50 protein-coding genes and 3 pseudogenes (1 of these 53 running past the window's edge) are annotated in these 57,671 nt (G+C 55.6%); 41 read left to right on the top strand and 12 right to left on the bottom strand.

The window, feature by feature from the left end; all coding sequences use genetic code 11:
• From AC27VQ_RS21765 to AC27VQ_RS21750, 4 genes are all read left to right on the top strand, one after another.
• On the top strand, nucleotides 1-699 hold the 3' portion of the coding sequence (locus AC27VQ_RS21765; RefSeq protein ID WP_488717937.1) for a branched-chain amino acid ABC transporter permease. 174 nt of this gene lie to the left of the window's left edge; the window shows 699 of its 873 coding nt (coding positions 175-873); the start codon falls outside the window, past its left edge; its stop codon occupies nucleotides 697-699.
• A gap of 12 nt (nucleotides 700-711) precedes the next feature.
• Nucleotides 712-1,683 carry a branched-chain amino acid ABC transporter permease gene (locus AC27VQ_RS21760; protein ID WP_488717936.1) on the top strand — a complete coding sequence of 324 codons (972 nt, stop codon included), beginning with the start codon at nucleotides 712-714 and terminating at the stop codon, nucleotides 1,681-1,683.
• 214 nt (nucleotides 1,684-1,897) lie between these two features.
• Entirely contained in the window at nucleotides 1,898-3,088 is a 1,191-nt protein-coding gene (locus AC27VQ_RS21755; protein ID WP_488717935.1) for an aminotransferase-like domain-containing protein, read from the top strand.
• Between the two features lie 145 nt (nucleotides 3,089-3,233).
• Nucleotides 3,234-4,025, top strand: coding sequence for an HpcH/HpaI aldolase family protein (locus tag AC27VQ_RS21750; protein WP_488717934.1), 792 nt, complete (start codon nucleotides 3,234-3,236; stop codon nucleotides 4,023-4,025).
• Between the two features lie 59 nt (nucleotides 4,026-4,084).
• On the opposite strand, the gene AC27VQ_RS21745 is transcribed toward AC27VQ_RS21750, so the two are convergent.
• Together AC27VQ_RS21745 and AC27VQ_RS21740 are read right to left on the bottom strand one after the other, a co-directional pair.
• Nucleotides 4,085-4,936, bottom strand: a complete 852-nt coding sequence (locus tag AC27VQ_RS21745; protein ID WP_488717998.1) for a sulfite exporter TauE/SafE family protein — start codon at nucleotides 4,934-4,936, stop codon at nucleotides 4,085-4,087.
• Between the two features lie 97 nt (nucleotides 4,937-5,033).
• Entirely contained in the window at nucleotides 5,034-5,873 is an 840-nt protein-coding gene (locus AC27VQ_RS21740; RefSeq protein WP_488717933.1) for an IclR family transcriptional regulator, read from the bottom strand.
• A 231-nt stretch (nucleotides 5,874-6,104) separates the two neighbouring features.
• On the opposite strand from AC27VQ_RS21740, the gene AC27VQ_RS21735 reads away from it, so the two are divergent.
• From AC27VQ_RS21735 to AC27VQ_RS21640, 20 genes are all read left to right on the top strand, one after another.
• The gene (locus AC27VQ_RS21735; RefSeq protein ID WP_488717932.1) at nucleotides 6,105-6,938 is read left to right on the top strand and encodes a transporter substrate-binding domain-containing protein; all 834 of its coding nucleotides are present in this window, start codon (nucleotides 6,105-6,107) and stop codon (nucleotides 6,936-6,938) included.
• Between the two features lie 86 nt (nucleotides 6,939-7,024).
• A complete protein-coding gene (locus AC27VQ_RS21730; RefSeq protein ID WP_488717931.1) occupies nucleotides 7,025-7,693 on the top strand; it encodes an amino acid ABC transporter permease in 669 nt (222 codons plus the stop codon).
• The gene (locus AC27VQ_RS21725; protein WP_488717930.1) at nucleotides 7,693-8,352 is read left to right on the top strand and encodes an amino acid ABC transporter permease; all 660 of its coding nucleotides are present in this window, start codon (nucleotides 7,693-7,695) and stop codon (nucleotides 8,350-8,352) included. The genes AC27VQ_RS21730 and AC27VQ_RS21725 overlap by 1 nt, the downstream gene beginning before the upstream one ends.
• 21 nt (nucleotides 8,353-8,373) lie before the next feature.
• Nucleotides 8,374-9,147: an amino acid ABC transporter ATP-binding protein gene (locus AC27VQ_RS21720; protein ID WP_488717929.1), complete on the top strand. Its 774-nt coding sequence runs from the start codon at nucleotides 8,374-8,376 to the stop codon at nucleotides 9,145-9,147.
• A 42-nt stretch (nucleotides 9,148-9,189) separates the two neighbouring features.
• Nucleotides 9,190-9,549 carry a RidA family protein gene (locus tag AC27VQ_RS21715; RefSeq protein ID WP_488717928.1) on the top strand — a complete coding sequence of 120 codons (360 nt, stop codon included), beginning with the start codon at nucleotides 9,190-9,192 and terminating at the stop codon, nucleotides 9,547-9,549.
• An 87-nt stretch (nucleotides 9,550-9,636) separates the two neighbouring features.
• Entirely contained in the window at nucleotides 9,637-10,872 is a 1,236-nt protein-coding gene (locus AC27VQ_RS21710) for an NAD(P)/FAD-dependent oxidoreductase (protein WP_488717997.1), read from the top strand.
• 263 nt (nucleotides 10,873-11,135) lie between these two features.
• Nucleotides 11,136-11,807 carry a helix-turn-helix transcriptional regulator gene (locus tag AC27VQ_RS21705; protein ID WP_488717927.1) on the top strand — a complete coding sequence of 224 codons (672 nt, stop codon included), beginning with the start codon at nucleotides 11,136-11,138 and terminating at the stop codon, nucleotides 11,805-11,807.
• 118 nt (nucleotides 11,808-11,925) lie between these two features.
• On the top strand, nucleotides 11,926-13,017 hold the full coding sequence (locus AC27VQ_RS21700; protein ID WP_488717926.1) for an amidohydrolase family protein: 1,092 nt from the start codon (nucleotides 11,926-11,928) through the stop codon (nucleotides 13,015-13,017).
• A 41-nt stretch (nucleotides 13,018-13,058) separates the two neighbouring features.
• Nucleotides 13,059-14,306, top strand: coding sequence for an ABC transporter substrate-binding protein (locus AC27VQ_RS21695; protein ID WP_488717925.1), 1,248 nt, complete (start codon nucleotides 13,059-13,061; stop codon nucleotides 14,304-14,306).
• A 4-nt stretch (nucleotides 14,307-14,310) separates the two neighbouring features.
• Complete coding sequence (locus AC27VQ_RS21690; RefSeq protein ID WP_488717924.1) at nucleotides 14,311-15,042, top strand: ABC transporter ATP-binding protein; 732 nt, start codon at nucleotides 14,311-14,313, stop codon at nucleotides 15,040-15,042.
• A complete protein-coding gene (locus AC27VQ_RS21685) occupies nucleotides 15,039-15,767 on the top strand; it encodes an ABC transporter ATP-binding protein (RefSeq protein ID WP_488717923.1) in 729 nt (242 codons plus the stop codon). The genes AC27VQ_RS21690 and AC27VQ_RS21685 overlap by 4 nt, the downstream gene beginning before the upstream one ends.
• Nucleotides 15,764-16,642 (top strand): branched-chain amino acid ABC transporter permease, encoded by an 879-nt coding sequence (locus tag AC27VQ_RS21680; protein WP_488717922.1) that lies wholly within the window; start codon nucleotides 15,764-15,766, stop codon nucleotides 16,640-16,642. Before AC27VQ_RS21685 ends, AC27VQ_RS21680 begins: the two co-directional genes overlap by 4 nt.
• A complete protein-coding gene (locus AC27VQ_RS21675) occupies nucleotides 16,639-17,706 on the top strand; it encodes a branched-chain amino acid ABC transporter permease (RefSeq protein ID WP_488717921.1) in 1,068 nt (355 codons plus the stop codon). Before AC27VQ_RS21680 ends, AC27VQ_RS21675 begins: the two co-directional genes overlap by 4 nt.
• Before the next feature lie 11 nt (nucleotides 17,707-17,717).
• Nucleotides 17,718-18,614, top strand: a complete 897-nt coding sequence (locus tag AC27VQ_RS21670) for an amidohydrolase family protein (RefSeq protein ID WP_488717920.1) — start codon at nucleotides 17,718-17,720, stop codon at nucleotides 18,612-18,614.
• Nucleotides 18,615-18,658: 44 nt separating this feature from the next.
• On the top strand, nucleotides 18,659-19,861 hold the full coding sequence (locus tag AC27VQ_RS21665; RefSeq protein ID WP_488717919.1) for a M20 aminoacylase family protein: 1,203 nt from the start codon (nucleotides 18,659-18,661) through the stop codon (nucleotides 19,859-19,861).
• A 164-nt stretch (nucleotides 19,862-20,025) separates the two neighbouring features.
• A complete protein-coding gene (locus AC27VQ_RS21660) occupies nucleotides 20,026-20,928 on the top strand; it encodes an alpha/beta hydrolase (protein WP_488717918.1) in 903 nt (300 codons plus the stop codon).
• Between the two features lie 352 nt (nucleotides 20,929-21,280).
• On the top strand, nucleotides 21,281-22,066 hold the full coding sequence (locus AC27VQ_RS21655) for a transporter substrate-binding domain-containing protein (RefSeq protein ID WP_488717917.1): 786 nt from the start codon (nucleotides 21,281-21,283) through the stop codon (nucleotides 22,064-22,066).
• 54 nt (nucleotides 22,067-22,120) lie between these two features.
• On the top strand, nucleotides 22,121-22,792 hold the full coding sequence (locus AC27VQ_RS21650; protein WP_488717916.1) for an amino acid ABC transporter permease: 672 nt from the start codon (nucleotides 22,121-22,123) through the stop codon (nucleotides 22,790-22,792).
• Complete coding sequence (locus AC27VQ_RS21645; RefSeq protein WP_488717915.1) at nucleotides 22,789-23,445, top strand: amino acid ABC transporter permease; 657 nt, start codon at nucleotides 22,789-22,791, stop codon at nucleotides 23,443-23,445. Before AC27VQ_RS21650 ends, AC27VQ_RS21645 begins: the two co-directional genes overlap by 4 nt.
• Nucleotides 23,426-24,148, top strand: coding sequence for an amino acid ABC transporter ATP-binding protein (locus tag AC27VQ_RS21640; protein WP_488717914.1), 723 nt, complete (start codon nucleotides 23,426-23,428; stop codon nucleotides 24,146-24,148). Before AC27VQ_RS21645 ends, AC27VQ_RS21640 begins: the two co-directional genes overlap by 20 nt.
• 365 nt (nucleotides 24,149-24,513) lie before the next feature.
• Here AC27VQ_RS21640 and AC27VQ_RS21635 read toward each other — a convergent pair whose 3' ends face one another.
• Entirely contained in the window at nucleotides 24,514-25,512 is a 999-nt protein-coding gene (locus AC27VQ_RS21635; protein WP_488717913.1) for a 2-hydroxyacid dehydrogenase, read from the bottom strand.
• 723 nt (nucleotides 25,513-26,235) lie between these two features.
• Between AC27VQ_RS21635 and AC27VQ_RS21630 the strand changes: the two genes are divergently transcribed.
• The 3 genes from AC27VQ_RS21630 (at nucleotide 26,236) to AC27VQ_RS21620 (ending at nucleotide 29,129) form a co-directional block, all read left to right on the top strand.
• Nucleotides 26,236-26,775 carry a TRAP transporter small permease gene (locus tag AC27VQ_RS21630; protein WP_488717912.1) on the top strand — a complete coding sequence of 180 codons (540 nt, stop codon included), beginning with the start codon at nucleotides 26,236-26,238 and terminating at the stop codon, nucleotides 26,773-26,775.
• Nucleotides 26,772-28,058 carry a TRAP transporter large permease gene (locus tag AC27VQ_RS21625; protein WP_488717911.1) on the top strand — a complete coding sequence of 429 codons (1,287 nt, stop codon included), beginning with the start codon at nucleotides 26,772-26,774 and terminating at the stop codon, nucleotides 28,056-28,058. The genes AC27VQ_RS21630 and AC27VQ_RS21625 overlap by 4 nt, the downstream gene beginning before the upstream one ends.
• A 66-nt stretch (nucleotides 28,059-28,124) precedes the next feature.
• Nucleotides 28,125-29,129 (top strand): TRAP transporter substrate-binding protein, encoded by a 1,005-nt coding sequence (locus AC27VQ_RS21620; protein ID WP_488717910.1) that lies wholly within the window; start codon nucleotides 28,125-28,127, stop codon nucleotides 29,127-29,129.
• Nucleotides 29,130-29,897: 768 nt separating this feature from the next.
• Here the strand turns inward: AC27VQ_RS21620 and AC27VQ_RS21615 are convergent.
• Nucleotides 29,898-30,725, bottom strand: coding sequence for a fumarylacetoacetate hydrolase family protein (locus AC27VQ_RS21615; protein WP_488717909.1), 828 nt, complete (start codon nucleotides 30,723-30,725; stop codon nucleotides 29,898-29,900).
• A 374-nt stretch (nucleotides 30,726-31,099) separates the two neighbouring features.
• Here AC27VQ_RS21615 and AC27VQ_RS21610 point away from each other — a divergent pair, with 374 nt between their 5' ends.
• Both AC27VQ_RS21610 and dmpG read left to right on the top strand, forming a co-directional pair.
• Nucleotides 31,100-32,035 carry an acetaldehyde dehydrogenase (acetylating) gene (locus tag AC27VQ_RS21610; protein WP_488717908.1) on the top strand — a complete coding sequence of 312 codons (936 nt, stop codon included), beginning with the start codon at nucleotides 31,100-31,102 and terminating at the stop codon, nucleotides 32,033-32,035.
• A gap of 5 nt (nucleotides 32,036-32,040) precedes the next feature.
• A complete protein-coding gene (gene dmpG / locus AC27VQ_RS21605; protein WP_488717907.1) occupies nucleotides 32,041-33,060 on the top strand; it encodes a 4-hydroxy-2-oxovalerate aldolase in 1,020 nt (339 codons plus the stop codon).
• 302 nt (nucleotides 33,061-33,362) lie between these two features.
• Here dmpG and AC27VQ_RS21600 read toward each other — a convergent pair whose 3' ends face one another.
• Nucleotides 33,363-34,064, bottom strand: a complete 702-nt coding sequence (locus tag AC27VQ_RS21600) for a GntR family transcriptional regulator (protein ID WP_488717906.1) — start codon at nucleotides 34,062-34,064, stop codon at nucleotides 33,363-33,365.
• Nucleotides 34,065-34,462: 398 nt separating this feature from the next.
• A pseudogene (locus AC27VQ_RS21595) lies at nucleotides 34,463-34,860 on the bottom strand (damage-inducible mutagenesis protein); the annotation flags it as partial.
• A gap of 78 nt (nucleotides 34,861-34,938) precedes the next feature.
• On the opposite strand from AC27VQ_RS21595, the pseudogene AC27VQ_RS21590 reads away from it, so the two are divergent.
• From AC27VQ_RS21590 to AC27VQ_RS21565, 6 genes and pseudogenes are all read left to right on the top strand, one after another.
• Nucleotides 34,939-35,107: pseudogene (locus tag AC27VQ_RS21590) on the top strand (IS5/IS1182 family transposase); the annotation flags it as partial.
• 342 nt (nucleotides 35,108-35,449) lie between these two features.
• Nucleotides 35,450-35,569 (top strand): annotated as a pseudogene (locus tag AC27VQ_RS21585) (GntR family transcriptional regulator); the annotation flags it as partial.
• Between the two features lie 63 nt (nucleotides 35,570-35,632).
• Nucleotides 35,633-37,204 (top strand): mandelate racemase/muconate lactonizing enzyme family protein, encoded by a 1,572-nt coding sequence (locus AC27VQ_RS21580; RefSeq protein WP_488717996.1) that lies wholly within the window; start codon nucleotides 35,633-35,635, stop codon nucleotides 37,202-37,204.
• 254 nt (nucleotides 37,205-37,458) lie between these two features.
• Nucleotides 37,459-38,400 carry a HamA C-terminal domain-containing protein gene (locus AC27VQ_RS21575; RefSeq protein ID WP_488717905.1) on the top strand — a complete coding sequence of 314 codons (942 nt, stop codon included), beginning with the start codon at nucleotides 37,459-37,461 and terminating at the stop codon, nucleotides 38,398-38,400.
• A complete protein-coding gene (locus tag AC27VQ_RS21570; protein WP_488717904.1) occupies nucleotides 38,400-41,003 on the top strand; it encodes a DEAD/DEAH box helicase in 2,604 nt (867 codons plus the stop codon). The genes AC27VQ_RS21575 and AC27VQ_RS21570 overlap by 1 nt, the downstream gene beginning before the upstream one ends.
• Before the next feature lie 3 nt (nucleotides 41,004-41,006).
• Nucleotides 41,007-41,744: a DCL family protein gene (locus AC27VQ_RS21565; protein WP_488717903.1), complete on the top strand. Its 738-nt coding sequence runs from the start codon at nucleotides 41,007-41,009 to the stop codon at nucleotides 41,742-41,744.
• A 199-nt stretch (nucleotides 41,745-41,943) separates the two neighbouring features.
• On the opposite strand, the gene AC27VQ_RS21560 is transcribed toward AC27VQ_RS21565, so the two are convergent.
• Complete coding sequence (locus AC27VQ_RS21560) at nucleotides 41,944-42,828, bottom strand: bacteriophage abortive infection AbiH family protein (protein WP_488717902.1); 885 nt, start codon at nucleotides 42,826-42,828, stop codon at nucleotides 41,944-41,946.
• Between the two features lie 96 nt (nucleotides 42,829-42,924).
• Here AC27VQ_RS21560 and AC27VQ_RS21555 point away from each other — a divergent pair, with 96 nt between their 5' ends.
• The 3 genes from AC27VQ_RS21555 (at nucleotide 42,925) to AC27VQ_RS21545 (ending at nucleotide 48,492) form a co-directional block, all read left to right on the top strand.
• Nucleotides 42,925-43,392: a hypothetical protein gene (locus AC27VQ_RS21555; RefSeq protein WP_488717901.1), complete on the top strand. Its 468-nt coding sequence runs from the start codon at nucleotides 42,925-42,927 to the stop codon at nucleotides 43,390-43,392.
• Nucleotides 43,393-43,547: 155 nt separating this feature from the next.
• Complete coding sequence (locus AC27VQ_RS21550; RefSeq protein WP_488717900.1) at nucleotides 43,548-45,080, top strand: HNH endonuclease signature motif containing protein; 1,533 nt, start codon at nucleotides 43,548-43,550, stop codon at nucleotides 45,078-45,080.
• 436 nt (nucleotides 45,081-45,516) lie between these two features.
• Nucleotides 45,517-48,492, top strand: coding sequence for a TrlF family AAA-like ATPase (locus tag AC27VQ_RS21545; protein WP_488717899.1), 2,976 nt, complete (start codon nucleotides 45,517-45,519; stop codon nucleotides 48,490-48,492).
• 17 nt (nucleotides 48,493-48,509) lie between these two features.
• Here the strand turns inward: AC27VQ_RS21545 and AC27VQ_RS21540 are convergent, their stop codons facing one another.
• A complete protein-coding gene (locus AC27VQ_RS21540; RefSeq protein ID WP_488717898.1) occupies nucleotides 48,510-49,655 on the bottom strand; it encodes an RHE_PE00001 family protein in 1,146 nt (381 codons plus the stop codon).
• A 176-nt stretch (nucleotides 49,656-49,831) separates the two neighbouring features.
• On the opposite strand from AC27VQ_RS21540, the gene AC27VQ_RS21535 reads away from it, so the two are divergent.
• From AC27VQ_RS21535 to AC27VQ_RS21525, 3 genes are all read left to right on the top strand, one after another.
• On the top strand, nucleotides 49,832-50,989 hold the full coding sequence (locus AC27VQ_RS21535) for a DUF3800 domain-containing protein (RefSeq protein ID WP_488717897.1): 1,158 nt from the start codon (nucleotides 49,832-49,834) through the stop codon (nucleotides 50,987-50,989).
• Nucleotides 50,989-52,119 carry a site-specific integrase gene (locus AC27VQ_RS21530; RefSeq protein WP_488717896.1) on the top strand — a complete coding sequence of 377 codons (1,131 nt, stop codon included), beginning with the start codon at nucleotides 50,989-50,991 and terminating at the stop codon, nucleotides 52,117-52,119. Before AC27VQ_RS21535 ends, AC27VQ_RS21530 begins: the two co-directional genes overlap by 1 nt.
• Nucleotides 52,120-52,248: 129 nt before the next feature.
• Nucleotides 52,249-53,067 (top strand): hypothetical protein, encoded by an 819-nt coding sequence (locus AC27VQ_RS21525; protein WP_488717895.1) that lies wholly within the window; start codon nucleotides 52,249-52,251, stop codon nucleotides 53,065-53,067.
• Between the two features lie 59 nt (nucleotides 53,068-53,126).
• Here the strand turns inward: AC27VQ_RS21525 and AC27VQ_RS21520 are convergent, their stop codons facing one another.
• From AC27VQ_RS21520 to repA, 4 genes are all read right to left on the bottom strand, one after another.
• Complete coding sequence (locus AC27VQ_RS21520) at nucleotides 53,127-53,822, bottom strand: hypothetical protein (protein ID WP_488717894.1); 696 nt, start codon at nucleotides 53,820-53,822, stop codon at nucleotides 53,127-53,129.
• A 183-nt stretch (nucleotides 53,823-54,005) separates the two neighbouring features.
• Nucleotides 54,006-55,250, bottom strand: a complete 1,245-nt coding sequence (repC, locus tag AC27VQ_RS21515; protein ID WP_488717893.1) for a plasmid replication protein RepC — start codon at nucleotides 55,248-55,250, stop codon at nucleotides 54,006-54,008.
• Between the two features lie 156 nt (nucleotides 55,251-55,406).
• Complete coding sequence (gene repB, locus AC27VQ_RS21510; protein WP_488717892.1) at nucleotides 55,407-56,399, bottom strand: plasmid partitioning protein RepB; 993 nt, start codon at nucleotides 56,397-56,399, stop codon at nucleotides 55,407-55,409.
• A gap of 84 nt (nucleotides 56,400-56,483) precedes the next feature.
• Nucleotides 56,484-57,671, bottom strand: a complete 1,188-nt coding sequence (gene repA / locus AC27VQ_RS21505) for a plasmid partitioning protein RepA (RefSeq protein ID WP_488717891.1) — start codon at nucleotides 57,669-57,671, stop codon at nucleotides 56,484-56,486.

Raw genomic sequence — 57,671 nt, 5'->3', positions numbered from 1 at the left:
GCCTTCGGCGTATCGCCCTATTTCGCGTTGCCAGTTGCAGTGATTGCAACCGGCGTCCTGGCCATCGGTATCGACAGGCTGTTCTATGAGCACCTGCGAAATCGGCCGAAGATCCTGACAACGATCTCTTCTCTCGGCATCGGACTCATGCTTCGCTCCGTGATCCAGATCGTCTGGGGCGTCAATACATCGGTCTATGTTGCCGGCATCTCGCGTCCGAACAACTGGTTTGGCTTGCGGATCAAAAATGCCGAACTGGTGACGCTGGGATCGACGATCGTTATCGTTCTTGCGCTGATCGCCTTTTTGACCCGTACGAAATGGGGCAAAGCAATGCGCGCAATGTCGGACAATCGCAATCTGGCGCTCCTCTCCGGCATCGACAATGCCAAGGTTGTGGCTCTTACATGGTTCATCGTCGGCGGCCTCTGTGCGGCCGCGGGCTTTTTCCTCGGAATGAACACCGAACTGAAGTCGATGATGGGGTGGAACATTCTCCTCCCCGTATTCGCCGCTGCAATCCTTGGCGGCGTCGGGCGGCTGGAAGGCGCCATTGTGGGCGGCCTGATCGTCGGTATCATCGAAGAATCCTCAGTTCTCTTTATCCCCGCCGAGTATAAGGCGTTGAGCTCGTTCACCGTGCTTCTGCTGGTGCTTCTCATCCGACCGACGGGCATTTTTCGCGGAAAAATTCTCTAGGGAGGGCGGGCAATGGATCTGCTTACTGCACTAAATTATCCGGTCTACCTTGCGATCTTCATCTGCATATATGGCTTCCTTGCCATTGGCTTGAATGTCCAATGGGGCTATGCTGGCTTGTTCAACGCCGGCATCGCAGGCTTCTTTGCCGTTGGCGCCTATACGACATCCATACTGACGTCTCCCGACGTTGCAGACCGGCTGGGCGGGTTCGACCTACCGGCGCCGGTCGGGATTGTCGGTGCGATGTTGCTGTCAGCCGTGATCGCCTGGCCAATAGGAAAGATTTGCCTTCGGTTCCGCGGCGACTATCTCGCGATCGTCACGATCGGCGTGGCGGAAGCCATTCGCCTGGTCGCACGCTCTGAGTACTGGCTCACAGGGTCGACACAGGGCGTGAGCAATGTTCCCCGTCCTTTCGGCGATCTGCCCTATGCACAAGCGCAGTTGGCATATCTGGCGGTCGCTGCGACCATCCTCTTGGTTGTTTATCTTCTGGTCGAGCGTCTGGCAAAGTCCCCTTGGGGTCGGATGATGCGGTCCATTCGTGACAACGAGCAGGCCGCCGCCGCGATGGGCAAGGACGTACCGTTACGCCGCCTTGAGGCATTCATTCTCGGCGCCGCTCTTATGGGGCTTGGTGGCGCGCTGTATGCCCATCTTAGCCGCGGTGTTACGCCGGATGCCATTGATCCTATGGTGTCGTCGTTCCTGATCTGGATCATGGTCATTCTTGGCGGGTCGGGAAACAACCGTGGCGTCCTGCTCGGTGTCTTGGTCGTATGGGTAATCTGGTCAGCCTCCGAATTCGTCACCGACATGCTTCCGTCTGCAATAGCCCTCCAGGCCAAATACGGTCGCATCTTTCTGATCGGTTTGCTGCTGCAACTGGTGCTGCGGTTTCGTCCTGAAGGTATCCTGCCAGAGCCCCTCTCGAAGGTCAGAGTCAGAAAGAAGGACATGCCGAATTCGGCCGGTAAGTGAGCACGAACCGAGGAACATCCAGCCTGACGGACGTCAGGCACGGCGGTGGCAATTCTGAAAGTCCATCGCAAGATGCATCGGTTTCGGACGCCATTGACGCCAGCAGCCAGTGGCACTGACGCCACGTGATCTGCCGCTCTTACAAAAACACCCGTGTTTCGACGGAACCACGCGCGCCGTTGCGCGCAAACCGTCTCGAGAAAGGAATAGAAAAATGACAGTCCATTACGCAGATCGGATGATCAACGTGAAACCATCCGCAATTCGGGAGCTTCTACAGCTCGGTTCGGATCCCTCGGTCATCTCCTTCGGCGGCGGCTATCCCGACGCCACGCTTTTTCCGCTCGAGCAGTTGAACGCCGTCTTCACGTCATCCATTCTCGAAAAGGGGCGCGATGCTCTGCAGTATACCGTGTCTAACGGCACACCGAAGCTGCGCGCCCAGATAGCCGGCCGAATGACCGGCGAAGGCATTGGCTGCACCGAGGACAATGTTCTCGTTCTTCAGGGCGGTCAGCAGGGCCTCGACCTGGTTGCAAAGCTGTTGATCAACAAGGGCGATGTAATCATCACCGAAGATCCGACGTTCCTCGGAGCGCTGATCGCCTTCAATCCTTACGAGCCACGCTACGCAACCGTCCCGATGGACGAAAACGGCATGGACATCGACGCGCTCGAGCAGACCCTGAAGGCCAACCCCGACGCGAAGTTCATCTACACGGTACCCGACTTCCAGAATCCGACCGGCGTGACCATGAGCCTGGAACGCCGCAAGCAGCTCGTCGAGCTGGCCAATCGATACGATATCATGATCGTGGAAGATTCTCCGTACCGTGAGATCCGTTTCGAAGGCACATCGATCGCCCCAATCAAGACCTTCGATACCGAGGATAGGGTCATCTATCTCGGCAGCTTCTCGAAAATCCTCGCGCCCGGCCTGCGTCTGGGATGGTCGGTTGCATCAGACGACATCACCCAGCGTTTGGGTTTGCTGAAGCTGGCAGCAGATACCCAGTGCAGCACCCTGAACATGGCGGCGGTCTCGCTGTACCTCGAAACCTATGACATCGAGCAGCACATTACCAATATCCGCCAGACCTATCTCCGCAGAAGGGATCTGATGCTGGATACAATCCGCAGCACATTTCCACAGGAGGTTTGCTTTACAGAGCCGAGCGGTGGGATGTTCACGTGGCTCACCTTCCAGGGTGGCTTCGATGCCGGCCGCTTCATGAAGGAGAAGCTGCTCCCTGAAGCAAAGATCGCCTACGTTCCAGGCGCGCCTTTCTTCGCTCGCGACGCGCGGCCGAACCATGCGCGCATCAGCTATTCGAACCAGACGGATGAACGAATTGTTGACGGCATCACGAGGCTTGGAAAGCTCCTCAAGGCAAACGCCACCTGAGCAACACCCAATCAGTGGAGATCCGCGGCCGGAAACGGCCGTGGCTTACCGTTGCTCGATGAAAGACCCCGATATCAGTCTGCCGGACTATAGCAGCTGATATCGGCGTTAGCAGTTCCTAGATCGGCAGAGGACCGGCAGAAGCATGACACAGCAGCCCGCACGAGACATGTTCAAAGAACGGTTGAAACGCAACGAGGCCCTGTTCGGGACCATGATCGTGGAGTTCGTAACGCCCGGCATTGCCGCGCTTGTTACGTCGAGCGGTTCTGATTTCATTATGTATGACATGGAGCATTCCGGAATTGGCTTGGAAACGATCAAGACCCAGATCGCATGCTGCCGAGGTCTGCCGATTACACCTCTCGTGCGCGTGCCAACCGGCGAGTATCACTTTATCGCGCGCGCACTCGACATAGGAGCTCATGGCATCATGGTGCCGATGGTCGAGACCCGCCAAGAGGCGGAAGCTATCGTGGCGGCCTGCAAATATCCCCCTGATGGACGACGCGGTGCGATGTTCTCGGCCGCACACGACGACTATTCCGATGGTCCGATCATTGACAAGATCGAAGGCGCCAACAGGCGCAATGTCGTAATTTGTCAGATTGAGACCGAAATTGGCCTGTCCAACGTCGAGGAAATTGCACTCGTGAAGGGCGTGGACGTACTCTGGCTTGGACACACGGATCTGGCAAATTTTCTTGACATTCCCGGGCAATTCAGCAGCCAGCTCTTCGAGGACGCAATTAAGCGGATCTCCGAGGCCGCTCGCAGGAACAACGTCGCCGCTGCGGTGGTGGTCGCAGACTCAGATTCTGCGCGTCGCTACTGGGATCTCGGCTTCAAGATCATCGCCTTTGGCCTGGATCAACTCATCTACCAGAGAGCCCTCACTCAGGGAATTGCTGACCTGCACCGCGTCACCGCTGAGTGAGCACTCGGCTATGGGGCTGCGCGTATTGAAGATTACCTCGCACGCCTTGTCGGCATCACCTATCCGACCAGGGAATAGAGGAAACGCAGGCAGATCAGCAAAAGGAACGTGCCGAAGGCTATCTCGAGATGGCGGCGCGAAAGACCATGTGCGAGCTTCACTCCGAAAGGTGTTGCGAGCAGGCTGGTCGGCACGAACAGGATGAAGCCGATAAACGACACGTAGCCCAGCGCCAGCGGCGGCTGAAGCACTTCGATCATTTGATGTTCCGCAGCACGCTGCCAGCCGGCATAGATATAACCAAGCGCGCCAGGTACCGAAACCAGGACGCCAACACCGGCGGACGTGGCGACAGCATGGTGAATGGGACGATTGTAGAAAGTCATGAACATGGTCGACAACTGACCACCCCCAATTCCCATCAACGACGATAGCACGCCGATAACCAATCCACTCGCGCGCGTCGTCATGCTGCCGGGCAGTTCGTCGCCCAGCATCCAGTTGCTGCGCCAAAGTAACCGTATCGCGGAGACGCCAGCAACCACGACAAAGACCAGCTTGAATAGTTCTGGAGGGGCATAGCGGGCAATCGCGCTACCACCGGCAACGCCCAGAACGATCGGAAGCGCCCAGAGCTTCAGCAACGCCACATCCACCGCCCCGCGCGCCCGATGCGCCCGGTACGACCTGATCGATGTCGGTATTATGATGGCCAGCGACGTGCCGACGCACAACGGCATGCGCACTTCATCTGGCACGCCGAGATAGTCGAAAAGCTCGTAGAGCACCGGCACGATCACGGTGCCTCCGCCAACACCGAAGAGACCAGCCAGGACACCGGTTAGAGCGCCGGCGGCAAGCAAGCTCACGCTCAGTAACATTAGGGTTTGAACGTCGATGTCCATCGTCACAAAGTCCATTTACAGTCAGCAGATCTGTCATCAGCGTCCGCAGCGCTTAGTTGGCGCCAGGCGTGTGTGTGCTTCATGGGCGAAACACCTCATCCCATCACGTGATGCGCTGATCCAGCCTTTTGATAGCTTGCTCACCTAGCTCCCAGTAAACGTCTTTAAGGATTTGAGTGAGTTCGCTGCAATGCGATCGAAGGACCGCCGCCAGTTCCTCGAGCCGGCTTTCAAGTTCGGCTATCGGCATCATGAGACACAATGTAGCGATACAGCGTCCGGTATTGTTGAAAACCGGGGCAGCCAGTGTTCCGATGAAACTGTCAACCAGGCCTCGACCCACAGCAAAGCCGCGGTGTTCGGCTTCAGTGATATCGTTGACAAATTCATCGAAATCAACCGATTTACCATTGCCGAAAACATAGTCGGACGAGGGTATGCATCGCTTCAACGTATCCACTGGCACGCCGCTTAGCTGCACCCGCGCTGATGCAGCTTGCGGAAGTGGATGACGCGATCCTTCGACTGCGCGCAAATAGTTGTGTCCCCGCCCGGTTTCGCTCTGCAATATTAACTGCTTCCAGTTCTCGACGATATTCAGTTCCGCGACCTCTCCCGTCGATTGCGCGAGCCTCTGCAAGACTTTTCGCGACGTCTGCTCAAAATGAGCCTGCCGTGAATAAGCGAGCCCCGCTAGGGCGGAGCGATATCCAAGACTTACGCCGCCATCCGCTTTCTGCGTCAACCAACCCCGTGCGACAAGCTGATCGACAAATGCGTAAACCGTCGATCGTGGCCACTGCAAACTCGTAGCCAATTGGTTCCGTGTGACGGCTTCTTGTAATGTCTCGCAGTACTCCAAGAGGTCCAAGATCCGCTCAGTTCCCTTTGCGCGCTGCATTCCAAATCCTTTTTGGACCTCACTGCTCTTCAGATCCGACATTCATCTACCCCAAGTTCCAGCACCGGCTGCGGCTCAAATTTTCAGAAAGACCGCAACCTAACGCTTTCAAATTCATCTGCGAATACCCCGTGAACCCTTCCCAGTCCATCTCCCGTCCGCCGGCCAATCGAAAGTAAAATTATGACAGTTGACAGACATCTTCCTCTATGGTGAACATTAATCTGTTATCATAATCACAAGTCCACTACAATAGACAAAAGGGGGAACTTTATGAAAACGTCACTTTTGGCTTTCTGCATCGCTTCAGCAGTCGCCTTGATACCGTCAGGACATGCACGGGCGGACACGCTCGATACGGTTCTGAAGCGGGGACATATTGTCGTCGGTACTGGCAGCACCAACGCGCCGTGGCACTACCTCGACGAGAAGGGTGAGTTGCAGGGCTTTGACATCACGATTGCTCGCATCCTTGCCAAGGGCCTCTTCGATGACCCGACTAAGGTCGAATTTGTTGATCAATCTGCCGATGCCCGCATCGCCAACCTGATCACCGATAAGGTCGATATTACCTGCCAGTTCATGACTGTAACGTCTCAGCGCGCACTGCAGGTCGAGTTCACGATCCCCTATTATCGCGAAGGCGTGGGCCTGCTCCTGAGCAAGAACGGTAAGTACAAGAGCTTTGAAGAAGTTAAGGCCGCCGGCAGTTCTGCAACGGTTTCGATCCTTCAAACACCCTTTGGCGAAAGCTGGGTCCACAAAGCCCTTCCTGAAGCAAATGTCGAGCTTTACGAAAGCGTTGACCTTGAAATTCAGGCGTTGAACAGCGGCCGTCTTGATGGCGCGGTTATCGATGTCTCCAACATCAGGTGGCTCCTCCAGACAGATCCGGAGCGATATCTCGACGCTGGCTACTACTGGCAGCCGAACAGCTATGCTTGCGCTGTGAAGAAGGGCGATCAGGTATGGCTCAACTGGGTCAACACTGCCATCCATGAAGCAATCGCCGGCGTAGATTTCGACGACTATGCGGCCGCGTATGAGAAGTACTTTGGGGTCAAGCTCACTCCGCCCGCCATTGGCGTTCCTGTAGAGTACAGATAGTCCGCAACAGCATCGCACTCGCCTGTGAGATCAGTGGCCCGAACCCCGGGGCACTGATCTCTGACGCCACGAGGTTATGGACCCCGATGAACTATTCCTTGAATTTCGATCCTGTCTTCAGAAGTTTCGACAGGCTTCTGGAAGGGCTGGCGCTAAGCCTGATGATCGCCGTCCTCGCCGTCGGCATCGGTGTCATCATCGGTTTCTTCATCGCATTCGGCATGGTCTCGAAGAACTCGCTGATCTCTCGTGCCAGCAAGCTCTATGTCGTCGTGCTGCGCAACATACCGGTGTTGCTCATCTTGTTTTTCATATTTTTCGCCTTGCCACAGATTGGTGTGCGTTGGGGTAAGATAACCTCCTGCATCGCTGCGCTGGCGATCTACGCGGGAGCCATTCTTGCTGAAGTGTTCAGAGGCGGGTTGCTTTCGGTTCCGAAGGGTCTTTCAGAGGCTGGCCTCGCAATCGGCTTAAGACCTTTGCAGATCAAGGTGAACATCGTAATCCCCGTCATGCTACGCGCGGCACTTCCCGGCGTCGGCAACAGCTTCATCTCGCTTTTCAAAGATACGTCGCTGGCGGCCGCGATCGCGGTGCCTGAACTCACATACTACGCCCGGAAGATAAATGGAGAGAGCTATCGGATCGTAGAGACGTGGCTCGTCACGACCGCGCTCTACGTTGCAACCACTTTCCTGATTGCATCCGCTCTCCGGTTCGCCGAATGGCGCATAAAGCTGCGGGGACAGCGTTGATGAATCTTGCCCAGTTCGCAATTGAACTTTCCAATGTCTGGCCCCGACTTCTATCGGGCGCCGCGACGACTTTGTTCGTGTCGCTGTGGTCGATTGCCATCGGAAGCGTGATTGGCTGCCTCGTCGGCCTGGTGATGCACTATAGCCGCCTGCCGTTCCGCCTACTCGGATGGTTTTATCTGGACATCATGCGGGGCACACCAGTTCTCGTTCTAGTTTTGGCCAGCTACTACATAACGCCAATGCTGGGCTGGGGACTGAGCGCCATGAGCGCCGGAATGCTTGCTTTGGCCGCATTCTGCGGTGCGCATGTGGCCGAGGTGATCCGCGGGGGAATTGCCTCCGTGCCCGCAGGCCAAACAGAAGCCGCAAAGAGCATCGGGTTGACCTTTTCGGGCATTCTGATCCACGTCATAATGCCCCAGGCGCTCCGGCAGGCGCTTCCCGCTTGGACCATTGCGGCGATCGAGATCGTGAAGGCATCCGCCCTCTTATCCGTCATCGGCATTCCCGAACTTTTGCTTTCCACACAGCAAATCGTTTCGCGAAACTTCATGAACGCCCAATTCTACATTGTCGCCGGGATTCTGTATTTCGCCGTCAACTTTACGCTGTCGGCGGTTGGCAAGCGTGTTGAGCGAGCGCTGGCGCACCAGTGACAGTAAGGACAAATAAGACACATGACTGAGAAATTGCTCGAAATCAAAGGGTTAACCAAGAGCTATGGTCAACTCCAGGTGCTAAAAGGCATAGACATCGACGTCGCCAAGGGCGAAGTCGTCTCGCTGATCGGCGCAAGCGGGTCAGGCAAGACGACATTGCTGCGCTGCGTCAATCTCCTTGAAGAATTTGACGGCGGCGCGATCAGGCTTGGGGGCCAGGAAATCGGCTATCGGAGCGATGGCAATCGCCGCGTGCCGCTATCCGAGCGGGCCAGAGCGTCGCACAGGGCGCTGACTGGGATGGCCTTCCAGCAGTTCAACCTGTTCCCTCACAAGACGGCGCTGGGCAATGTCATGCTCGGACTGGTCAAGACGCTCGGGATGCAAAGGGACGCTGCGGTCAGCCTCGCCGAGAAGTGGCTCGATCGTGTCGGGATGCTTGAGCGCAAAGATCACTATCCGGCACAATTGTCAGGCGGCCAGCAACAGCGTGTGGCGATCGCGCGGGCGGTGGCCATGAATCCGAAGCTCATGCTTTTCGATGAAGTGACCTCGGCACTCGATCCGGAACTCGTAAACGAGGTTCTCAACGTCGTCAGAAGCCTGGCAAACGACGGGATGACGATGCTTCTGGTGACGCATGAGATGCGATTTGCACACGACGTGTCGAACCGGGTCATCTTTATGAACAACGGCCAGATCCATGAGCAGGGCGATCCGAAGATGATGTTTCGGAACCCGCAATCCGCGCGGCTGGCCGAGTTCCTCTCCACGTCCTCATTTCACTTGTAGGCAGCTCAAACCGAGCCGCCAAATACCCTGAAAGGAAAATCGATGATTGAACGTCTTCATACGGGCAGCCGCATGAGCCAGGTCGTGACCTATCCCCTGTCGGGTTCGATGGTCGTGCTTGCTGGTCAAGTATCCGACGATCGCTCGCTTGATTTCATCGGGCAGGTCAAGAATATTCTGGCCAAGACCGACCGCCTGCTTGCAGAAGCAGGCGTCAGCAAGTCTGACTTGGTTTCAGCCTATGTTTGGCTGCCCGATGTGGTGAAGGACTTCGACACCATGAACGAGATCTGGGATGCGTGGATCGACCCCAAGAACCCACCGGTCCGCGCCTGCGTCGGCGCACCCCTGAGCGATCCGAACCTCAAGGTCGAGATCCAGGTCATGGCCCACAAGGCCTAGTACAGCAAGGCGGCTCGTCCGCTCCGCCAAGCCCCACCTGGCCGACCAGCTTTGCTGGAATACTCGAGTTCCAGGCATTAAGGAGACATCGTGGATACGATTGTGATCGGCGCCGGAATGGTCGGCGTCTCGACGGCGCTCGCGCTGCAGGCTCGCGGGCATCGGGTTGTACTGGTGGATCGAAAGGCGCCAGGGCTTGAAACGAGCTATGGCAACGGAGGACTTATCCAGTCAGAAGCGGCTGAACCCCATCCTGCGCCACGCTCGCTGAAAGCCCTGCTTGCTGTCGGCCGCAAGACCACGAACGACGTAAACTGGCATCTTGCGGATTTGCCGCAATATCTGTGGCCTCTTTTCGCATATTATAGAAACTCCAGGCCCGAAACGTTCCGCCAGGCTGCCGAAGTATATAGCCAACTTACCCGGCGCGCCACGGAGGACCACGCGCCGTTGATCGCAGCAGCAGGTGCGGAAGCCCTGTTACGGCGCGATGGCTATCGAGCCGTTTATCGAACATCCTTTGCAATGGATCTTGCTGTCGCCAAAGCAGAACGCATCCGCGAGCACTACGGAGTCGCGAGCCGAACTATGTCGGCTCGCGAGCTTGAAATTGCAGAACCAGGGCTCAAGAGAAGCCTTGAGGGCGCGATCCATTGGACAGGCACGTGGAGGTGTTCGGATCCGGGTGCACTTGTCAAAGCATACAGTGATCTATTCGTGTCACGCGGGGGTGAGGTTCACCTTGGCGATGCGGCCACGTTGACGAATGTCGATAGCCGATGGCAGGTGCAGACAAAATCCGGATTACTCGAGGCAGGACAGGCGGTCGTATCACTGGGGCCATGGTCTAAAAATGCCCTGAAACGGCTCGGCTACACCGTTCCGATGTTCAACATGCGGGGATATCATCGCCACTATCATCCACCAGCCGATTTGAAACTTCCGGTACTAGACGCGGAGCGCGGGGCTTTTTTGTCGCTCATGCGTAAAGGTCTGCGCATAGGAACGGGTGCAGACCTAACCCATAGGACATCGAAGACGACACCGCCCCAAGTCGTGCAGTCGGAAACCTCCGCCCGCGAGTTGTTTGATTTTGGACCCGCCGTCGAGGAACCCTTATGGTTTGGCGACAGACCGTGTATGGTTGACATGCTTCCGGTAGTCGGACCGGCTCCATCGCATCGCAATCTCTGGTTCAATTTTGGCCACGGCCACCAAGGCTTCACACTGGGGCCTACAACCGGACGGCTGCTGGCGGAAGCGATTTCGGGTGAGAAAGACAATCTCTTCGAAAAGTTGGATTTCAAGCGATTTCGCGCATAGCGCGGCCCAGCTTCATGTATCCGTTCGTCAACACCGACTGTTTCTTCACTCCTGCGCGAGAATGGCCTTCTTGTTGAAACGGTGACTTTCTTGAGAAAGACACGCTTGTCGGTCTGTGCAGTGATTTCGCAACGAAACTAAGTGCCGATTACCACGCAATCTAAAGGGCTGTGGCGTTGCAAATCACTCGTCAACATCTAGCTGGCAGCGATGGATTTACATCGACGGTTGCAGCGCTGGTCTCTCCGGAAACCAGCGCCAGCATGGCCGCCGACTTTATATCCGATTTCGTCCAAAGTCTTGGCTTCGACCACTTCTCTTTCGCAATCGCGCCGACGGCCAGGTATAATGGCGAGTCGGGCATCATACTCACCGACTACTCATCTCAATGGCTATCGAAATACCGCGCATGCGATTATCGCGAAGGAGATCCTCTGCTCGCAGAGTGCAGAAACCAATGTGTTCCGTTCCGGTGGGGAGGACGCGCCTATCTCAAAAGCCTGGGAAAGTATCCCAGAAGTCTTCTGCTCGAGGCCATGGATTTCGGCATTGCCGAGGGCTTCACGATCCCCTTGCGGGGCACCGGAGGCGAGTTGGCGGTGTTCAGTGGAGTGTATGCCGACATTAAAGGAGAGAACCTTGCGAGTTGGCGCGACGGGTATGAGTGGCTCGTGTCACTCGCCCCATTCGTCCACGCCTTTGCGATCCGTCAGATTGACAAGCATACGACTACGGGCGACGGGATCGTACTAAGCGACCAAGAGCGCATCTGCCTTAGCTGGACCCTCAAGGGCAAGACATCCTGGGAAATCGCCCAGATCATCGGGCGAAGCCGGCCCACTGTGGAATATCATCTCCAAAAAGCGATGAGAAAATTGGACGCATCCAACAAGGCGCATGCTGCTGCTTTGGCATTGAAGCGAGGCTTGATGTAGCGCCCTTGGCATCAAAACTAGCAATGTGAATAGTTGCCTACACGATAGCCGATCCTAAAATCGTTCATCAGATCACGCGAATAAGCGCGACACAAAATGGGTGAACGAATGACAAAAGATGCAGGTACCGCACGAGCGGTTTGGGAGCAGTTTCACGCTTAAGCGGATGAAACCTGCGTGCCAGATTCGTCATAGACGATTTATCCGCACACCCGGTGATGGCGCACACATTCCGAACGACTTGATTGAGCGCACACTGGCCGTGGCCGACAACCAATCTGAAAGATGCCGAGAATTCGGCGGGGGATCGCGCGTGTACGACGGACCGATTATCGATGCCCATCACCACCTTTGGGATCTGTCGATGGACAAGCACCCGTGGCTCGCTCCGACAAGCGCGGGCGTGCCGTTGGAGGGCCTGAAAAAGCTTCGTTATTCCTATCTCCCCGAGCACTATACGGCCGACACAGCGCGTCACAATGTGGTCGCCAGCGTGCACGTCGAAGCGCTATGGGATAGCGCCGATTGCGTTGGCGAAACCCAATGGCTGGAAACACTTGATAAATCGATTGATGTGGCCCTCCGTTATGTTGTTGCGGCTCCACTCGGCACGGCCAGTGCACGCAGCATCCTCAACGAACAGGCGTCTTTCGATCGTGTTGTGGGCGTTCGTGGCATAGTCAGCCATCATCCGGATCCCGGGAAGACATTCGTAACTAACCCCGATCTGGCTTACGATAGGCAATGGCGAAGCGATGTCGCTATTCTGGAGAAGCTCGGGCTTCATCTCGAGCTTATGATGTACCCCTACCAGGCGCAGGCGGTCACGGATCTGGCGCAAGCCTTTCCCGATCTGCAGATCATCGTTAATCACTGTGGCAGCCCGATCGATCGGGATGTCGAAGGGATGCAGCGCTGGCGGGCAGGTCTTGGTCAGATCTCCGCCTGCGACAATGTCGCGCTGAAAATCTCCAATCCCAGCGCATACGACCCGAACTGGACCTACCAGTCGATCGAGGCGGTGGTTCTTGGCTGCATCAGCGCCTTTGGCATCGATCGCTGCATGTTTGGCACCGACTATCCGGTGGCGCGACTGAACATGACGATCGATGACGTCTACACCAACTTCAAATTAGCGACTGCGAAGCTTCGACTCTCTGATCAACGAGCACTCTTTCACGACAACGCGATGCGTCTCTATCGCATGTAACCAGCGTCACCTCAAATTTCCACAAACAAAAGGGGAATGAAATGGGAATTCTGAATCGCAGGACTCTTAAGAGCCTGATTTCCGCACTGGCGTTGAGCACGTCTTTGGGAACTGTATTCCTCTCTACCCAGGCTTGGGCCGACACGGTCAAGCTTGGACTGCTGGTCCAACTCACGGGCCCCGCAGCAGCTGAGGGCCAGGACATCGTACGCGGCTCCCAGTTGGCCGTCGATGAGATGAATGCCGCAGGCGGCATCAACGGACACACGTTCGAACTCGTCATCGCCGACGTGAAGGATGGATCAGCAGGAAACGTCACGTCGAGCGTCGAGCGGCTTCTGGGCGACGAGGATGTCCACTTCATGTTCACAGGCTATGCCAGCCTGACGAACTTCGAGATCGAGACCATGGCAGAGGCCGGGATGCCCTACATGCTGGGGGCGACCTCCAAGCAGACCAAGGACATCATCGCTCCCGAGCCTGACAAGTACATGTGCTGCTGGTCGATCTCTCCCTCATTTGACGCTTACAACACCGACGTCACCTATTTCGTCGAGAAGTTGGCAGCCGATGGCAAATTCAAGCTGACCAGCAAGAAGGTTGCCATAATCTCCTCGGACAACGCATATTCGAAGACGATCTCCGAAGGCATGAAAAAGACCTTTCTTGAGAAGGGCTGGACCATCAGCGTGGATGAGCTCGTTCCGATGGGTGAGGTCACGGACTGGCGTTCGATCTTGACCAAAGTCCGCGCCGACGTGCCGGACGTCGTCATCAACACCGACTATCTTCCGGGCAATTCGGCATCGTTCCTGAACCAGTTCATGGAACAACCGACACAAAGCCTTGTCTTTCTTCAGTATGCACCGAGCGTTCCCGAGTTCGTGGAACTTACCAAGAAGAACTCCGACGGCGTAATCTACAACCTGCTCGGCGGCCCTCTCACGACACCGCTCGCGAGTGGTATCGCAACCAAGATCAAGGCGAAGCACAATGTCGACAGCGGCACCTACGCCTTCATCAACTACGAGATGGTCAACACCTATTTCGAGGCACTGAAGAAGGTCGGAGATCCGACCAATCATGAGGCCGTCATGAAGGCCATTTCCGAGACCGACCGCGAGACCTCTCTCGGCCGCCTGAAGTTCGATCAGGCAACCCATCTGTCTATGCAAGGCGATGACTACATCCCGATTACCTTCTTCCAGGTTTGGGACGGCAAGCGCATCCTGATCTCGCCCGCCAAATACGCGACGGGCGAATACAAGACACAGCCTTGGATGAAGTAGGGCCATGGCACTTTTACAACTACAGGGCGTCTCCAAGGCTTTCGGTTCGCTGAAAGCCGTGGATGACGTGTCCTTCGACGTCCGGCCGGGCGAGATCTTCGGAATCGCCGGGCCGAACGGCAGTGGAAAGAGCACGCTTTTCAATGTCATATCCGGCATCCCCTTCGGGCCGGATAGCGGCACTGTGCGTTTCGATGGCGTGGATCTCAAAGGGCTAGGCGGACACGCTATCGCCAGGATCGGGCTGGCGAGAACGTTCCAGCGCGAGACGAGCTTCGATGGGCTCACTGTGTTCGAGAACGCGGTTCTCGGCGCTGAATTCGGGCAGAGCACGACGAAAGCCAACATTCATGACGCGGCCTATGAGGCGCTTGACGTCGTCGGCTTGGGCGGCGATCAGGCAGGCAGGCTCGCGGGTGAACTGTCTGTGTTCGACCGAAAATGCCTGATGCTTGCGACGGCAATCGCCATGAAGCCGAAGATGCTTCTGCTCGATGAACCTGCCTCCAGTCTCACCAAACCCGAGATCGACCGCTCGATCGAACTTATTCGGAAGATCGCTGACCTCGGCATCACGATATTGCTGATCGAACACGTCCTGACATTCCTCATGAGCCTGTCTCAGCATCTGCTCGTTCTCAACCAGGGCAAAGTGCTCGCACTCGGCGAACCGCGAGCGGTTATCGGCGACGACCGTGTCATCGAGGCATATCTCGGCAGTCGGAGGGTCGCGTGACGAACGCTATGCTGGATGTTTCCAAAGTCAAAGCCGGATATGGCAGCGTCACCGTACTGGACGACATGTCTCTGCAGGCCGGCTCTTTCGGCAATGTCGGTCTGTTCGGACCGAACGGGCACGGGAAGACGACGCTTCTGAGAACGATTTCCGGCCTTCTCAAGACACGAGCCGGAGAAATCACATTCGACGGCAAGCCAATTTCCGGCCTGAGCTCCAAGGCGATCGTCGAACTTGGGCTGATCCATGTGCCGCAGGGCAACACGCTGTTCCCCGATCTCACGATCGCCGAATGCATGACGCTTGGCGCCTACTCCACGCGCGCGCGCAAGCAGGAAGAAGAGAGCCGTGAATATGCCCTACGGGTTTTCCCGAAGCTTAAGGAACGGTGGAAGCAGCGGGTGCGGACACTGTCGGGAGGCGAGCGACAGATGGTGTCCATCGCAACAGCCCTGATGAGCGTGCCTCGACTTCTGATCCTCGATGAGCCTACGCTGGGTCTCGCGCCGAAGATCAAAGAAGAGTTGTGCAATTCGGTGCTGGAAATTTCCGGCACAGGCGTGCCGCTGATCGTCGTGGAACAGGATGTCGAGTTCCTGCTGGCCGTCAGCCCGCACCTCTACTTCATCAACCACGGCAAGGTTGAGATGGAAATCAAGCCAGGCGACAAACTCGCCCATTCCGACATCATGGCAATGTACTTCGGACACGAGGAGATCACGTGAGCGCATTTTCCGAAATCTTGTTCGGCGGCCTCTTCCAGGGTTCCCTCTACGCCATGATGGCGGTGGGGCTAGCGCTGGTGTGGTCGACGATTGGCGTATTCAACTTCACCCATGGTGTGTTCATGATGCTGGGCGCCTATGTCGCCTGGCAGATGGTCAACCTGGGCTTCCCCGCTTTCGTTGCATTTCCTGCGACAGTGGTCATCATGGGCGGCGCCGGATGGCTCCTGCAGGCTGCAGTAGTGCGTCCGCTGATCGGCCGGTCGAACCTCGTTCTGGTCGTTGTGATCACGACGCTCGCAGCAGGTTCTCTGATCGAAAATGGTGTGCTGGAAATCTGGGGGCCACGCTCCAAGCAGATCCCGGGGCTGATCGAAGGCAATATCGCGATCGGTCCAATCGGGGCATCCCGCCATCAGATCGCCATCATCCTGCTCACTCCTTTCGTATTGGCTGCGCTCTGGTACTTCCTGAACCGGACGCGCATGGGCCTTGCGCTTCGTGCGGTTGCACAGAACGAAGATGCGAGCCGCCTCGTAGGGCTCAACGTGAAGCTGCTTTACGGTCTGTGTTTTGCAATTGCTGCAGGTCTAGCGGCGCTCGCCGGCATTTTTCTCGGCGGCTATCGCTTCATGTCCCCTGCCATGGGCGCTGATCCGCTGCTCAAGGCGCTGATCGTCGTCGTCTTCGGCGGCATTTCGAGCATCAACGGACCCATCTTCTCGGCATATCTGATCGGCCTGTTCGAAGCCGTCTGCGCCTATTATTTCGGGCTCTACTGGACGCCCACGCTGCTCTTCGCGGCGCTTATCATCGTGCTGATGGTCCGCCCCGAAGGTGTATTTTCATCAGGACGTAGCCGGGGGCTGGCATGAGCGATTTGGCAACAACTCCATTGGACAACCGTGCGAAACAAGCCGTGCCGGCACGTGACTCCAAACCGGGCCGCCTTTCGGCCCGTCATGAATGCTTCGGACTTCTTGTCGCGGCTCTGATCCTTTGCCTGGCGCCCTTCGTGCTGACCGACAGCTACAGCCGGCATATATTGATCATGATCTTCATCTACGCCGTCGTCGCGTCGAACTGGGATCTCAGCCTCGGCTATGGTGGTGTTTTCAACTTCGGGCACCTCGCCCTGTTCGGCATCGGAGTCTACACCTACAGCCTATCGACGAAGTTTCTTGGTCTCGACCCATGGTTCGCCCTTGCTTGCAGCGGCATCACAGCCGTCATCGCCGCCGTGATCGTCACCGTACCGATCCTGAGGCTCAAGGGTATCTACATCATCCTTGTGACCTTCGGCTTTGCGCAACTCGTGATGCAAATCATACTGAGCCAGTCGGAATATACAGGCGGGACACAGGGTATCGTCCGGATTCCCGGGCTCTACCTGTTCGATCATAACATGGTGCGTGACGGCAAGCTGGCCTACTACTTCCTGGCGCTGGCCATGCTGACGGCGAGCACGATCTTCCTGCGCGCCTTCGTTCGCTCGCGCACGGGTCTCAGCATCGTCGCGCTTCGCGATAACGAAGAATACGCCGTCAGCCGGGGCATCTCCCTGGTTCGGCAGCGTCTCATCACACTGGCAGCCAGCGCTTTCTTCACCGGGATTGCCGGTGCCTTCTACGCATCCTACCAGCGCAATGCATCGGTCGAGGTGTTCAGCATGAGCCTAGCCACCGTCCTGCTGTCGATGGTTCTGCTCGGCGGCACCAGCACCATCTACGGCGCCATCATTGCCAGCTTCATCCTGACCATATTCTCGGAAGCCATGGCTGACTTCGGCGCCTGGCGCCCCATGTTGACGGCCTTGCTGATCATCGGCGTCATGCTGATCTATCCGGGCGGTATCACCGGGATGCTTTCGGCGATGAAGGTCTGGATCCCAAGCGGAATCCGAACGCGCCTTGGCATTGAACAGAACACAAAAGCATAAGGAGGCTCCAGATGTATTCCGGCCCCGTTATCGATCCGCATCATCATCTCTGGGATCTATCCCTCGGCAATCATACCTGGATGTCACCCGACAGCCCCACCGCGCAGGCAGTTCCCGGCCTTGATACGATCGCCCACGATTATCTGGTCGATGACTACGTGCGTGATTCTACCCCACATAACGTCATCGCCTCGGTACATATCGAGGCGTTGTGGGTTGGCGATCCCGTAGACGAAACGCGGTGGCTCGAGACGCTCGATAAGCGACAGGGTGTCGCATTGCGCTATGTGGCCGCTGCTGCGCTGGGCAAGCCTGGGGCCGCCGCCATAATTGAGGAACAGGCAAGTTTCGAGCGTGTGGTCGGCATCAGGGGTATCCTGAGCTGCCATCCTGACCCGAAGAAGGGTTTCATTACCGACCCACACCTTGGTTACAATCCAGCCTGGAGAGCCGATGTCAGGAGGCTGTACAAGTGTGGCCTCAATCTCGAGCTCATGATGTATCCCTACCAAGCGCAGGCAGTGTTCGACCTCGCCGAAACCTTCCCCGATCTGCAGATTGTCATCAATCATTGCGGCAGCCCGATTGATCGCAACGAGGAAGGCATGCAGCGCTGGCGGGACAGCCTGCGAAAGATCGCCTCGCAGCCCAATATTGTTCTGAAGATCTCGAATCCCGGCGGGTATGACCCTGTTCGAAGTCAGGCGTCGATCACTGACGTCGTCCGTCAGTGCATCGAAAGCTTTGGCACCGAACGCACGATGTTTGGGACCGACTATCCGGTATCACGCATACAGATGACATTCGACGAGATCTACGACAGCTTCAAGCGAAGCGTGATCGACCTCTCCGAAGACGAACAGCGCGCGCTATTTCACGACAACGCAAAGCGCGTCTATCGCCTCTGAAGAGGTGACTTTGCATTCATCCATGACATCAAGGAGGAAAAGACATGGCCAACACCGCTTTCAATGAGTGGATGGACAAGAACCGCGACCGGCTGATCAAGATCAGGCAGGATTTTCATGCAAATCCGGAACTTGGAATGGAGGAGGTTCGAACTTCAAAGATCGTCGCCGAGCTTCTGCGCGAGGCTGGCATCGAAGTCATTGAGAATGTCGGGAAGACCGGCGTGATCGGAATAATCCGGGGAAAGCAGCCTGGGCAGAGATCGATTGGTCTGCGGGCCGACATGGATGCGCTTCCAATCCATGAGGAGACGGGTCTGCCCTACGAGTCGAAGAACAAGGGTGTGATGCACGCCTGTGGCCATGACGGCCACACGACAATGCTGCTCGGCGCTGCGATGTATCTTGCTCAGAATCCTGATTTCGGTGGCACGCTCAATCTGATCTTCCAGCCCGCCGAGGAAGGTCGTGGCGGGGCCAACGCGATGTTGGCCGACGGAATCTTCGATCGCTTCCCCTGCGAGGCGATATACGGCATGCACAACGAGCCGGGTGCCCCCGTCGGCAAGATGTCGGGTCGCAACGGACCATTGATGGCCGCCGCGGATTTCTGGGAAGTGACGTTCAGAGGTGTCGGCGGGCACGGTGGCGTTGCACCGCACCAGTCAACCGACATTACCTACGCCCAGGCCCAATTCGTGCTCGCATTGCAGGGTATTGTTGGTCGGTCACTCGCTCCACTCGAGACCGGCGTGATCAGCGTGGGGTACATTCACGGCGGGTCGTCCGTCGCCCCAAGCGTGATCCCCTACGAATTGGTGATCGGCGGTACGACACGAAGCTTCAGCGCGGAGACCCGCGACATGATCGAAAAGCGGATCGGCGAGGTCGCCGAAGCGACCGCACGCACGTGGGGTTGCACGGCGCACTTCACGTTCAATAGGTCTACTGCCGTTTTGATCAACTCAGCGGAACCATATGAAGCAGCGGCTTCTGCCGCCAAGCTGACCGTCGGTGCGGAAAACTTCGATGACGATATGCAGCGAACCTGTGGTGGTGAGGACTTCGCCAACATGATGGCGGTTCGTCCAGGAGCGTTTCTCTGGCTCGGGAACGGATCTAAGCCAGACGGTACGTTTCATCAACTGCATACTCCCAAATATGACTTCAACGATGATGCACTCCCGATCGGGGTCGAATATTGGGTCAACCTTGCCATGGGCGAACTTGCGGCAAGCGCAAGTTGACAAACTCCGCATCTTCATAGGCGCAGTTAGGTGACTGCGGCATGGCGTGGCCAATCTGGGCCACGCCACGAGGAACAGCACATGGCTGTAGCCAGATCAGGATGGGCAGCTTGAGCGCATGCGTGGACGTCTATCCAGCTGCGCACATCACACAGGAGAACTAAATGCCGCTCCATCCCTACATCGCTGCCATCATAAGCAGTTCATCCGGGCTGCCCGGATATGAAACATTGCCCATAGCCGATGCGAGGGCACGCGCGAAGAAAGACTACCTGTATCGGGCGGATCTACCCGAGATCACAGTTGAAGATCGCACGCTGCAACTGCCCCATCGAGACATCAAAATTCGCATTTATCGACCGAAGACAAAGGCGAAAACGGCTGCGACGATGTTCTTTCACGGCAGCGGCTTCTGCCTGCTGGATATCGACACGCATGACCAGATATGCCGCTTCCTGTCCATCTACGGCGAATGCACGATCATCTCGGTTGACTACAGGCTCGCCCCTGAACATCCGTACCCCGCTGGTATAGACGACTGTGTGGAGGCTACCGATTGGGTATTCGAGAACGCCCTTTCGCTGGGAGTGGATTCTTCAAGGATCGCACTCTCCGGCGATAGCGCTGGGGGCTATATGGCCATCATGACGGCCCTGCGTCGACGTAATCCCATCCAGCAGCCGATAGCGGGACTCCTCCTGTTCTATCCAGTTACTGACCACTACGACGCCCTGCACGAAAGCTATAAGACCTACGCCGAGGGATTTGGCCTGACAGCCAGCCAGATGAGATGGAGTTGGGACACATTTCTTGGAAGCCTCGAAAAGACTCCCCCGACGGAAGTGTCTCCCAACAGGGCCGACCTTGATGATCTTCCGCCGACTTACGTTCAAGTTGCTGAGTTCGATGTCCTCCGTGACGAAGGCACCGACTTTACTCGCCGTTTGAAGCACGCATCTATGGATCTGGCTGTCGGCCTCAACCATGGTTATCTCAAGTGGATCAACCAGCTTGATGAAGTGACCGCACACGCGCTCGATGCATGTGCATGGCTGAAGCGGCTTTAGCCACTAATGCTCCATGGCGGCTCAGCCGTACTCCTAGGTTACCGCGCGACTTCGTGCTGCATCCGTTTGCTCGCGAATGTGAGCGCTTCCGAACTAGCAGATTGAATAGTTGCATGACCAGCACATGCGCCCGAAGATGAAGACCAGATCGCACAAAGCGACGGCAACAGGGTGAACGACGTGGACAGCTCCCGCAGCTAGGGAAGCCTCTTCATGATGGGTTACTAGGATTCCATACTTTTTTTCTCACGACCACCGACCGTGCGACATGGCCGGTGCGACGCGCGACTGGGCTCGAGCCTCTCCGGCACAAAGGAGTTGCAGGGCTCTTATAACAAACTGGGAGTGATCAATGCTTTCTCGATTTAAGTTCGTTGTTCTTGCAACCGTTATCGCTGCAGGCGCCATTTCAACATCCGTGCAGGCGGACACGCTTGAAACCATCAAAGCGAATGGAGTTGCCCGAATTGCAGTACCGCAGGACTTTCAGCCGTTCGGCGGCATCGGGCCGGACATGCAACCGCTCGGCTATGACGTCGATGTCGCCAAGAAGGTCGCCGAGAAGCTCGGCGTGAAGGCAGAACTTGTGCCGGTAACCAGCGCAAATCGAATTCCGTACATTCAGACCGGTAAGATCGACATGATCATCGCCATCCTTGGCCGCAATGCCGAACGTGAAAAGGTCCTCGATTTCTCCAAGCCCTATGCCGTCCTGTTCAACGCCATCTTCGCGCCGTCAGACGTCGCGATCAAAAGTGCCGCTGATCTCTCCGGCAAGACGATTGGCGTCACGCGCGGAACGATTATTGATCTCGAGCTCACCAAGATCGCTCCGGCCGATGCCAATGTGAAGCGTTTCGAAGACGAGAACGCCACGGCCTCTGCGTTCCTTTCCAACCAGGTGGACGTGATTGGCACCGGCGACCTTGTCGTCAAGGCAATCGTCAAGAAAAACCCGCCACGCATCCCCGAGATGAAATTCGTCATCAACCGGTCTCCTCTCTATGTCGGCATCGCGAAGGGTGAGCAGAAACTTGTAGAGGCGGTCGATGCAGCCATCGCCGAAATGAAGAGGGACGGGACGTTGAACGAAATCTCCCAAAAGTGGCTGGGCGAGCCGCTCCCCGCTGACCTTTGATCGGATCGGGTTCGGCGTCACCGGGTGGCGTCGAACCCCACCGGAGAGACTTTCGTGAAATATGAATTCAGTTTCGATTGGGCGCTTCAATATGCGCCGACCTTGCTGACCGGTATCCAGGTCACCGTGATGTTGCTCACGGTTGGCGCGGTCATTGGCTTCGCAATTTCCGTGATCTGCGCCTGGGTGCGCACGCTTGGTAGCAGACCGCTCAAGCTCCTTGTGGGGAGCTATGTCGAGCTCATCCGAAATACGCCGTTCCTGATCCAGCTTTTTTTCATTTTCTTCGGCCTTCCGCAGCTCGGTGTGAAATTGCATGAGAATACGGCAGCCTACATTGCTATGGCAGTCAATCTCGGCGCTTACGGCTGCGAGATCCTGCGATCCGGCATTCAGGTGACGGGACGCGGGCAATGGGAGGCTGGTGCAAGTCTCGCCATGTCGCCTAACCAGGTTTTCTGGCGCGTCGTGCTGGTACCGGCGCTTCAGCGGGTCTGGCCGGCCATGACATCACAGATCATCATCGTCATGCTGGGCTCAGCCGTTGTGTCCCAGATTTCCGTCCTAGATCTGACCTTCGCTGCCAACTACATCCAGTCGCGCAATTTCAGGGCCTTTGAGGTCTACCTCGTGACGACCTTGATCTATCTCGTGCTCGCGATTTTGCTGCGTGCAATTCTGAATACGTTCGGCAAACGCTTTCTCGGCGCAGAGGTAAGACGATGACCGATTTTAGCTATCTGCAAATCCTTTCCAATCTCCTGCTTGCCGCGCGATGGACTATCTGTCTTTCGATCGTTGCTTTCATCGGCGGCGGCGCAATCGGCTTCCTCGTCTTGATCCTAAGGATTTCGCGCTCCGCCATCCTGCGCCTGTTTGCCAAAATTTTCGTCGAGCTATTTCAGGGCACACCGCTCTTGATGCAGCTGTTTCTCGCATTCTTCGGCCTGGCGCTCTTCGGTATCGACGTCCCAGCCTGGCTGGCGGCTGGCCTCGCTCTCACGCTCTGGTCTGCATCTTTCCTTGCCGAGATTTGGCGGGGTAGTGTTCAGTCCGTGTCAAAGGGCCAATGGGAAGCTGCGTCCAGCCTTGCCATCGGATGGTATCAGACGCTGTTTCGTATAGTCCTGCCCCAGGCGCTTCTGGTTTCCACTCCGTCGACCGTCGGCTTCATGGTCCAGATCGTGAAGGGTACCGCCCTTACATCAATCATCGGATTTATGGATCTTCTTAAAGCTGGGACGGTGATCACGAACATCACATTCAGCCCCTTCGAAGTCTACGGCACAGTCGCGCTTATCTATTTCGCGATCTGCTGGCCTCTGGCGCTGCTCAGCTTCCAACTTGAAAGGAAACTCCGTGTCGCTCATCAACATTAATAGGGTCCGCAAATCCTACGGCAGTATCGAGGTTCTGAAGGGGATTGATCTTGAGGTCGAAGCCGGCGAGGTAATTGCCATCATCGGCAAGAGCGGCTCCGGCAAGTCGACATTTTTGCGTTGCCTGAACGGTTTGGAAACACTGAGTGCCGGCAGCGTCACGGTCCATGGCGTTTCCCTCACGCATCAGGAACAGAGCCTGCGCGCACTGAGAATGAAGGTCGGGATGATCTTTCAGAGCTTCAATCTCTTTCCACATCTCTCGGCGCTGGATAATGTGGCGCTTGCACCACGTATCGTACGAGGGGAGACGAAGCCGCATTCTCGGGAGAAAGCCCGTGCGATGCTGGAAAAGGTCGGCCTTGGCCATCGGGGCGACGCAAAGCCTTCCGAGCTATCGGGCGGGCAGCAGCAGCGCGTTGCAATCGCAAGAGCCCTGGCAATGGACCCGCTGATCCTGCTTTGTGACGAGATCACCTCCGCGCTCGACCCCGAACTGGTTGCTGAAGTTCTTGCGGTCGTGCGGCAACTGGCGTCCGACGGAATGACGTTGCTGATGGTGACCCATGAAATGCGGTTCGCACGTGACGTCTGTTCGCGCGTCGTTTTCATGCATCAAGGCGCAGTTCACGAGGTGGGCGAGCCAACGCAGTTCTTCTCCGAACCACGCACGCCTGAACTGCGCCAATTCCTGGGCTTGTGACACCAACTCCAACGTTGGTTCCGCGCGTCCCATACTTCATTCTAGAAGCTGACAAGCGATTATGGGTCGCGTGTTGGCTTTCACAGATCAAACACTCAGAACACCCTGCGCCGTGGTGTCGAAACACAATTAGCTTTCTGATGAGATCATCTCTCTGTCATTAACTATCTGCGGAAGCACGGATAGTAGAACATGGCAGGAGAATTATGACTTGGTGACGATGCAAGGTCAGTGATATGGCCATTATTACTGATAAATCACGTCGGCCCCATCGCAGCGCCGACCGCTGGACCACAAGTGCAATTGTCTACGCCCTGCGATCCGCGAGTTTGACGACTCTCGCGGATCGATGACAGTCAATTAACTTACTTCGCTGCCAGCATTGCCTTGTTCACGAGGTGCGGAGGAGTTCGGCCAGAATACTGGTCTACTATGCTTGACAGTGCGGTGCGCGCGATTTCGTTGTAGCTTTCGTCAGTCAGCGATAGGCCGTGGGGAGTAACGATTGTATTGTGCATTTTGAGGAGCGGGTTGTCCTGCGACACCGGCTCCTGCTCGAACACGTCCAGGCCGGCACCAGCAATCTCGCGATTTTCAAGCGCTGCGATCAAAGCGGGCTCGTCCACAACAGGACCGCGCGCCACATTTATGAGGTATGCCGAAGGCTTCATCAGCTTGAGCTGTGGGGTTGAGATGAGATGCGTTGTCTCTGGAGTTAGGAGGCATGTGAGAACAACGAAATCGGACTGCTCAAGCAGCTCATTGAGCGACACAAGAGTGATCCCCTCCGACGCAAGGAGATCTGCATTGGCATACGGATCGGCCGCGATAATCTCCATGTCGAATGCCGTCGCACGACGAGCGAGCTCCCGACCAATGCCACCTGCGCCGACAATCCCAATTGTCCGTCCTGTTAATCCAATGCCCACATGTTTGTTGGCCTGAACCCACTCACCTTCGCGGGTCATTTTATCTTTTAGCAGTACCTTCTGAGCCAGTGCCAGGACGAAGGTCAGTGCCATTGTGGCAACGGGTTTGCGCACTGCAAAGGGCGTATTTGTCACCAGAATGCCCCGATCTGTCGCGGCTTTGAGATCGACAGTATCGAAACCGACGCCATGCCGCGCGATGATCTTCGTCCGTGGTGCGTTTGATTTGAATGAATCGTCAGAAACGCGTTCAAGGAAAACGTAGAGAGCGTCGTATCGCTCGGTCATTTCCGGCGTAATTTTATCCGCGGCCTCAAATTTCTCCCATGTTATCTCAGGCGACGCCTGTTTCAACAGGCTCAGCACTTCGCCATCAAAGAGTGTATGGCCGTCATTGTCAAAAAGAACACTCGATATACCAACGAGATAGCTCATCTTTCCTCCTCCCACATAATCTTGGAAACAAGTGTAAAACTTACCAATCGTATTTACGATCATATCTGATATTGGCTTCAGGGGTTTCTACTGTCAATGCAAAACAGATTTGACAAACGACAAACGTTGGGTTGCCCAGCGCTCCCAGCCACAGGTTAAGAGTGGTGGCGCATGCCGAATGAGGCTCGGCACCATTCTCGAGAGAGAGCGCCCATTTCAATACCCGCCATTCGAGCGTTACAATGGCGCCAAACCGCGCCAGCAGCATAACTTTGGTAAGCGCGCTTTCGCCTCATCCTATGAAATGCGGGGGATTTCCTTGCCTCGACAGGCCGCCACCCCTGGGTCTTTGATCCAATTTCTTGGCTTCGCCGCTAACCTTCTGATTTGCCTCGGTGCAAACGAACGAAAGACATTGGCGACCTGGCGGCGTTCAACTGTTACAGGCCCTCCGGCCGGGAGCCCTACGCTCCGCGGTGTCGGCCGGAATGCCTCTCACATCGATCAGCATTGATTCTCGCGCTTACGAGTTCGGCATCTAAATCGCGTATCCGCGGCTCAACAGCCTCAACCAGCGCCTCGATGACTGCAAAGGAACCGCAAAAAATTTCCTATACGATACGATATTTTTTTGCTAGACGATGGAAGTTGCGCAGATCGCGACGTGATGGGAGGAAGCCAGCACGTCAGCGACGAATAATCAGCGTAAATCAGGGAGGGGCCATGACTGCGCTCGTAAATACATTCTTCAAGTGTCTAGAGATCATTATAGCTTTGCTGCTGGCCGGCATGGTTGGCTTGGTATTCTCCAATGTGGTCGCGCGTTATTTCTTCGACGCGAGCATCGACATCGCGGATGAAATGCCCCGCTACTTTTTTGTCTGGTTGACTTTCATTGGTGCCGCTGTCGCTCATCGTGACCATGGCCACCTCGGTGTCGACATGCTCGTACAAATGCTTCCCCGAGCAGGCCGCCTCTTTTGCATGGCTTCGGTCGATGTCATGGTTATTGGCTGCTGTGCAATCTTTTTCGCTGGAACCTGGCAACAGGCGAGCATCAACGCCTCTAATGTCGCGCCGATTAGCGGCATGCCGATGATCTATGTCTATGGCATTGGGCTTTTTACGAGCGTCGTGATTGGTCTTATCGCACTCGGTCGACTTTTTGCTCTCATGACGGGCCGGCTTGTCGAGGAAGAGATTGGAAGGTTTGCCGGAGACGTCGCGGCTGAAGGCACTCACATCAAGGAGCGCTTGGAATGACCATCATCCTATTCGTCGGCGTTCTTTGCGGCACGATGCTTCTTGGACTTCCGGTTGCTTTCGCTTTGATTGTATCAGCAGTTGTGCTGATGCTGCATCTCGGTCATTTCGATACGCAGATCGTCGCACAAAATCTAATTGTCGGAGCGGATAACTTCCAGCTTCTAGCCGTGCCCTTCTTCCTGTTGGCCGGTGAATTGATGAACGCTGGCGGACTTTCACGCAGGATTGTGCGCTTCGCTATGACCTTCACTGGCCACATACATGGAGGTCTTGGATATGTTGCAATTTTCGCTGCACTTATTCTGGCAAGTCTTTCCGGATCGGCGGCAGCCGACACTGCGGCCATAGCGGCGCTGCTCATTCCGATGATGCGTCAGGCCGGCTACGAGGCAGGCCGCTCTGCGGGCCTTATTGCTGCCGGCGGCATCATCGCACCGGTTATCCCCCCGTCTATCGGCTTTATCATCTTTGGTGTGGCTGGCAACGTTTCTATCACACAGCTTTTTCTCGCCGGCACCTTCCCGGGTCTGCTGATGGCCGCATCTTTGATTGCGGCTTGGTATTTTACCGTTCGAGGTGAGAAGAATCTCGAAAAACTGCCAAAGGCAAGTTGGAGTGAGCGCGGCAAGGCCGGCTTCGATGGCATTCTCGCGTTGATGATGCCCCTGATCGTACTAGGTGGCATAAAATTCGGTATTGTTACCCCGACTGAAGCCGGTGTCACTGCTGCAGTGTACGCTTTCGTCGTCGGTTTCTTTTGCTACCGAGAGATAAAAATCGGAGACATCCTTCCCTTGCTCATTGCAGCTGCAAAAATGACAGCTGTTGTAATGTTCCTCGTGGCGGCAGCTATGGTATCCGCTTGGTTGATCGCACAGGCGAACATTCCAGCACAGGTCGGCTCGCTCCTTGAACCTTTCAAGGACAATCCGATGATGTTTATGATCATCCTTATGTTGATCGTATTTGCTGTTGGAACCGCGCTGGATTTCACCCCAACGATCCTTATACTTACACCAGTGCTGATGCCTCTAGTCCGCGAGGTGGGCATTCACCCGGTCTATTTTGGCGTGTTGTTCATCATGAACAATGCAATAGGTCTGCTAACTCCACCCGTAGGCATAGTCCTCAATGTGGCGGCGGGCGTAGCAAAGCTCCCAATGAGCGTAGTTATCAGGGGCGTCTGGCCTTTCCTTTTAGCACAACTGATTGTGCTCGCGCTGCTGATCATCTTCCCAGAGTTGGTCCTGACCCCGCTGCAGATATTGCGGGGCCGGTGAAGGCAGAGCTCTAGGAACGAACATAACACTTTATCGAAACTATCAATCAAACCTTTGGAGGAGGAAATGATGAAAATTAACGCAATCACTATCTCTGTGATTCTTGCAGCCAGCATCGCAGGAAATGCACTCAGCCAGGAACTAACCATCCGAGTGGCGAACGTGAATCCAGAGACTCATCCGAATGGCGTGGGCGTCAAGACGATGGCTGCATGCACGAAAGAAAAGTCTGGTGGTCGTATCGCCGTTCAAGGCTATTGGTCCGCCCAGCTGGGTGGCGATTTGGAAGCGGTCCAGGCAGTTCGCTCGGGCACACTGGAAGTTGTGATGACTTCACCATCACCGATGATCGGCATCGTTCCCGAACTGGGGGTGTTCGATCTACCATTCACCTTTAAAGACGAGGCGACCGCGCACACCATTCTCGACGGCGAATTTGGCACGTACATGTCGGGCCTGATGGAAAGAGCCGGAATGGTCAATCTCGCCTATTGGGAGAACGGTTTCCGCAGCGTTACCAACTCAAAGCGCCCAATCAACAAGTTAGATGATTTGAAAGGCCTGAAGCTTCGGGTCATGCAAAACAATGTCTTTCTCGATACGTTCCGCCTCCTGAACACGAACCCTGTGCCAATGGCTTGGGGGGAGGTGTTCCCTGCTTTGGAAACTGGGGCAATTGACGGACAAGAGAACCCAGCTGTCACCATCCAGGCAAACAACCTCTATGAAGTGCAGCGCTATATGTCGCTGACGCGTCATGCTTATAATCCCTACATGGTCCTCTACTCGAAGGTGTTGTGGGATAAGCTTACCGCTGGCGATCAGACGATCATCCGCGATTGCGCTATTGCGGGTCAGAATGTCCAACGTGAGACGGTCAGCAAACAGACGACGGCCGCATACGAGCAGCTGGCGAAGGAAGGCATGACAATCAACGAAATCGATCCAACTGAACTCGAGAAGCTGAAAGAGGCAGTCAAGCCCGTGTTGGCCTCTCATATAGGGCAGATCGGTGAGGAAACAGTGAAACGACTCAACGCCGCAATCGCAGCCGCCGAAAAGACCAAGTAACATCTTTAAACCGAAAGAAAGGCGCGATCTACTCACGCCTTGAACTGTTGACTAACCCCGCCATCTTTTGGCGGGGTTTTGTTTTGCCGATGCTCCACATTGCAAACGCTAGTACCAAATACGGTGACAAAGGCGTTTTTAAGAGTTCGAGCCCAGGATGATTGGAGTAAACCACGGTGTTATCTCCATCGAGTTCGCGCCGTTTGGCGGTGTTACGCAGTCGGGATTTAGATGCGGGGGCTCGCAAGCTGTTCTCAATGTCAATCGGCTTGGTAACGAGACCCCTGCTTCTGGTTGCATGGGGTCAGCGCGCGAAGGCACTGAGCACCAAGCGGGGGCATCGATAAAGGAAATCATCGCTTACGTGGGCGGTTGAGCGCCGCGTGGACATAAGGTGCAGTGGCCTTGCTCAAAATCTCGCTGTCCTGACGAAGCTCGAGGCTCTCCCGCTCCAGTACCTTCATATTCTCCGTAACGTCGCTCGGCAAACCCACACGCTTCCTGCTGCTTACCTCTGCCTTCTCCACCCATTGATTGAGCGTATGCCCTGATCGGCCTATCCTGGCGGAAGTGGAAAAAACTCCCGCCAGGTTAGAAGGATTTTCAACCTAGTGCTCCATCGCCATTCAAGCGGCGCGTGCGCGGTCTTCAGGAGAAAACCTGTTCGTTGTATTGCTTGTCATAGACCGTATTACTCAAGGTTTGTCGTTATCGGCAAACGCGGTGCGTTTCAAAAACCGTGGCCTTACCTACTCAATCAATTCGAAACTACTCGTCCTTGATCTCGTTTTTTAGCGTGCCAATATTAGAGATGGAAACTTCAACGGTATCACCGTGTTTCAACCAGAGCGGGGGTGTGCGTGTAAAGCCAACCCCTTCTGGAGTACCGGTGCAAATGATGTCGCCGGGAGCGAGCGTCGTCCAAGACGACACGTACGAAATCATATCCGCAAATCCAAATATCATATTACTGGCATCTTTGTTTTGCACCATTTCGCCATTGACATGTGTCGACAGCACTAATGCTGTTGGATCGCCAACTTCATCGGCCGTAACTATCCATGGTCCCAGAGCACCTGTCGCAGGGAAATTTTTCCCAGCGCTAAGCGAATGCCGTTGGAAATCGCGCACGGAACCGTCGTTAAAGCAGGTGTAGCCGAACACATGCGACAGAGCGTCGCCTGGCTTAACATGACGGGCATGCTTGCCAATTACGATTGCAATCTCGCCCTCAAAGTCGAAGCTTGTCGAATTCTTCGGGCGTATCATTGACTGTTCATGTGCGACTAGCGTGTCGGCAAACCGAGTAAATACTTGGGGCTCCGAGGGGATCGGCGCTCCCACTTCGGTTGCGTGATCGCGGTAGTTCAATCCAAAACACACAATTTTTCCCGGATGTGGGATTGGCGGCAGGAACTCCACCTCTTCGAGCCTTGTTTTAGCCTCAACTTTTGCAAGAGCAGAGGTGATGCTCCCACTTTTGATGGCGGCCAGAAGGCTACTTTCTCCTGAAACGGCTGCCAAATCGAAGATAGAACTGCCGACCACTGCCCCAAAACTCTCACGGCCTTCAATACGATAACTGACGAGTTTCATTGATATCTCCTCTTCTACACGACACGATATCTGTATTCACTAAGCGACCCCATCAGGCTGCTACTGGAGCATTGCCAGTTGTGAATACGATCCGATCTGATATATTATACATATGAATATGGTTGCAGCGAGTATTTATCATCCGTGTCTCGCAATGTATTTTGGGCGAACTCCAACATCCGTGCCTTCGACTGGAACTCACGACACAACCATCCATCATTGGGTGCAGTAACCTGAGGTACGCACCCACGTGGATGCGGTAGGGCAGTCAGTGGCAGTTTACTGGTATAATTGGCTCTATGCAGGAAGCACGAAGGCCCTCTGCTCGGTAGGATCTCATCAGGCTGAACTTCATCCTGATTGAGAGATTCTAAATGCCCAAGATCAAAACCGCCATCATCGGTTCCGGCAATATCGGTACCGATCTCATGATTAAGATCATGCGCAACTCCGATCGCCTTGAGATGGCGGCACTTGTTGGAGTTGATCCGAATTCCGAGGGGCTCGCGCGCGCCGCGCGCCTCAAGGTCGCGACAACGCACGAAGGAATTGACGGGCTCGTACAGATGCCTGAGTTTAAAGACATTCAGATTATTTTTGATGCTACCTCGGCTGGTGCTCACAAGCGTCACAACGAGATTCTCCAGCAGCACGGCAAGCAAGTCGTCGACCTTACGCCGGCCGCCATCGGTCCCTACATCGTCCCTACTGTCAACCTGGACAACTACCTTTCCGCGCAGAACGTGAACATGGTCACGTGCGGCGGGCAGGCGACCATTCCGGTCGTGGCCGCAGTCAGCCAGATCGCAAAAGTTCACTACGCCGAAATCGTTGCCTCGATCGCTTCAAAGTCGGCGGGTCCGGGAACGCGTGCCAATGTCGACGAGTTCACGGAAACGACAGCTCGGGCCCTGGAAACAGTTGGCGGCGCCGCACGTGGCAAGGCTGTCATCATTCTCAATCCGGCCGAGCCGCCGTTGATGATGCGCGACACGGTGCAGTGCCTGTGCGATTTTGCCGACGAGGACGCGATCAAGGCATCCATCAACGACATGATCGCTTCGGTCCAGAGCTTTGTTCCCGGTTACCACCTCAAGCAAGACATCCAGATCCAGCGGATCGGAGACAATGCTCCGCTGCAAATGCCAGGCCTGGAAAAGCCTTTCACCGGCTTGCGAGTGACCGTCTTCCTCGAAGTCGAAGGTGCAGCCCACTACCTTCCGGCTTATGCGGGTAACCTCGACATTATGACCTCTGCAGCGCTCCGGACAGCCGAGCGTCTGGCCGAACTGCGCAACTGGACGGAATAATCGACATGACAAAACTATACATTTCCGACGTAACGCTCCGTGACGGCATGCATGCCATTGGCCACCGTTACGACCTGGGTCATATCCGTGAGATCGGTGCGGCACTTGACGAAGCTGGCGTCGATGGCATTGAAGTGGGTCACGGCGACGGCCTCGAAGGATCGAGCCTCTCCTACGGCTTCAGCCGGCATACCGACGTCGAGTACATCAAAGAAGCAGCCAAGGTCGTAAAGCGCGCGAAACTAACTACCGTGCTTCTCCCAGGCATCGGTACCATCGAAGACATGAAGCATGCTCGTGATGCTGGAATCCAGTCAATCCGCATCTCGACCCACAGCACCGAAGCCGACGTTTCCGCACAGCATATCGCGGCTGGCAAGGAGATGGGTCTGGAGGTCTGGGGCTTCTTGATGATGTCTTCTGCGTGCGCGCCTGAGCAACTCGCTATTCAGGCCGCCAAGATGGAGAGCTATGGTGCCGATGGCGTTATCGTCGCCGATTCCGCAGGAACGATGACGATGAAAGCGATCGAGGATCGCTTCAAGGCGCTCCATGGCACCTTGAGCCCCACGATGGACCGTGGCATCCACGCGCACGAGAACCTGTCTCTTTCGGTGGCCAACTCGGTGACAGCAGTACTGAACGGCGCGCGGCGCGTCGATGCGTCTCTCGCCGGTATGGGTGCCGGTGCAGGCAACACGCCCCTCGAGCCATTCATCGCCGTCGCGAACCTGTATGGATGGGAGCATAACTGCGACCTGTTCAAGCTTCAGGATGCAGCGGACGATCTCGTTCGACCGATCCAGGATCGCCCGGTGCGCGTCGACCGCCAGACGCTGACGCTCGGTTACGCCGGTGTATACTCAAGCTTCCTTCGTCACGCTGAACGGATTGCAGGCGAATTCAACATCGATGCACGGCAAATTCTTGTCGAGATCGGCAAGCGCGGACTTATCGGCGGTCAGGAAGACATGATCGTCGACGTCGCACTCGACATCGTTCGCAAAACCGAAAACAAAGCATAGACCCCAAGGGCTGACCACGAGGTATACTTCCTGACGCCGGGTAATGCCAAGCGTCAGTAAGGAGGGGCACGCGGTCAGCCTCCACCTGGCTACGAGGCATGTTCTATCGGACCGCCTTTAAGACGATACCATTATTGGTTGGACAGCGAGAATGTCGCGCCGACTGTTTTAAAATGATTGATTGATCTAAGTTTCCAAAGATCTATTTCGAACAGAAGCCACACGCCGGGATGTCAACGCAGTTGGGACTGATTTGCAAGACCACCTGGTTGGCATAGAACCCTGTCTAGGGCTGCCATCGACTACAGAAACTCAAAGTAAGGTTCCATTCGGCGACGTGAAGCTTCGATATGGATTCTCATAGCCTTCTCAGCAGATACTTCGTCTCCTGCAAACATAGCATTAATAATCGCACTATGTTCCTTCACCGCTTCGGATGTTACAGTCGAATGATAACGGAGCCGGAATAGATGCATGTGTGTGTAGAGGCGCCCTAGCGCCTCAATTATCAAGTCATTACCGCAGGCTTCTGCTATGATTTCGTGAAACCGCGCGTCAAGCACTGCAAATTTGCCGTAGGTTGCCTGAGATTTCTCGCTCAATAGTAAGCTCAGAGCATGACTCGTCCGCTCAAGTTCCGCACGCTGGTCTTCTGACAGCTTTTTTGTCGCCATCGCAGCCGCGGCTGGCTCAAGTAGCATTCGAAAATCGTAGATGTTTCGAAACCGGTTGCCAGTAGGAATCGTTGCTGCACTATAGCCCGCATTGTGCTTCCGCACCACCAAACCTTCGGCCTCAAGCCGAATAAGCGCGGCACGAATTGGAGTTTGCGACACTCCGAAATCGCGCACAATTGCGTCTATAGACAGCTTTTCCCCTGGAGGAATCTTCAGGGTAATCAGCTGCGTGAGCAGGGCTTCATAAACCTCTTCGCCAAGCGATGGACGACTAAAAGGGGCGCGCGTCTCGTCAATACCAGCGGGGTCTAAGAGTTTTCTCGACACGTTTCACTCCCCCGCACACTTGCGGCATAAGTTACTACTTACAAAAAATCGAATTTCAGATCCTATTTTCACAATATGGGTCAATTTACAACTCGCTTCAAGCGATCAGCTCTCAAGATTGCGGTTATGGCGGTTCTTATGCAGTACGTCGGAGTGTGTAGTGTCGCAATTAGAACCCATGCGTCCCCAATATCGGAATTGTCAATTTCGCCTGAAAGGCCATCGGCGATACACGCATATCTGCACCTAAGGCTGCATCCATCAGCATGAGGTCGAGAAACAGTACCTTGGCCGTTGGCCGGGCGATATGGACACCTGACCGTTTTGCCGAGTCATCTGCTGCGGAGACCAATCATTTGGCGCCACCTCTGGCGATCACGGCAAGGGCCTGCGTAGGTGGAATGGAAGGATCGGAGCGACGGATACGATCCGACGGCCAACTCGGAAGATAGACCGAAACGACCATGGTCATCGCCTGGCCTCAAGACAAAATCAGCGCACTCGCCCGCGCGCGACCGCATCAACTCCAGAAACCAGCACACCGGTCCGACTCTTGGAACCGGTAAATCCTCCGACGGCATCACACTAACCCTCCAGCGGATTGTCGATACCGTCGGCTGTCATACATAATTCACATCCCGTCTGACGCTGTTAGCGCCGCACGGCCAATGCCATCGTCCCGGTCCACTCGGTCGCCAGCTGCAATCGATGAGAGGACTGTCTGCAAGCGCACCAACTCACCGACGACGGCGCGGTGTCCACCGAAAGACAATCCCTCATCCATGTTGGCGAGCACACTCGAGATATTGAGGCTCAAAGAAACGCTACAGCAAGGTAGGGCGGACATCATGACGGCGGAGCTCGCCGATGAAATGTTTGCGTCCGACGAACGCATCTTTCGGGTGTCGAGAGATGAAAGCTATAGGCCGCGTTTCATCTCATCGGCCATGATGCGGTCGATTACTTCAGGATCGCACTGTGTGTCGATGAGGAACTTGCTGATACCGCCGTCCCACGTCCTGATGTCGGCGGGTAGGCTTTGAAGTTCTTCGATGCCATTCTCGGTCAGACCTTCTGTACCATCTTCAATGCTATCGCTAACGTAAAGCAATTCGTCTTCCGAGATGTTGTCCGAGTTTGCAGTCACTTCTTTGACAGTTCGAGGTTCTCTCCGATCGTGCCGGAGACTTCGCTGAGGAAGTACCGGCTTCCTCCCCGGCGATGTATGACGTACGCCATCATACATCGCACTCGCCAGCCGATATCGTATCGTATCGTATCGTATAAGAAATATTCTTATGTTCGATCTGCTACCCAAACGTGACACACTAGTTGAGACCGTCGTAGTGCGGCTGGCAGCCAGTATTGCCTAAGGGCAGCTTGAGCCGGATTGCCGCCTGCCTGCCGAGGCGTCTCTTGCGGACCAGTTCGGAGCGAGCCGCACCGTCATGCGCGAGGCAGTCGCCCAGTTGCGGGCAGATGGCTTCGTCGACAATCAGCCGGGCAAAGGGCTTTTTGAAAGCAAGCGCGACGGCGGCGACGGCGTTATCCGCTTTCAGAAGCTGGATATGGTACCTGACGAAGTGGTCGCCAATCTTCTGGAAATCCGCACCAGTCTTGAGGTCGATTCGGCGCGATACGTGGCACTTCGGCATAATGCCGGTTCTCTCCAAAGAATTTGGATCGCCTATGACGAAATCGGACAACAGCGTCTTTTTAAAAAAGTATCAGAAACTTGGTGGACCGAACGTATGAAAATTACCGCAATAGAAACACTTCGGCTTGGTGAATATGCCAATCTCCTCTGGGTTCGTGTACATACCGACGAAGGCTTGGTGGGCCTCGGTGAGACATGGTTCGGAACGGCAGCCGCCGAAGCCGACATTCACGACCGCATCGCGCCGCTCGTTCTAGGCGAAGATCCGTCGCGGATCGAGTTTCTATCGCGTAAGATGCGGCCTTACGTCGGCTTCTTCGGCACCAGTGCCGAAATTCGCGCCCTGTCGGCCGTCGATGTGGCACTCTGGGATATTGCCGGCAAGGTCTCCGGGAGGCCGCTTTGGGCTCTGCTCGGCGGCAAGACCCGCGACCGCATACAGGTCTATAACACCTGCGCCGGTCCGAACTACATCTCGAAGTCCTCTGACGTGAAGCCCGGCAATTTCGGCCTGGCGGAAAAGAACGCTAACCATTACGAGGATCTTACAGGCTTTCTGGAGCAGCCGGCGGAAGTCGCGGCTTCATTGCTCGAAATGGGCATTTCCTCTATGAAAATCTGGCCATTCGATTTTGCCGAGGGCGCTATCGATGGCGTCGATATCTCGGTGGCGGACCTGAAAAAATATATAGCACCGTTCGAAAAAATCCGCGCAGCGCACGGCGACAAGATGCGGCTGAAAGCAGAGCTGCACGGTATCTGGAGCCTTCCGGCAGCCAAGAAAATCTGCCGTGCCTTGGAGCCTATCGGCATGGATTGGATCGAAGACCCGATCTGGATGGACCGCATTTCCGACCTGCGCGAGCTTTCCGAATACACCTCTGCGCCGCTGGCCGGCGGCGAAACTCTCGGCGGCCTTGGCCAGTTCCGCGAGCTGATCGAAATCGGCCGCATCTCGACGCCGATCATCGACATTACCTGGGGTGGCGGCATCACCTATGCTCGCAAGGCGGCCGGTATAGCCGAAGCGTCGGCACGCTCGATCGCCTTCCACGATTGCTCCGGTCCGATCACACTGGCGGTTTCCACCCATCTGGCTTTGGTCGCACCCAATATTTGGGAACAGGAAATGACGCGCGGCTTCTACTACGGCTGGTACCACAAGCTGGTCGAGCAACTGCCGCCGATCGAAAGTGGCTTCATTACCCCTCCCGACGGCAACGGCCATGGCATAACCCTGGCACCTGGGCTGGAAATGCGCGAAGACGCGATTCACCAGAAGACCCAATCTCGTAACCATCGTCACGATTCCACCTACCTAAATATCTCAAAGCCTGCCCAAAAAGCAGGCTTTGCAGTATTCAATGTAATAATTGTTCCGAGTAATGATGGGAATCGAAACTATCCCCAAAATTCCTATAACCCATTAGTTTATCTTGTATTTCTGGAAGATAGCTCGAACGTCGTCCAGATCCGCATCTGAACGACATGAAGCAGAGTTTTTCAGGGTTAGATTGTCGGTCGACGGCGCACCTTAACTTCGTTTGCACTTCAGCGACGCCGCGCCGCTCGGCCTCTGAGCCTAACGTAGATTATTCTCTTGAACCAGGAATCACTTTTGCTACGCCATCCAATACAATTCACAAGGATAGCCGTGCTCTTTCAGCTCCTTAGACTTGCAGCGCAGCAGTTTGATTCGCAATATAATTGTAGTTGATTCTTTGGGAATGCGGCGACATGGTAGAGATCACCGGTGCAGAGCTCGACGCGATTTTGTCGGGCGATCCGGACGAATTAGGTGTGCACTTACATCTTGTCGAACGCGATATCGTTATCGATGGCCACAAGGTCACAGTTTACTGCCATTGCTTGACGACCGATGGAAACGGCAAGATCAAGATAAAGCGTCTCGCTGAATTCATGCGTCACGCCGCTGCTGATTATGCCATCCCCCGTACTCGCATTGAAGAAGCGAGGCATCGGGATGCCAAGTTCCGATCCACATCGGCCGTCGCAGCTCTTCATGAAAAAGCACGGGCCCTGTTCACAGACCTCGCCAAGACCGGCGAGGGTGGGGAAATGCTTCTGTTTCTCCTAGCGGAACGTTTCTTGGGCATCCCACATGTTCTCTGTAAGATGGACCTCAAGACGGACAGTCGCATGCACTATCACGGTGCAGACGGCGTCTACGCCTCAGTCTCCGACGACGGTAAGCTGAAACTTTTCTGGGGCGAGTCCAAGGTCTACAAGGATCCGACTGATGCGATACGGGACTGCCTCAGCTCGCTGGCACCATTTCTAATCGAAGAAGATCATCTCGGTTCATCACGGGAGCGAGATCTACTGCTTTTGAGCGACAAAGCAGATCTTGGCGATCCGGAATTGTCAGCAGCCTTCCGCCGCTTCTTCGACACAAGCTCGCCCATGTCGAACAGGGTGGAGTATTGCGGCGTAGCGTTGGTCGGCTTCGATGCCGAGTTCTATCCTGCCAATGATGGACAGGGGGTGTTGGACGACATGGTGACTGCCGCGAAGAAGGGGCTTGAGGGATGGTCCGCATCGGTCGGTCGAAGGCTGACCGAGGAGAAGCTTCAGCATTTCGATATCCACTTCCTCTGCCTGCCGCTTCCATCAGTCGAAAAATTCAGAGAAGCGTTTCTTGACGCGATGGGGCGTTGATGTCTGAGACAGAACTCCAGGATTGGCTCTACGACACGTCATTGCGGGCAGAGTTGCAGCAGCTCGGAATGGTCACCACACTTCTGGAACTAGACAACGTTGCCCAGGAGCACTCGTTAGCGGAGGTCAAGTTCGATTGGCCGCGCCTCCTATTTGGTGCGAGCATCCTTGCACGTTCAAAAAAGCGGCTGCATCGCGAGGCGAGTCTGCGTATAGCCACCGGCGCGATGCTGCTACCGACGCCAGACCCCGTTCGCGATGCAGCCGCGGTTCTATTCGACAAGCTTTCAAATCGCCGCTCGGTGATACTTGCCGAGAAGCGCGGGCGCCTGAAGCCGAATTTGGAGACGCGGCTGGGCGTCGCGCTTCGGATCGAAGATCAGCGCAAGCAAATCGAGAATTCCATCCTCCTGGAAGCGACGGGTGAGCGCCTGCCGGTCAACGAGTTTCAGCTCGAGTTTTGGCGCGCGGCTGGTCAGGAGCGGGCTTGGCTTTCCGCTTCTGCTCCCACAGCATCTGGCAAGACATTCCTCGTATTGAAGTGGCTTGTCGATTGCATCGCGACAGAGAAGATTCGCCGGGCAGTCTACCTCGCGCCAACGCGTGCCCTAGTCTCGGAAATCGAGTCGTCGCTGGCAGAGGTAGCCAAGCAGTCAGGACTAGATATCGAGATCTCGTCACTGCCGTCGGCGCAAAAATATGCTGCCGCGGAAAAATCCGGCAAGCGATGTGTATTTGTCTTCACTCAAGAGCGATTACATCTACTGGCCAACCTTTTGCACGAGCGTGTCGACATTGATCTCGTTGTTGTGGATGAGGCACACAAGGTTGGTGATCCACAGCGCGGCGTCATCCTTCAAGACGCTATCGAACGGCTTCTCCGATCAAGCCCCAATATGCGCGTAACGTTTGTAAGCCCGGCAACGCAAAATCCCGAAGTGCTGCTCGACGACGCGCCAGAGACAACACCCACCATACCCATCGACAGCGATGTGGCGACCGTTTTGCAAAACATCGTAGTCGCGCACCAGGTCCCCGCAAAGCCCATCAAATGGGCGCTCAAGTTCCGGCACAATGAGGACTATTTGCCTCTCGGGACGCTGACTCTCGCGAGCAAGCCGGGTTCATTGTCGAAAAGGCTTGCCTTCATCGCAGCAGCGATCGGTGAGCGGGGCGGCACATTGGTTTACACCAATGGTGCCGCGGAGGCCGAACATGTTGCCGAGCTCATCAGTCAGCTGCTACCGAAAGCAAAAGAGATCGACCAAGAATTGACCGACCTTTCCGACTTGGCCCGGAAATGTGTGCATCGAAGCTATAGCCTTGGTCCATTGGTAGAAGCTGGGGTCGCGTTCCATTACGGAAACATGCCCTCGCTGATCCGACTGGAAGTTGAGCGTCTGTTCAAGACAGGAAAGCTGAAATTCCTGGTTTGCACGTCCACGCTCATTGAGGGCGTTAATCTCTCCTGCAGGACGATCGTGGTTCGCGGCCCCCGCAAGGGAAAGAAGACGCCGATGGAACCGCAGGATTTTTGGAACCTTGCCGGCCGAGCGGGCAGATGGGGTGATGAATTTCAGGGAAATATCATCTGCATCGACGCGTCGGACGAAAAAGCCTGGCCGTCGGGCGTTCCCCAACGTACCCGATACCCTATCCGGAGAGAGACCGACACTGCGCTGTCGAAACTCGATGAACTGACTGCCTACATAGAACAGCGCCCCTTGGGCGTTGACATCGATCCTGATCAGGTCCGAGCCTTTGAGCAGGTGAGCGCCTATCTTACGACAGCCTATGTCCGCGACCGGTCTCTGACGGGCGCGCCATGGGCAAAGCGCCAGTCTTCTGCAAACCTGCAACGGCTCGAGCTGGCACTTGCGAAAGCGACCGATGGCCTCGACCTCGCAGCCGATATCGGCGCCAGAAATCCCGGGGTAAGTTTGATCGGGCTGCAAAGCCTGCTGGCGTACTTTCGGGCATTTGAAGGATCACCGGAAGATCTGCTGGCTGCGCCTTCGGAAAGTGACGACGCATATCATCGCTTCTCCAAAATGATGGAACGGATCAATGAGAATGTCCTGACTGTCTTTGTGCCGAAAACCTTGATCCCTCTTCACGCGCTAACGGTACTGCAATGGCTCAAGGGCTTTTCCCTGCCGACGATTATTCGCAAGCGGCTGGAGTATCTCCAACGCCGTGACGGTGAGGTCGATACGGCCAGTGTGATACGAAGCACGCTTGAGATGATCGAAGGCACGGCCCGCTTTCTGGCACCACGCTATTTCTCGGCCTACGTCGATGTGCTCAATCAGCACTTGAAGGCCATAGGCCGGGAAGACCTTATTGATCAGGATCTCGATATCGGCGTTGCACTGGAATTCGGTGTCAGCACTGTGACCCTGCGTTCTTTGATGGAGCTGGGCATGTCGCGCATAGGCGCGGTAGCTCTATATGAGATTGTCGCTTTGGATCAGTTGGATGAGGCGGCCTGCATCCAATGGGTCGTTGATAGACGCGACCGGCTAGATGGCCTCGGTCTCCCTTCCATCGTAGTCCGCGAAATCCGTGACAAAGTGCTGATCAGGGCGGTATTGGAGGAGTAGTAGATGGCGAAACCTGTTGAGCTTACGAACGGTCAGGTATTCAAGAGCAAGAAGGCTGCCGAACAGCATTTTCGGGAAATGCTGGCACGCTATAACGACGGAGATCACATATCGGACTATCAGGACCACAGCGATCTCTCGGCGCTGCTTGAACGATTCGATCTGCTCGTTTCCGATGGGCCGTCGAAGATCGGGGCCGGCATAAAGCGGTTTGAGCGGCGATTGAATAAGGGCGATGGATGGTCGAGCCCTGGGTTCTGGGTCATTCGCGTCGACGATACTCCCACAGATTTCAGTTACGTGCAGGCAGTCGCTGGCCGCCCCAGGAGCGACGCGGAGGAGTTCTCGGTAGCATGCCACAATGCGGTGTCACGTGATTTGCTGGCCATGAAGCAGAGGCAATTTGACCATTTCGCGGGGCCGGATGGCTTGATCGCGTGCGACATTACAGGGAATCTTGTCGGATATCCCGAGGCGCAACTAAGTCACGCATATCCGCCCTTTGGTATGATTGTGAAGGAGTATCGTAAACTAAAAGGATGGGCAGAGGTCCTTCCAGCAGGCACACTCACTGCTTCCGCCGATGCTCAGATATCGACCCACTTTGCAGACAAAGCCATAGCGCAAGAGTTCCTTGACTTTCATCATGATCGGGCTGTTCTCAGAATTATTGGTAAAGACCGCCCACCGATCAGCATGTCATCGATCCCTATCGTAAAGAGACCGCTACGGTTCCGATAGCTGTTTTTCGGAAGGTAAGTGACCGGAATGCGCGAAGACTAAACGTGGGCTGCGCCCGCGAATAACCGTAAAGCAAGGGTCTGCAGCGCGGCGTGCTTGTACAAGAGCGCCATGGCAGATTCCTTTTATCGAATAGCTTTGACCTGCGAAATTGAAAAGCCGCCACAGGTAAATGACGAGCCTAGGGAAACGGTAAGCTTTATAGATTGCTCATCGGCATGAGACGCAGTCTTGAAGTCGGAATTCCTATACTGTCAGCGGCAAACCATGCAGCGACGTCATCCACGTAATAGCTAACTGTCCACCGAGTCTGCAAACCTAAGCGATCAAGCACCGCACGAAAGTATGGTTCATCGACCAGCGACAGCGAATGGCCGAGGACGAAAACTTCGGTAACACTACCGAGATCGTCGAAGAATGCCTTATTCCGCAACAGGATTTCGGCGGTGGGCTTGAATGTCGCGGCGAGTAAGTCATCGATCAGATGAAACCCTCCAGCAACACGTACATCGGTGTCCTCGTCTATTAGGCGTGATCGTAGATCTTCGGTCTGGCGATCCCACGCGTGACCAAGAACAATCTCGGAAGTGGGATCCAAGGCTGAGCCATGAATGTGAAGGATGCGATCGCGGGGAACATTGTATAGCCGCTGGAGCGTGGGGGTGTAATTGAAGTTCAGGAAAAAGGCTGTCTGGTCAATACACCGCACGGGCGCCTGCGCACGCGTTGGGATTTTGAGCTGTCGAACCCAATCAGCAAAATGCTTCCGGAGTTCTCGCGATATCCCATCACAGATTTGTTCGATTTCATACTCGTAGTCGTGGTGTCCGGAGTCGCTCCAATCGTCTGCCCCATACGACGGTAGAAAATTCTCCGCATAGTCCTCGATTTGGTCAATATCTACCTCAGCGAGCCGCTCTTCGAGACGACTCCAGAGATCTTTCTCAGGGACGACATAGTCTTCAGCAATACGATAAGTACTGGGATCGACCAGTTCGAGGTATCGAGCGAAATCCGAATAATTCGATTCAATTCGGTGGTGCAGGTCGAAGCCATTTCCGATAATGAAGAGCTTGCTTGTCACGACCTGTAAATTCCCTAACGTTGTGTAATCTGAGACGATTCTCCTAAGCCGAGAACACAATTACTTCAATCAGCCAGCAAGACCGCGGGGATGCGCATGCGCAGAGAAGAAGTGGATGACGAACTGAAGGAGCTTGCTTTCGAGTTCCTCTATTTCTTTTCACGCTTTGAGTATGCATTGAAGGCCAACAGCTACCTCAAAAAGGACGGAGCAGGGCAACCTGCTGAAGCGGGCTGGCAGAAGTTGCGGGAGCGATGGGAAGCTAAATACGTTCTAACAGATGCGGCCGCCAATCTGTTAGCTGCCAACCCCCAAAAGCAGGTAGTTGGATCCGATAGTTCACTCGATTTCCGCCCCTCTGCGGTGGACGGACTTTCGCCCATGGGTCAGGTGATAACCCATTGCCAAACGGTGCGAAACAACCTTTTCCATGGCGGCAAGTCAGGGCCAAAGGGTTTCGACAGTCCCGACCGCACCAAACAGCTGCTGTCACTCACACTCACCGTGATCGGAGAGCTGGCCGCATCGTGCGACCTGATCAACGACTACACCGGCTACTATTGACCTGAGGAGGGGAATGCTTCCATCATCGACAGCGGTTCACCACGTTTCAATTCGAGCTATGCGGAGCGCGTGCAGTATCAATTGTCGTTAGATATTAAATCCGAAAGCTGGACTATAATACAGTGCTTCCTGAGTAAATGGTGGTAATGGCAGCGATGGATAAAAAGAAGAACCGCGGCAAGGCACATACGCCGGAAGGCGAACTGAACGAATTTCAGGCTGCTTCTCTGGTTGGAATGTCGCCTAAACTCTTGAAGTGGTTTGTTAGTTACGCTCCCAAACACGGCTCGGATCGAAAGCTGAAAGCTCGCGCAGATTCAGGGCATCTTTATTTCGAAAGAGAAGAGCTTGAAGGGTTCAATGACTGGCTGAAGGTGGCTTGGCCATCGAAGGAAGGTGCTCGCCCCCCCGTTCCCACCGGCATTAAGAACGAGATCAAAGAGGAAGCCGCCGGCGAGTGCGCAATTTGCCATGCGAACTCAAACTCGTGCGAAGCGGCCCATATCGATCCAGTTCATAAGTCGAAGAACAACCATCCCGAAAACCTGATTTGGCTCTGCGCAAATCATCACACCAAATTTGACAAGCACAGCTACGGTCCCAAAGAGGACAATGCGGAATTTGTCAGCCACTTCAAGCACACGCTAACATACTATCGCCGAGCAGTTTGGGAGCTGCAGGCGAAAGTGACCGGCAGCCTCTTTACTGTGCTGAGAGCTTGCGAAAGCCTGAACGCGCAGATCGCTGCTGCGTCGTCGCCAGAGCAAATCGCTACGGTGGAGCGGTTAGCGAAAGAGGTTTTGAAAGCCGTGCCGAAAATGGCGCCAACCTCGAAGCAGGACCCTGGCTACACCGCATTCGAAGCGTTGAAACCGAAGTTCAAAGCGTTGGTGAAGAGCTCGTCCAAACCCGAGGATCTCAAGACAACACTAAGCTTCGCTGTGTCATTCAAAGACGAGTATGCCAGAGAAGCCGGCTTTGTGGATTGTCCGCTGTGCCATGGCCATGGTCACTACAAGGGAATGGATTGTCCTGCCTGTGGAGGCGAGGCAGAGTTGACCATAGCTGAAGCAAACGGAATCGACCTTGACCGCTATCGTCTAGTCGCTTGTCCCCTTTGTGATGGAAAGCAGACTTTCCGCGGAGATGAGTGCCCCGCTTGCGGCGGTGAGGGCGAAATGGAGCAGCGTTACGCCGACCAGGTCGATGCGCGGGACTGGGACGAAGTCGATTGCCCAGTTTGCGAGGGTTCTGGCGTTTTGCGGGGAGATCCTTGCCCGGTTTGCGGTGGAGATTGTCGCGTCGATCGTCAAGATTTGGACCGAATCGAGGTCCGCGACTATGAGCTTGTCGATTGCCCGCTCTGTGAAGGCAAGGGGCGATATCAAGGATACGATTGTCGGGTGTGCGGTGGGGAATGCCAGATCGAGAAACGCCAAGCCGACGAGGTGAACCTGGGTGACTATGTCGATGTCCAATGCCCGCTCTGCGAAGGATCCGGTGAATGGAACGATATCACCTGCCGAGAGTGTGGTGGGGAGGGCTCCATGCACAAGGATCAAGCAGATCAATTCGACCGAAGCGCCTACAAGATGGTAAAATGTCCTTCATGCAACGGCCGGGAGGATTTCTGCCGAACGTGCGGCGGTGAGGGAAAAATTCCTCGCTTTGTTGCCGATGACCTTTGATTGACCTATTTCAATGGAAATTCCGGCTCTTCACCTTCAGCGTGTCGATATGGAGATCCGGGACATAAATCTCGCGAACATCGATTTCAGGGCAACATCGGACTCATTTGCTTCCGAAGCCGTCCTCGCATCGCGCTCGTCGGCCGCAGCCCAGAGCTCGAGAGGCTCGTCGCGCATCGGCTTGATATCCCAAACCGCCGCGTCCTATTGGCCACCCTCGATGCCTTGGTCGAGATCGCTAACCCCACCCGCATATCATCAATCCGGCCTTTCCGGCCAAAGCCATAACTCGCGGATAATCTAGAGAGATTATACGCGCGCCGATCTTGTAGCCTGCAAACCGCGACTATACATGCTTGCGAAGGCGATCACCTTGCACTGAAGGCAAGGACAAGCCGTCTATGTTTTCGATGAAGCAGCATCCAGGGGGGGATTCATGCTGGGCAAGGGGTCTCAATGGCGTCGATGGGAACCGCACATTCATGCCCCGGGCACGGTGCTGAATAATCAGTTCGGGTCCAAGGATCCTTGGGAGAGCTATCTCTCGAGCCTTGAAACATCCTCACCGAGGATCGAGGCGCTCGCAGTAACCGACTACTATCTGACGGATACTTATGAAGCGGTCCTCAAGCACAAGGCGGCAGGCCGTCTCCCCGACGTGAAGTTGATCTTCCCGAATGTGGAGCTCCGCCTCGACGCGGCCGCCAAATCGGGCTTCGTCAATGTCCACCTTTTGGTCAGTCCCGAACGTGACGACCACTTGGAGCAACTGCATCGCGTTCTGCAGCGACTACAGTTCCATGCCCATGACGACTCCTTCAACTGCACGCGTGCCGACCTAATCGCATTGGGTCGCAGAGCAGATCCTCGTCTCACTGATGACAAGGCCGCGCTTGCCTATGGCGTCACCCAGTTCAAGGTTAGTTTCTCGCAACTGCGCACCGTGCTGGCCGCGAGTGAATTTGCGAAAGCCAACATCCTTGTAGCGGTCGCCGGTGCGGCAGGCGACGGAACCTCCGGGCTACGCCAGGCCGCTGACACGACAGTACGGCAGGAAATCGAAAAATTCGCTCACATCATCTTTTCGAGCAGCCCGTCACAACGGGATTTCTGGCTCGGCTACAAGGGCGTCTCGGCAGAGGAGCTCAAAAACCGGTATGACGGATGCAAGCCCTGCCTTCACGGCAGTGACGCACATGATCAGAATACTGTCGGGAAGCCGGTCGAAGACCGTTTCTCGTGGGTGAAGGGCGGACTGGAGTTCGACGCGCTGCGTCAAGCGTGCATCGATCCCGAAGGTCGCGCCTGTGTCGGGACCGAACCCCCTCGGACCGCCATGCCATCGCAGGTGATCACCGAGGTGACGATCAGGGACGGAGACTGGGCGGCAACGCCGTCCATACCATTAAATCCTGGTCTCGTGGCCATCATCGGGGCGCGCGGCTCTGGCAAGACTGCGCTGGCCGACCTAATCGCCGCGGGTTGCGACGCGATACCGCCGGTCGCCTGGGACGCCAGCGAAAAGATCATGAGCCCTTCATTTCTGGTGCGCGCTCGTCCGCTCTTGGGCGATGCGACCGCGACACTGACATGGGGCGGTGGCGACGTTGTAGAACGTTATCTGGACGGTCGCGACGCTGACCAGAGCACGGCGTATCCCCGCGCTCGCTACCTGTCCCAGCAATTTGTCGAGGATCTCTGCTCCTCCGACGGTATCTCCGATGGCCTGATTGATGAGATCGAGCGCGTCATCTTTGAGGCCCATCCGATTGACGACCGGGATGGTGCACTGGATTTTCGCGAATTGCGCGACTTCATGACGTCGCGCTTCCAGCAAGCCAGGGAGCGAGATGTCGACGCCATTGCGGACCTCTCGGATCGCATCGCAATCGAGTTCGAAAAGGAGCGTTCAGTTTTGAGCCTGCAATCGCTCATTACGCAAAAGCAAGGGCAAATCGATAGCTACAATGCCGACCTCGGCCGGCTCGTGCTGAAGGGCACCGAGGCGGAGGCGGCCCGTCACGCGCTGATTGGCCGCGCGGTTCAAAACGTCCGGGAAGCCATACAGGTCTACACGAACCGTCGCCGCACTCTGCAGGGTTTGCAGGACGAGGTCGCCAGCACCCGCACAACCAAGGCGCCGGAAATGCTGCGGCAAGCACGCGAACGCCACCTTCAGAGCAACCTGAATGATCAGGAGTGGGGCGACTTTCTTCTGGATTACAAGGGCAAGGTGGATGACAAGCTCACAGCCTATCTGGACTGGACAGAAAAACAGATCGATCTGCTGACCGGGCCTGCAGCTACTCTCGATAGCAAGACGCCTTATTTCTCAGAAACGGTAGATCTTAAAACACTGCCACTGAATACGCTTCAAGCTGAGATGAACCGGTTGGCCGGCCTGATCAGCGCAGATACCACCATCCGCAAGCAATACACGGCGCTTTCGCAACGCATCACCCAGGAAAACGCTGCGCTCAAAACGCTCAAGACGAGACTGACGGACGCCAGTGATGCAAACAAGCGGCGTAAGGATCTGCAGAAAGAACGCGATGATGCCTATGGTCGCGTCTTCCACGCCGTGATCAATGAAGAGCAGGCACTGACCGACCTCTATACGCCCTTGATGCAGCGACTTGCGGCATCGAGCGGCACGCTTGGCCGGCTGGGTTTCACCGTCAAGCGTGTGGTCGACGTGGCGGCCTGGGGAGCTTTTGCCGAAGAGCACCTCCTCGATCGCAGAAAGGCCGGCCCTTTTCAGGGACGCGGTTCGCTGATCAATCTCGCTGAAAGGACATTCCGTCGACCGTGGGAGACAGGATCGGCCAGCGATGTACAGGCGGCCATGGCCGGCTTCATCAACACGTATCTGCAACAACTGATCGGGCATGCGCCCTATGATCGCGACCAGCTCGATGACTACCGGGAATGGTTGAACAAATTTGCCCATTGGCTGTTCGACACAGACCACATCACCGTCCGGTACGAAATCGTCTATGACGGGACCGATATCCGCAAATTGTCGCCGGGAACACGCGGCATCGTCCTTCTGCTCCTGTATCTGGCGCTGGATGATGCCGATGACCGCCCGCTCATCATCGACCAACCGGAAGAAAACCTCGATCCTAAATCGGTCTATGAAGAACTGGTGTCACTGTTTATCGCCGTAAAGTCGAAACGGCAGGTGATCATGGTTACGCATAACGCAAATCTCGTGATCAACACCGACGCCGACCAGATTATCATCGCCAACGCAGGCCCACACACTGCCGGCGGGTTGCCTCCCATTACGTACACGTCCGGCGGGCTGGAAAACGCCGACATTCGTAAAGCCGTTTGTGATATTCTTGAGGGCGGTGAGCAGGCATTTCAGGAGCGCGCCCGCCGACTTCGAGTGCGGCTTGATCGTTGATACGAGCCGACAGGCAGTCAAATTACACCCCACGCGCGAAACCTCCCCCTCCCCGTCATCTCTCTGAGGCCGAGCTCCAAAACGACGCGCCGCGCCGCCTGCGGCGTCACCTCCAGCGTTTTCGCCACCATCCCGGCCGACACCAATGGCTTTGCCATGACCAGGTCAACGAGTGCCGGCAACTTCGAAGATGTCCGGCGCCCGTCGAGCTTTCGCTGCATCATCGTTCTCGCCAGCGCCAGCCGGTCATGCTCCTTCATGGCGATCTCGGCGGCCGCCAAAATTCCTTGCGCGATGGCGAGCAGCCGGGTCTCCCGGTCGCGATGCCGGCGGCGATCGACAGGTATGGTTTTCAGGCCGAGGTTGATGGCAGCTAAGTGTGCTCCGGTAGTGATGTCGGCCTGGCGCAGGATGGAGGCGCACAACAGGCGACCAAGCCACGGAGCGTGCTGCAGGACAGAAACTTCGTTCCACGCATCGAGGGCAACGATCGCCCTCATCAATGCCGGCATGTGCTCGGCCTGACCCAGCACAGCACGCCATTCATCGAGCCGGGCATCCTCGTCCCAGTCGAGATCATAGATCATCGGATCCTTTTCAGCGTGGCTGGCTGCCGCACGACCGCCGGCGCGGCCGGGCCGCGTGGCGTCCTCAATCGCCGCCTCCGATCGGGCCAGCACAGCATCGATGGCGGCATAATCGACGCCGGGCAGATTTCCCACGTCGTCATCATCCCCCTCCCCTTCCGCATCAGCCGGGACCGCGCGGCGGATGGTGCTGGCCGCCTCCGCCACCTCAGTGCCAGCGGCTGCGATCTTCGAAGTCTGTCGCAGCGTGCGAACGCCGTCGGGCGATAGCGCCCAGGCGGGCGACTGGAAAGTGATACGCCGGCGGGTGCGCAGGACATCCCGGGCGATTGTCAGTTCGTGGGTGGGCGTGCGAATATCGCGAGTGGCATCGTGCAGGACCAGGTCCTCGAGGTGGACGAGTTCGCCGTCAATCCACAGCGAGGCGCAGGCATCGGCGAAATTCTGGCGCTCGAGGAAGCCGGCGCCAACGGGCGAATGGGCGATGCGCTCGTCGAGGCGCGCGAGGGCGATACCGGCGTCAAAAGCCGGCCGAACCAAATTCAAAATTGGAATTCCAGAAACATCGTAAGCCATTGATATTATGGTAAATGATTTCCAATAAGAACTCTATCTATATTTTATTGTTCGCCAGTTGGTATGGTTGCCAGTAGAGATATCTACTATCGATAACTACCGTTTATCGATACAAGATCGACAACGGTCAAAGATCATGAGAAACTGGCTCCTGTTCATAATATGGAGTCTGTGGCTTGGCCCAAAACACGCCCCCTCGACTGATATCTTGCGATGAAGCTGGCTACACCGGGCCCAAGCTCCTCGACGACAACCAGCCTTACTTTGCCTACGCCGCAGTCGAACTCACGCCGGAAGAAGCAGCTGGCATTGTCAGTGCAATGCGAGCAAAGCACCACATCCAGGCTCCAGAACTCAAGGCCAGTTTGCTGCGTAAGCGCGCGAATTGGCCCGAGATCGCCTTGGACATCCTGAGTCCTCTAAAAGGACGTGTACTGGTTATAGCGGCCGACAAGCGATTGAATCTCGCTGGCAAAACATTTGAGTATATATTCGAACCTGTTCTCCAAAGGTGGAGTACGCTGTTCTACAGTCAGGATCTCCATCGCTTCGTTATGAATGCGCTGCATCGCGTGTTCTTCAGATCTGGCGAGCAAGTCCCAAAGCTCGCCGAGGAACTTCAGGCATTCATGAAGTCTTTTGACCCAAGCGATGCGCCGACCGTTTTCGGCGCCGCCGAGCAAGACCCGGAAACGAACGAAATCCTTTCGTGCGTTCTCCGCTTCGCACGTGGATATGCAAAAATTATCGCAGAGCAAAGCGAGCACCTACAGAGGGATGTAGACCCGACTGGGAAATGGACGCTCGATCTCACAACGACCTGCCTGTTCAGTCTGATCGTGTATGGTTGGGGACACCGGTTCGACAGGCTGGATGTGCTTTGCGATGATTCCAAGCCGTTACAGGCGATGGCGCACGTATTTGCCGGGTTCGTTGGGAACACCGAAACGGTGGAGCTAAAAGGACCAGGCGGTGAACCAGCGCCTATCAGGGCCAATCTGTCAAATCCCCTGCGCTTTGGATCGTCAACAGAAAACCCCACACTGCAGATCGCCGATATTGTCGCGGGAGCCACGACCGACCTTCTGCAGAACCAATCGGACCCATCCTACCGTGACCTGGCGCGGTGGCTGCTTCCCCATATGCATGCTCACTCGATGTTTCCCGACGACGACTTCATCGATTTGGGTAAACCGAGGCCGCGAATGAATCTTGCTGCACTCAAGGAGCTTGCCCGCCGCGCCGACGCAGGTGAGGATCCGCTCGAGGGAATGCCAGAATTCTACCAAGGTCTTGTTCTCGCCGAGCGCAAGAAGATGAAGTGGTGTCTGTAATGAATGATGCCCAATTGGCGAGAGCCGTCGAACTCGACACAATTGCCTCCGTCCTGCCGATCGATCGCCGCGACGAACTCGCCGAGCTACTGACCGATAGCGACATAGAAACGCTGCGCCATCTCGTCAACGAAGGCATGGGCGCGAACACGCTGCGGGCCATCACCTCCGATCTCGCGTATATCGAAGCCTGGGCCTTGGCCGCGACGAAACAGTCGCTTTCCTGGCCGGCGCCCGAGTCGCTGCTGCTCAAATTTGTCGCGCAGCATTTGTGGGATCCGCAAAAGCGGGCCAGTGATCCCGAACATGGCATGCCGGCAGATGTCGACGAAAACCTGCGAAGCCAGGGCCTTTTGAAATCGACCGGGCCACATGCGCCCTCGACGGTGCGCCGGCGGTTGGCGAACTGGTCGACACTGACGAAATGGCGCGGCCTCAACGGCGCCTTCGCCTCCCCTCCCCTCAAGTCGGCGATCCGACTGGCTGTGCGTGCCGTGCCGCGTAAACGAAGCCGGAAGAGTGCCAAGGCCGTCACGGGCGATGTTCTGGCAAAACTGCTGGCGACCTGCGTCACGGACAACCTGCGGGATCTGCGTGACCGCGCCATTCTGATGGTTGCCTTTGCCTCAGGCGGCCGCCGGCGAAGCGAGATCGCAGGGCTGCGGGTCGAGCAGTTGACTCGGGAACCGGCGATAGACGTGCCGGACAGCCCTCCCCTCCCCTCTCTCGCGATCCATCTCGGCCGGACCAAAACCACGAGCGGCGAACAAGACGATGTCGTGTACCTGACCGGCCGCCCGGTGGAGGCGCTAAATGCCTGGTTGGCCGCGGCAAAGATCGAGAGCGGGAGTGTGTTTCGAAAAATCGGGCGCTGGGGCACCGTCTCACGCCGCGAGCTCGATCCGCAGTCGATCAATCTGATCGTCAAGCAGCGCGCGGAGATGGCCGGGCTGGAGGCTAGGGAGTTTTCAGCGCACGGATTGCGATCGGGCTACCTGACGGAAGCTGCCAATCGCGGTATTCCCCTGCCCGAGGCAATGGAGCAGTCTCGACACCGGTCGGTCCAGCAGGCATCTAGTTACTACAATAGTGCCTCGCGACGAAGCGGACGCGCGGCGCGCCTCCTTTAAGAGAGCGTACTTTTTAGGAGAAGTAAATTGGGACAGTTAAGTCAGTTATTTCAGCCACCATTGGACTGGCAGTAGTTTGAAGAACTGACCCGTGGCTTAGTTGATCAAATCTACAACACGCAATCGTCAATGATAGGCCGCTCAGGTCAAGCCCAAGACGGCGTCGATATCTACGCTCAGACCAAGCACGTGGGGCACCTCGGCGTGCAGTGCAAACGCCTTTCCATTCGCGATGACAACAACAACCTGCTTCCCAACGCAGTGATCTCCGCTGCCATGCTTAAAGAGGAAGCCGAAATCGCGCTGAACTTCACTCCCTCACTCGACACCTGGGTGCTCGCAACAACCGCGAAGCGCGATGCTAGAATTCAAAAAAGCGCTCGCGATCTCACGGAGGCATTTGAGCGTCGCGGGCTTCGGGTTCGCGTCCAAGCCTGGTTTTGGGACGACTATGTGTCCTGGCTTAACCTCTATCCTGATCTTCAGCGCTGGTACTACGATCAGGTGATACACATCCGTTCACAGTCCGAACAAGACGAGCTCATTCTTGGCTTGATCGCCACTGCATTTCACAGACCAGCATTCCGTGACCCTTTGTATAGCGAGAACGCTGACGATCTGCTCCAGGCTATCAAGGACACCCATATGGCTCTGCGAACTGGCGAACTCGTCGATCGAACAAGCAAGCACGTGATCCAGAAAGCAATTGGAGGTTGGCGCAGCCTTTCCAATCCAGCTTGGAAGGCAGAACTCAATGGCGTGGAGAGCGATCTGCAAACGCTCAAGACGACTATAGCGGAAGCACTCAGGGGCGAGTTGATTATCCAGCACTCGAACTACATGGAAATACGCGACCCGCAACTGCTTCGAAACCTCGAACAGCTCCGCGATAAATGCGTCAGTAGGCTCAATGCCATCCTGATGGATAGAAAACTCGAAACAGTCTGAAAAGGATAGCTTGCTGTTGCAGCCAACCAAAGACAACTGGTTCTTTGGCGAAGCCGACGCTACCTCGCTCCGGACAGCGGTCGCTCCTCGACCCCTAACTTTTCCAGTGCAGCTTCGCGCTCGGCTGGCTGCGAACGTGTTTGAAGGAAATCTCGCAACAGGTCTCGCGTCATTCTTAACGCGATGTAGAACGTGTCAACAAGATGGTGGTACTCCGCATCTTGCCGATTAGGATCAACCCCATTGAGGTTGTAATACCCACCGCTGTCTAGCCACGTAAGTTTGAACCAAATGTTTACTCTATCTAGATGCACAAAGGCCGAGGCGTCCTCATATGCGTCAGATACCCAGGCGTAGAGTTTCGAGAGTTCCTGGTGCAAAAGCTTGTCCACCAGTCGCGTACGTCCGTCGCGCATCCGAAGTGCAGAATACTTTTCGCCCTTCATCAACATGGCTCCGGCAACTTCTACGTCCTCGACGAGAGACAGACCGAACAAGCGCATAGCAGTTTCGATCTGCATTCTAACTAAGGCTGATGCAGCGATCGTGTTCCGATTTTCCACAAGGAGCTCAAATGCGTGCGCGTTTGAGGTGGTCTTAACGACAGCCGCAAGCGAGAACCATTCAACATCAGCGAGAGAACTTCCCATCGGAGCATAAGTGTTGTCAGGGAGGCCCTCAATCTCCATTGCCATGTCACGGACGCGTGCGATGCGATCAGCCAGATTTGGCAAATCTTCCAGCTGGATATCCATAGTTTCTCGGATCAAGGTCCCACTCCGTTCAAAGCGCATCATCATGTTGCAAGACAGCCGCTGAAATGATCCGTAAAAAGGGCACTCACCCTCTTTATCCCATTGTTTTTACTTCGCAAAGTGCCAAAAAAAACGGCTGACAACCCCGGACATAGGCCAATTCCCTTACCCGTAAGAGCGATGTCAGCCTACCAATCTAGCGTTACCGGAGTTAGCCTTCAGCAAAGCCATCAGCATGGGCCCAAGCGAAAACTCGCCGCGCTCTGATCGCTTAGTCAGATCGCGGAGGTAGCCGCCAGGGGAGTTGATCAGATTAAACCGCTCCAGGATACACGCCACCGCAATAGCAGCATTCTCAGGCCCCATAATGCCACAAGCCTCCTCGTAGGCTGATGGGCTTACGCCAAGCGTTGACCGAACGACCACCGCCGCCGTCATCAGATCGCGCCAATGAGAGATCCCACCTGCTGGGGCGTAATCGACAATCTGCGGGCAGGCTCTAAGCACCATTCCCAACGGGAACGACTTGATCTGATCAGTACCGGCCCTCGTCTTTTCGCGCGCCACTCTCGGTGCAATCGGCTTCTCCACCAAGCTATCGCCCTGCTCATTTCGAGAGCTAGGTTCAAATTCATTTATAGATTCGGTATTTGAATTCTGTATGTGCCGTGCATTCTGACTGGCATTGCCGTGCATTTCCTCAGTTTCTTCGTTCGCATCCAGCAGGTTAAGGACTTCGTCGCGTAAAATCAGCATTTCATCAAGTGTCGCTTCCACTTGGGCGCGGATGGGGTTGCGCGGCAAGCGGCCGACTACCCCTATAAAGATCTCCTCCACCTTGCCCCAGTCGCCCGGTGCTGCTTCCTCTACAGCTGCTGTGATCAGCTTGCGGACATCGCGACGGCAGATTGTAAGTGCTTCCTTAGCCCGGCGGAAACGCAACCGTTCGGCAGCGACATCTTGAGCGAGCTCGGCAAGCTCAGCGGCCCGTGTGAGCAGAGCGCTCAAATCAAACCCATACGCCTGCTCTATCTCACCGGCTCGGTTACGATGTGCGTACCTCTTGCCGTTTGGGCTGTCGCGGCGCTGGACGAGGCCCGCGTCAACGAGGCATCCAAGCTGCCGGCGGAGTGTGCTTTCCGTAATGCCGTGTGCGCGAACAGAAAGCTGTGCGTTCGACGGGAATACCACAAGCCCATTTTCACTCTCCAGATGGGAGTGAGGATAAAACGTCAGCAATGCATCGAGAACAGCGAGCGCTCGGTCCTGAAGACCAAACCGTTCTCGCGCTTCGCAGACATCCCTGAAGACTTTCCATTTGTCGACACGTGTGCCTGGGTTCGGTTCGGCCGCTCCGAGTTGACCTCTCACTAAGGCAAGCGTCATGGGCCGCCGCCCAAAGGGCGTCGTTACACATCCCGTCTGCATTTTCTCTCACCTTTCAAAAGGCAAAAGAAATCCACTCACCAAAACGGCGCCAAGACTCTTGACTGTGATTCCGGGAAATGCGATTCTCGATCCTGCTAGAGATGACGAGAGAGGCTTCCGCGGGTTACCGATTGGGGGCCTTTTTCTTTTGCTGGTTCAGTCTCCGTTGATCTTCGATTTTGACCCTTTGTACTCATCGTACAAACGATCCATGTGGGTAGATAACCAGTCACCGAAGGGTTTCGCTTCCACGTCCGAAAGCTCGATTGCAACCTTCTTTGATCTGGCACTCATCGCGAAACGCAATGAATTGTCACTTGATGCCCACCCCTTGTTGGCCTGATTAGCCTTCGGTGTTTTCGCAGCTGACTTGACCTTGTAGCGCTTCAGATATTCGTGAAGCTCATCAAAGCGCCGGCTCTCATCCAACTCGGAAAACTCTGTCGTTCCGGCATGCTCTACAGCGACTTTCGATAGAGCAGGGGTGAGAAGCAGCTGGCGGAGGCTCAACCACTTGTCGCGTCCAATCTTCTTGGAGGCCCCGAGTGCTTGGATCAGTGGCTGAGGTACGACTTCGACAACACCCATCATCTTTGAGAGCATTGCCTCGTCTATCGCCAACGATGAGCGGACCACATCCTTAGACATTCCGGTTGCAAGCAGATTTTTCGCGAAATAGGCACGCTCAATAAACGATAGATTGGAGCGCGCGGAATTTTCCTGCCCCTGGGCGATCGCTGAAGCGGTATCATCGAGTTTCTTGATGACTGCTTTGACCGGAATCCCCAATTCTCTGGCGACCTTCAGCCGCCTATGACCGAAAACAACCATGAACCGTTGGCTATCTGACGAGCTTGGCCGCACCAATATTGGCGAGCTCTGACCTGTAGCCTTGATAGCTTCCTTGAGCTCCAGATATTCTTCGTCATCCTCCGATAGACGATCAGGCAGGAAAGACACGTCAAGCAGCTGTGGATCCAGTTCCACAATCACCTCGCCCTCCATGAGCTTCTTCGTGTTCTCTGCCATGTCTTCGATCGACCGAACGACAGTCTTTGCAGCCCCTGTCATGCCGTAACCAGCTTTCGGCTGCGGCTTTTCGTTCAACGAGGCCAGATCAAGTTTCGCGAAAGGGTTTTCACGCGTCATAGTCGATCTCCAAATTCGCCATCAAACCCGATAAGGCATTGCTGGAGTTAAATAAAACGACGAGAAAAACGGCTGACAAGGTGTTCATTTCCGGCCCCATGCGCTGTGTATGAGATCGACGATTTCACCGTTGGCAGCGTTAAGACTTTCGATCGCCCGGTCATAGGTCGATCGGACAAAGTCTCCGCGCTCGACTTCGTACAGTGTCTGCTTTCGGATTGATGCATCCGATATCGCGGTCGATTTCAGCACGTGGTTTCGCAGCATCTGCTGCGCAAACATGGACTGCATGAAACCAACCATTTGCGCCTGTGGGATGTCGGTCGGCTCAAACCGAGTCACCAGGTAACGAAACCACTCCACCCGGATCTCAGCGCCCGCCTCAGCAACAGGCGTCATGATGCCGCCAAGCATTTGCAGGAACTGGCTCATCGACATGATATCGAGCATTTGCGGGTGAATGGTAATGAGAATACCAGTCGAGGCCATCAATGCGGTAATCGTCAGATAGCCAAGCTGCGGGGGGCAGTCGATGACCACGACATCGTACTTGTCGTCCACTTCCTTGAGGGCATTGACGATGCGCATATGAAACAGCCGTCCCTCGTCGCCACGCTTGGACGAAATGGCCAGTGGCACATCGTATTCAAATTCCTGCAGGACAAGGTTTGCGGGAACGACGTCCAACCCTGGTATATTGGTCGACTGGATCACTTCAGAAATTGGTTTGCGCTCATCGTCAAATCTAAGCGCTTCATAAAGAGACGCGGTATCATCAAGTTCAGGTTGAATGCCGAACAAAGACGTAAGTGACGCTTGAGGGTCGAGATCTACCGCCAGTACACGGTGGCCCGTCAGAGCGAGATACTGAGCAAGGTGCGCCGCCGTGGTAGTTTTGCCGCTGCCGCCTTTGAAATTGACGACGGAAACGACTTGCATCGGCTCACCTTCGCGTCTCTGAGGGACGTAATATCGCTTATCAGATTTCTTGTTGGCTTCGAGATAGTCACGGAGTTCCAACATTTGCTCGGCATTGTAATATCGACGGCCGCTTACCGTCTCAATTTCGGGACCTTTTCCTTCGGAATGAATTTGGCGGAGATGGCTCTGGGTAACACCCATGAACTCAGCGACTTCACTGAGTTGGAATTTGCGTAGCCCCTTGCGCGCGTCCGGCGGGTATTGTTGACTGCGCAACATATGTAACGCACTGGAAATCTTCGCGCCTTGCTGGGCGATCTCAACGTCAAATCTGTTGGGCAGCTGGCTCAT

This window comes from Shinella sp. 20P9.1.1 (genome assembly GCF_057798995.1).
This window is presented reverse-complemented; position numbering and strand designations above follow the sequence as displayed.

Excerpts from the sequence above, each read along its gene's own strand:
- AC27VQ_RS21760 (WP_488717936.1), top strand. The coding sequence starts at position 712 with ATGGATCTGCTTACTGCACTAAATTATCCGGTCTACCTTGCGATCTTC.
- AC27VQ_RS21755 (WP_488717935.1), top strand. The coding sequence starts at position 1,898 with ATGACAGTCCATTACGCAGATCGGATGATCAACGTGAAACCATCCGCA.
- AC27VQ_RS21750 (WP_488717934.1), top strand. The coding sequence starts at position 3,234 with ATGACACAGCAGCCCGCACGAGACATGTTCAAAGAACGGTTGAAACGC.
- AC27VQ_RS21740 (WP_488717933.1), bottom strand. The coding sequence starts at position 5,873 with ATGTCGGATCTGAAGAGCAGTGAGGTCCAAAAAGGATTTGGAATGCAG.
- AC27VQ_RS21735 (WP_488717932.1), top strand. The coding sequence starts at position 6,105 with ATGAAAACGTCACTTTTGGCTTTCTGCATCGCTTCAGCAGTCGCCTTG.
- AC27VQ_RS21730 (WP_488717931.1), top strand. The coding sequence starts at position 7,025 with ATGAACTATTCCTTGAATTTCGATCCTGTCTTCAGAAGTTTCGACAGG.
- AC27VQ_RS21725 (WP_488717930.1), top strand. The coding sequence starts at position 7,693 with ATGAATCTTGCCCAGTTCGCAATTGAACTTTCCAATGTCTGGCCCCGA.
- AC27VQ_RS21720 (WP_488717929.1), top strand. The coding sequence starts at position 8,374 with ATGACTGAGAAATTGCTCGAAATCAAAGGGTTAACCAAGAGCTATGGT.
- AC27VQ_RS21715 (WP_488717928.1), top strand. The coding sequence starts at position 9,190 with ATGATTGAACGTCTTCATACGGGCAGCCGCATGAGCCAGGTCGTGACC.
- AC27VQ_RS21705 (WP_488717927.1), top strand. The coding sequence starts at position 11,136 with ATGGCCGCCGACTTTATATCCGATTTCGTCCAAAGTCTTGGCTTCGAC.
- AC27VQ_RS21700 (WP_488717926.1), top strand. The coding sequence starts at position 11,926 with ATGCAGGTACCGCACGAGCGGTTTGGGAGCAGTTTCACGCTTAAGCGG.
- AC27VQ_RS21695 (WP_488717925.1), top strand. The coding sequence starts at position 13,059 with ATGGGAATTCTGAATCGCAGGACTCTTAAGAGCCTGATTTCCGCACTG.
- AC27VQ_RS21690 (WP_488717924.1), top strand. The coding sequence starts at position 14,311 with ATGGCACTTTTACAACTACAGGGCGTCTCCAAGGCTTTCGGTTCGCTG.
- AC27VQ_RS21675 (WP_488717921.1), top strand. The coding sequence starts at position 16,639 with ATGAGCGATTTGGCAACAACTCCATTGGACAACCGTGCGAAACAAGCC.
- AC27VQ_RS21670 (WP_488717920.1), top strand. The coding sequence starts at position 17,718 with ATGTATTCCGGCCCCGTTATCGATCCGCATCATCATCTCTGGGATCTA.
- AC27VQ_RS21665 (WP_488717919.1), top strand. The coding sequence starts at position 18,659 with ATGGCCAACACCGCTTTCAATGAGTGGATGGACAAGAACCGCGACCGG.
- AC27VQ_RS21660 (WP_488717918.1), top strand. The coding sequence starts at position 20,026 with ATGCCGCTCCATCCCTACATCGCTGCCATCATAAGCAGTTCATCCGGG.
- AC27VQ_RS21655 (WP_488717917.1), top strand. The coding sequence starts at position 21,281 with ATGCTTTCTCGATTTAAGTTCGTTGTTCTTGCAACCGTTATCGCTGCA.
- AC27VQ_RS21645 (WP_488717915.1), top strand. The coding sequence starts at position 22,789 with ATGACCGATTTTAGCTATCTGCAAATCCTTTCCAATCTCCTGCTTGCC.
- AC27VQ_RS21635 (WP_488717913.1), bottom strand. The coding sequence starts at position 25,512 with ATGAGCTATCTCGTTGGTATATCGAGTGTTCTTTTTGACAATGACGGC.
- AC27VQ_RS21630 (WP_488717912.1), top strand. The coding sequence starts at position 26,236 with ATGACTGCGCTCGTAAATACATTCTTCAAGTGTCTAGAGATCATTATA.
- AC27VQ_RS21625 (WP_488717911.1), top strand. The coding sequence starts at position 26,772 with ATGACCATCATCCTATTCGTCGGCGTTCTTTGCGGCACGATGCTTCTT.
- AC27VQ_RS21620 (WP_488717910.1), top strand. The coding sequence starts at position 28,125 with ATGATGAAAATTAACGCAATCACTATCTCTGTGATTCTTGCAGCCAGC.
- AC27VQ_RS21615 (WP_488717909.1), bottom strand. The coding sequence starts at position 30,725 with ATGAAACTCGTCAGTTATCGTATTGAAGGCCGTGAGAGTTTTGGGGCA.
- AC27VQ_RS21610 (WP_488717908.1), top strand. The coding sequence starts at position 31,100 with ATGCCCAAGATCAAAACCGCCATCATCGGTTCCGGCAATATCGGTACC.
- dmpG (WP_488717907.1), top strand. The coding sequence starts at position 32,041 with ATGACAAAACTATACATTTCCGACGTAACGCTCCGTGACGGCATGCAT.
- AC27VQ_RS21580 (WP_488717996.1), top strand. The coding sequence starts at position 35,633 with ATGGTACCTGACGAAGTGGTCGCCAATCTTCTGGAAATCCGCACCAGT.
- AC27VQ_RS21575 (WP_488717905.1), top strand. The coding sequence starts at position 37,459 with ATGGTAGAGATCACCGGTGCAGAGCTCGACGCGATTTTGTCGGGCGAT.
- AC27VQ_RS21570 (WP_488717904.1), top strand. The coding sequence starts at position 38,400 with ATGTCTGAGACAGAACTCCAGGATTGGCTCTACGACACGTCATTGCGG.
- AC27VQ_RS21565 (WP_488717903.1), top strand. The coding sequence starts at position 41,007 with ATGGCGAAACCTGTTGAGCTTACGAACGGTCAGGTATTCAAGAGCAAG.
- AC27VQ_RS21555 (WP_488717901.1), top strand. The coding sequence starts at position 42,925 with ATGCGCAGAGAAGAAGTGGATGACGAACTGAAGGAGCTTGCTTTCGAG.
- AC27VQ_RS21550 (WP_488717900.1), top strand. The coding sequence starts at position 43,548 with ATGGATAAAAAGAAGAACCGCGGCAAGGCACATACGCCGGAAGGCGAA.
- AC27VQ_RS21545 (WP_488717899.1), top strand. The coding sequence starts at position 45,517 with ATGCTGGGCAAGGGGTCTCAATGGCGTCGATGGGAACCGCACATTCAT.
- AC27VQ_RS21540 (WP_488717898.1), bottom strand. The coding sequence starts at position 49,655 with ATGGCTTACGATGTTTCTGGAATTCCAATTTTGAATTTGGTTCGGCCG.
- AC27VQ_RS21530 (WP_488717896.1), top strand. The coding sequence starts at position 50,989 with ATGAATGATGCCCAATTGGCGAGAGCCGTCGAACTCGACACAATTGCC.
- AC27VQ_RS21525 (WP_488717895.1), top strand. The coding sequence starts at position 52,249 with ATGATAGGCCGCTCAGGTCAAGCCCAAGACGGCGTCGATATCTACGCT.
- AC27VQ_RS21520 (WP_488717894.1), bottom strand. The coding sequence starts at position 53,822 with ATGGATATCCAGCTGGAAGATTTGCCAAATCTGGCTGATCGCATCGCA.
- repC (WP_488717893.1), bottom strand. The coding sequence starts at position 55,250 with ATGCAGACGGGATGTGTAACGACGCCCTTTGGGCGGCGGCCCATGACG.
- repB (WP_488717892.1), bottom strand. The coding sequence starts at position 56,399 with ATGACGCGTGAAAACCCTTTCGCGAAACTTGATCTGGCCTCGTTGAAC.
- repA (WP_488717891.1), bottom strand. The coding sequence starts at position 57,671 with ATGAGCCAGCTGCCCAACAGATTTGACGTTGAGATCGCCCAGCAAGGC.